Origin of the sequence: Agrococcus jenensis (genome assembly GCF_003752465.1) — a bacterium.
Taxonomy (GTDB): domain Bacteria; phylum Actinomycetota; class Actinomycetes; order Actinomycetales; family Microbacteriaceae; genus Agrococcus; species Agrococcus jenensis.
In genome coordinates this window covers 2,571,527-2,628,287 of sequence record NZ_RKHJ01000001.1, presented here as the reverse complement: position 1 = coordinate 2,628,287, position 56,761 = coordinate 2,571,527, and the positions used below count along the sequence as shown (strand labels likewise).

49 protein-coding genes, 1 tRNA gene and 1 other RNA gene (2 of these 51 cut by a window edge) are annotated in these 56,761 nt (G+C 72.9%); 25 read left to right on the top strand and 26 right to left on the bottom strand.

Translation table 11 applies throughout. From position 1 onward, the window contains the following. Both EDD26_RS12905 and EDD26_RS12900 read left to right on the top strand, forming a co-directional pair. Nucleotides 1-783: the 3' portion of an HNH endonuclease signature motif containing protein gene (locus tag EDD26_RS12905; protein WP_123698079.1), read on the top strand. The gene continues 555 nt to the left of window position 1, outside the view; the window shows 783 of its 1,338 coding nt (coding positions 556-1,338); the start codon falls outside the window, past its left edge; the stop codon is at nt 781-783. Between the two features lie 106 nt (nt 784-889). Beyond that, a complete protein-coding gene (locus EDD26_RS12900) occupies nt 890-1,417 on the top strand; it encodes a DUF3145 family protein (protein ID WP_123698078.1) in 528 nt (175 codons plus the stop codon). A 124-nt stretch (nt 1,418-1,541) separates the two neighbouring features. Here the strand turns inward: EDD26_RS12900 and EDD26_RS12895 are convergent, their stop codons facing one another. The 6 genes from EDD26_RS12895 to aceE form a co-directional block, all read right to left on the bottom strand. After that, nucleotides 1,542-2,777, bottom strand: coding sequence for a beta-ketoacyl-[acyl-carrier-protein] synthase family protein (locus tag EDD26_RS12895; RefSeq protein ID WP_123698077.1), 1,236 nt, complete (start codon nt 2,775-2,777; stop codon nt 1,542-1,544). Nucleotides 2,778-2,841: 64 nt separating this feature from the next. Continuing rightward, nucleotides 2,842-3,093 (bottom strand): acyl carrier protein, encoded by a 252-nt coding sequence (locus EDD26_RS12890; protein WP_123698076.1) that lies wholly within the window; start codon nt 3,091-3,093, stop codon nt 2,842-2,844. Between the two features lie 36 nt (nt 3,094-3,129). Next, nucleotides 3,130-4,116: a beta-ketoacyl-ACP synthase III gene (locus tag EDD26_RS12885; RefSeq protein ID WP_245989906.1), complete on the bottom strand. Its 987-nt coding sequence runs from the start codon at nt 4,114-4,116 to the stop codon at nt 3,130-3,132. A 5-nt stretch (nt 4,117-4,121) separates the two neighbouring features. After that, nucleotides 4,122-5,042 carry an ACP S-malonyltransferase gene (locus tag EDD26_RS12880; protein WP_123698074.1) on the bottom strand — a complete coding sequence of 307 codons (921 nt, stop codon included), beginning with the start codon at nt 5,040-5,042 and terminating at the stop codon, nt 4,122-4,124. Between the two features lie 5 nt (nt 5,043-5,047). Further along, complete coding sequence (locus EDD26_RS12875; protein ID WP_123698073.1) at nt 5,048-6,211, bottom strand: PucR family transcriptional regulator; 1,164 nt, start codon at nt 6,209-6,211, stop codon at nt 5,048-5,050. A gap of 86 nt (nt 6,212-6,297) precedes the next feature. Further along, the gene (aceE, locus tag EDD26_RS12870) at nt 6,298-9,015 is read right to left on the bottom strand and encodes a pyruvate dehydrogenase (acetyl-transferring), homodimeric type (RefSeq protein ID WP_425453450.1); all 2,718 of its coding nucleotides are present in this window, start codon (nt 9,013-9,015) and stop codon (nt 6,298-6,300) included. Between the two features lie 119 nt (nt 9,016-9,134). On the opposite strand from aceE, the gene EDD26_RS12865 reads away from it, so the two are divergent. Both EDD26_RS12865 and EDD26_RS12860 read left to right on the top strand, forming a co-directional pair. Next, the gene (locus EDD26_RS12865) at nt 9,135-9,602 is read left to right on the top strand and encodes a peroxiredoxin (RefSeq protein WP_123698071.1); all 468 of its coding nucleotides are present in this window, start codon (nt 9,135-9,137) and stop codon (nt 9,600-9,602) included. A gap of 233 nt (nt 9,603-9,835) precedes the next feature. Then, nucleotides 9,836-10,237, top strand: a complete 402-nt coding sequence (locus EDD26_RS12860) for a hypothetical protein (RefSeq protein WP_123698070.1) — start codon at nt 9,836-9,838, stop codon at nt 10,235-10,237. Nucleotides 10,238-10,252: 15 nt separating this feature from the next. Here the strand turns inward: EDD26_RS12860 and EDD26_RS12855 are convergent. Next, nucleotides 10,253-10,325: transfer RNA gene (locus tag EDD26_RS12855), tRNA-Val, on the bottom strand. A gap of 92 nt (nt 10,326-10,417) precedes the next feature. Between EDD26_RS12855 and EDD26_RS12850 the strand changes: the two genes are divergently transcribed. From EDD26_RS12850 to rnpB, 5 genes are all read left to right on the top strand, one after another. Beyond that, a complete protein-coding gene (locus tag EDD26_RS12850; RefSeq protein WP_123698596.1) occupies nt 10,418-11,194 on the top strand; it encodes an SDR family NAD(P)-dependent oxidoreductase in 777 nt (258 codons plus the stop codon). Between the two features lie 42 nt (nt 11,195-11,236). Then, entirely contained in the window at nt 11,237-12,073 is an 837-nt protein-coding gene (locus EDD26_RS12845; RefSeq protein WP_123698069.1) for a Nif3-like dinuclear metal center hexameric protein, read from the top strand. Further along, a complete protein-coding gene (locus EDD26_RS12840; RefSeq protein WP_123698068.1) occupies nt 12,064-12,804 on the top strand; it encodes a zinc ribbon domain-containing protein in 741 nt (246 codons plus the stop codon). The genes EDD26_RS12845 and EDD26_RS12840 overlap by 10 nt, the downstream gene beginning before the upstream one ends. 55 nt (nt 12,805-12,859) lie before the next feature. Further along, entirely contained in the window at nt 12,860-13,957 is a 1,098-nt protein-coding gene (locus tag EDD26_RS12835; protein WP_123698067.1) for a hypothetical protein, read from the top strand. A 29-nt stretch (nt 13,958-13,986) separates the two neighbouring features. After that, nucleotides 13,987-14,350, top strand: an RNA gene (rnpB, locus tag EDD26_RS12830) — RNase P RNA component class A. 72 nt (nt 14,351-14,422) lie between these two features. Here rnpB and EDD26_RS12825 read toward each other — a convergent pair. The 5 genes from EDD26_RS12825 to map all read right to left on the bottom strand — a co-directional run bounded on the left by EDD26_RS12825 (nt 14,423) and on the right by map (nt 20,100). After that, nucleotides 14,423-16,396: a PTS fructose transporter subunit IIABC gene (locus EDD26_RS12825; RefSeq protein ID WP_123698066.1), complete on the bottom strand. Its 1,974-nt coding sequence runs from the start codon at nt 16,394-16,396 to the stop codon at nt 14,423-14,425. Then, complete coding sequence (locus tag EDD26_RS12820) at nt 16,396-17,394, bottom strand: 1-phosphofructokinase family hexose kinase (RefSeq protein ID WP_123698065.1); 999 nt, start codon at nt 17,392-17,394, stop codon at nt 16,396-16,398. The genes EDD26_RS12825 and EDD26_RS12820 overlap by 1 nt, the downstream gene beginning before the upstream one ends. Continuing rightward, nucleotides 17,391-18,188 carry a DeoR/GlpR family DNA-binding transcription regulator gene (locus EDD26_RS12815; protein ID WP_342769314.1) on the bottom strand — a complete coding sequence of 266 codons (798 nt, stop codon included), beginning with the start codon at nt 18,186-18,188 and terminating at the stop codon, nt 17,391-17,393. Before EDD26_RS12815 ends, EDD26_RS12820 begins: the two co-directional genes overlap by 4 nt. Before the next feature lie 231 nt (nt 18,189-18,419). Then, nucleotides 18,420-19,184: a polyphosphate--glucose phosphotransferase gene (ppgK, locus tag EDD26_RS12810; protein WP_123698064.1), complete on the bottom strand. Its 765-nt coding sequence runs from the start codon at nt 19,182-19,184 to the stop codon at nt 18,420-18,422. Nucleotides 19,185-19,230: 46 nt separating this feature from the next. Beyond that, complete coding sequence (map, locus tag EDD26_RS12805) at nt 19,231-20,100, bottom strand: type I methionyl aminopeptidase (protein WP_123698063.1); 870 nt, start codon at nt 20,098-20,100, stop codon at nt 19,231-19,233. A gap of 101 nt (nt 20,101-20,201) precedes the next feature. Here map and EDD26_RS12800 point away from each other — a divergent pair, with 101 nt between their 5' ends. From EDD26_RS12800 to EDD26_RS12790, 3 genes are all read left to right on the top strand, one after another. Then, entirely contained in the window at nt 20,202-21,095 is an 894-nt protein-coding gene (locus EDD26_RS12800) for an SDR family oxidoreductase (protein WP_123698062.1), read from the top strand. Continuing rightward, entirely contained in the window at nt 21,092-22,957 is a 1,866-nt protein-coding gene (locus EDD26_RS12795; RefSeq protein ID WP_342769313.1) for a glycoside hydrolase family 15 protein, read from the top strand. Before EDD26_RS12800 ends, EDD26_RS12795 begins: the two co-directional genes overlap by 4 nt. Before the next feature lie 63 nt (nt 22,958-23,020). Further along, nucleotides 23,021-23,236, top strand: a complete 216-nt coding sequence (locus tag EDD26_RS12790; RefSeq protein WP_123698061.1) for an SPOR domain-containing protein — start codon at nt 23,021-23,023, stop codon at nt 23,234-23,236. Between the two features lie 92 nt (nt 23,237-23,328). Here EDD26_RS12790 and EDD26_RS12785 read toward each other — a convergent pair whose 3' ends face one another. Both EDD26_RS12785 and panB read right to left on the bottom strand, forming a co-directional pair. Continuing rightward, entirely contained in the window at nt 23,329-23,838 is a 510-nt protein-coding gene (locus tag EDD26_RS12785) for a DUF1697 domain-containing protein (protein ID WP_170165637.1), read from the bottom strand. A 7-nt stretch (nt 23,839-23,845) separates the two neighbouring features. After that, a complete protein-coding gene (gene panB / locus EDD26_RS12780; protein WP_123698059.1) occupies nt 23,846-24,766 on the bottom strand; it encodes a 3-methyl-2-oxobutanoate hydroxymethyltransferase in 921 nt (306 codons plus the stop codon). Between the two features lie 67 nt (nt 24,767-24,833). Between panB and EDD26_RS12775 the strand changes: the two genes are divergently transcribed. The 3 genes from EDD26_RS12775 (at nt 24,834) to EDD26_RS12765 (ending at nt 29,425) form a co-directional block, all read left to right on the top strand. Next, nucleotides 24,834-26,165: a glutamine synthetase family protein gene (locus EDD26_RS12775; protein WP_123698058.1), complete on the top strand. Its 1,332-nt coding sequence runs from the start codon at nt 24,834-24,836 to the stop codon at nt 26,163-26,165. A 3-nt stretch (nt 26,166-26,168) separates the two neighbouring features. Beyond that, on the top strand, nt 26,169-29,075 hold the full coding sequence (locus tag EDD26_RS12770) for a bifunctional [glutamine synthetase] adenylyltransferase/[glutamine synthetase]-adenylyl-L-tyrosine phosphorylase (RefSeq protein ID WP_123698057.1): 2,907 nt from the start codon (nt 26,169-26,171) through the stop codon (nt 29,073-29,075). A gap of 146 nt (nt 29,076-29,221) precedes the next feature. Further along, nucleotides 29,222-29,425 carry a zinc-ribbon domain-containing protein gene (locus EDD26_RS12765; protein ID WP_123698056.1) on the top strand — a complete coding sequence of 68 codons (204 nt, stop codon included), beginning with the start codon at nt 29,222-29,224 and terminating at the stop codon, nt 29,423-29,425. Between the two features lie 427 nt (nt 29,426-29,852). Here the strand turns inward: EDD26_RS12765 and EDD26_RS12760 are convergent, their stop codons facing one another. From EDD26_RS12760 to EDD26_RS12745, 4 genes are all read right to left on the bottom strand, one after another. Continuing rightward, entirely contained in the window at nt 29,853-30,068 is a 216-nt protein-coding gene (locus tag EDD26_RS12760; RefSeq protein ID WP_123698055.1) for a three-helix bundle dimerization domain-containing protein, read from the bottom strand. 192 nt (nt 30,069-30,260) lie between these two features. Continuing rightward, a complete protein-coding gene (locus EDD26_RS12755; RefSeq protein WP_123698054.1) occupies nt 30,261-31,238 on the bottom strand; it encodes a DMT family transporter in 978 nt (325 codons plus the stop codon). A 273-nt stretch (nt 31,239-31,511) separates the two neighbouring features. Beyond that, on the bottom strand, nt 31,512-32,936 hold the full coding sequence (gene glnA, locus EDD26_RS12750) for a type I glutamate--ammonia ligase (protein WP_123698053.1): 1,425 nt from the start codon (nt 32,934-32,936) through the stop codon (nt 31,512-31,514). A 98-nt stretch (nt 32,937-33,034) separates the two neighbouring features. Further along, nucleotides 33,035-33,724, bottom strand: a complete 690-nt coding sequence (locus EDD26_RS12745) for a DUF4191 domain-containing protein (RefSeq protein ID WP_123698052.1) — start codon at nt 33,722-33,724, stop codon at nt 33,035-33,037. A gap of 93 nt (nt 33,725-33,817) precedes the next feature. On the opposite strand from EDD26_RS12745, the gene EDD26_RS12740 reads away from it, so the two are divergent. Next, on the top strand, nt 33,818-35,179 hold the full coding sequence (locus EDD26_RS12740) for a protein kinase family protein (protein WP_123698051.1): 1,362 nt from the start codon (nt 33,818-33,820) through the stop codon (nt 35,177-35,179). A 3-nt stretch (nt 35,180-35,182) separates the two neighbouring features. Here the strand turns inward: EDD26_RS12740 and sucB are convergent, their stop codons facing one another. The 3 genes from sucB to EDD26_RS12725 form a co-directional block, all read right to left on the bottom strand. Further along, on the bottom strand, nt 35,183-37,123 hold the full coding sequence (gene sucB / locus EDD26_RS12735) for a 2-oxoglutarate dehydrogenase, E2 component, dihydrolipoamide succinyltransferase (protein WP_123698050.1): 1,941 nt from the start codon (nt 37,121-37,123) through the stop codon (nt 35,183-35,185). Nucleotides 37,124-37,148: 25 nt separating this feature from the next. Next, nucleotides 37,149-38,522 (bottom strand): dihydrolipoyl dehydrogenase, encoded by a 1,374-nt coding sequence (lpdA, locus tag EDD26_RS12730; protein ID WP_123698049.1) that lies wholly within the window; start codon nt 38,520-38,522, stop codon nt 37,149-37,151. Between the two features lie 154 nt (nt 38,523-38,676). After that, a complete protein-coding gene (locus tag EDD26_RS12725) occupies nt 38,677-40,125 on the bottom strand; it encodes a leucyl aminopeptidase (protein WP_123698048.1) in 1,449 nt (482 codons plus the stop codon). A 59-nt stretch (nt 40,126-40,184) separates the two neighbouring features. On the opposite strand from EDD26_RS12725, the gene EDD26_RS12720 reads away from it, so the two are divergent. The 6 genes from EDD26_RS12720 (at nt 40,185) to EDD26_RS12695 (ending at nt 46,421) form a co-directional block, all read left to right on the top strand. After that, nucleotides 40,185-41,105: a PAC2 family protein gene (locus EDD26_RS12720; RefSeq protein ID WP_123698047.1), complete on the top strand. Its 921-nt coding sequence runs from the start codon at nt 40,185-40,187 to the stop codon at nt 41,103-41,105. After that, entirely contained in the window at nt 41,102-42,430 is a 1,329-nt protein-coding gene (locus EDD26_RS12715) for an MFS transporter (protein WP_123698046.1), read from the top strand. Before EDD26_RS12720 ends, EDD26_RS12715 begins: the two co-directional genes overlap by 4 nt. Before the next feature lie 161 nt (nt 42,431-42,591). Continuing rightward, on the top strand, nt 42,592-43,971 hold the full coding sequence (locus tag EDD26_RS12710; RefSeq protein ID WP_123698045.1) for an RNA polymerase sigma factor: 1,380 nt from the start codon (nt 42,592-42,594) through the stop codon (nt 43,969-43,971). A 90-nt stretch (nt 43,972-44,061) separates the two neighbouring features. After that, entirely contained in the window at nt 44,062-44,910 is an 849-nt protein-coding gene (locus tag EDD26_RS12705) for an amino acid ABC transporter substrate-binding protein (RefSeq protein WP_123698044.1), read from the top strand. Between the two features lie 76 nt (nt 44,911-44,986). Further along, nucleotides 44,987-45,643: an amino acid ABC transporter permease gene (locus EDD26_RS12700; protein ID WP_123698043.1), complete on the top strand. Its 657-nt coding sequence runs from the start codon at nt 44,987-44,989 to the stop codon at nt 45,641-45,643. After that, a complete protein-coding gene (locus EDD26_RS12695; protein WP_123698042.1) occupies nt 45,633-46,421 on the top strand; it encodes an amino acid ABC transporter ATP-binding protein in 789 nt (262 codons plus the stop codon). Before EDD26_RS12700 ends, EDD26_RS12695 begins: the two co-directional genes overlap by 11 nt. A gap of 95 nt (nt 46,422-46,516) precedes the next feature. On the opposite strand, the gene EDD26_RS12690 is transcribed toward EDD26_RS12695, so the two are convergent. Continuing rightward, nucleotides 46,517-46,753 carry a DUF7455 domain-containing protein gene (locus tag EDD26_RS12690; protein ID WP_245989903.1) on the bottom strand — a complete coding sequence of 79 codons (237 nt, stop codon included), beginning with the start codon at nt 46,751-46,753 and terminating at the stop codon, nt 46,517-46,519. Between the two features lie 188 nt (nt 46,754-46,941). Here EDD26_RS12690 and EDD26_RS12685 point away from each other — a divergent pair, with 188 nt between their 5' ends. Next, nucleotides 46,942-49,035, top strand: coding sequence for a DNA gyrase/topoisomerase IV subunit B (locus EDD26_RS12685; protein WP_123698041.1), 2,094 nt, complete (start codon nt 46,942-46,944; stop codon nt 49,033-49,035). A gap of 52 nt (nt 49,036-49,087) precedes the next feature. Next, nucleotides 49,088-50,047: a polysaccharide deacetylase family protein gene (locus tag EDD26_RS12680; protein ID WP_123698040.1), complete on the top strand. Its 960-nt coding sequence runs from the start codon at nt 49,088-49,090 to the stop codon at nt 50,045-50,047. Nucleotides 50,048-50,170: 123 nt separating this feature from the next. Here the strand turns inward: EDD26_RS12680 and EDD26_RS12675 are convergent, their stop codons facing one another. Beyond that, on the bottom strand, nt 50,171-52,618 hold the full coding sequence (locus tag EDD26_RS12675) for a DNA gyrase/topoisomerase IV subunit A (protein WP_123698039.1): 2,448 nt from the start codon (nt 52,616-52,618) through the stop codon (nt 50,171-50,173). 11 nt (nt 52,619-52,629) lie between these two features. On the opposite strand from EDD26_RS12675, the gene EDD26_RS12670 reads away from it, so the two are divergent. Then, the gene (locus EDD26_RS12670; protein ID WP_123698038.1) at nt 52,630-53,712 is read left to right on the top strand and encodes an alkaline phosphatase family protein; all 1,083 of its coding nucleotides are present in this window, start codon (nt 52,630-52,632) and stop codon (nt 53,710-53,712) included. A gap of 401 nt (nt 53,713-54,113) precedes the next feature. Here the strand turns inward: EDD26_RS12670 and EDD26_RS12665 are convergent, their stop codons facing one another. The 3 genes from EDD26_RS12665 to EDD26_RS12655 form a co-directional block, all read right to left on the bottom strand. Continuing rightward, nucleotides 54,114-55,229: an alcohol dehydrogenase catalytic domain-containing protein gene (locus EDD26_RS12665; RefSeq protein ID WP_123698037.1), complete on the bottom strand. Its 1,116-nt coding sequence runs from the start codon at nt 55,227-55,229 to the stop codon at nt 54,114-54,116. Continuing rightward, on the bottom strand, nt 55,229-56,143 hold the full coding sequence (locus EDD26_RS12660) for an NAD(P)-dependent oxidoreductase (protein WP_123698036.1): 915 nt from the start codon (nt 56,141-56,143) through the stop codon (nt 55,229-55,231). Before EDD26_RS12660 ends, EDD26_RS12665 begins: the two co-directional genes overlap by 1 nt. A gap of 103 nt (nt 56,144-56,246) precedes the next feature. Continuing rightward, nucleotides 56,247-56,761, bottom strand: partial view of an MFS transporter gene (locus EDD26_RS12655; RefSeq protein ID WP_123698035.1) — the final stretch only. The gene runs 853 nt beyond the window's last position; only the last 515 of its 1,368 coding nucleotides appear in the window; its start codon lies off the right edge, out of view — the gene reads right to left on this strand; it ends in the stop codon at nt 56,247-56,249.

The window sequence follows — 56,761 nt, the reverse complement described above, 5'->3', positions numbered from 1 at the left end:
GACGCGTTCCAGGAGCTCCTGCTCGCCGGCGTCGTCCCCGAGGACCTCCATGGCGTCTCGCCGATCACGGCGCACGTCTCGATCCTCATCCCTGCGACGACGCTGCTCGACGACGACGAGCAGGACCCCGCGGTGCGGGCGCTCGACTTCCCGGCAGCGCTCGACGGCAAGGTGCTCGTCGACCGAGACACGGCCCGCCGCATCGCCGGCACAGCGTCGGTCTGGGAGCGGCTGTTCACCGACCCCGTCACCGGCGTCGCGGTCACGGTCGACACCTACCGCGTGCCGCGGCTGCAGAGGCTCTGGCTGCAGGCCCGCGACGGCGGCTGCCGCGGCCCCGGCTGCGCCAGGCCAGCGCTCCGCTCCGATGTCGACCACACCATCGACTGGGCGAAGGGCGGCACGACGACGCTCGGCAACCTCGGTCACCTCTGCCGCAGCTGCCACACCCTCAAGCACGACTCCCGCTGGGCGGTGCGACAGCTGCCCGGCGGCGTGTTCGAGTGGACCTCACCGATCGGGCGGGTCATCACGGACGTGCCCGAGCCGATCGGGCCCGTCTTCACCGACATGCCGCGGCGCAGCCCGCCGTCGACGGCGACGCGCGCGGAGCGCCGCCGCCGCACGCAGGAGGCGGTCGAGCGCATGGCTGCCGACCGCGACCGGATGCTCGCGGGGCTCCCACCGGATCCCGACGCGTCGCCGCCGCCCCTGCCACCCGATCCCCTCGGCGTCTGGACTGCCGCGGTCTCGCAGGTGCTCGGGCCACCAGCCCCCTTCTGAGCCAGGAATGACACGGTTGTCACTCATCAGCGGGCTGTGGCAGACTCGTCACGTCGTCAACGATCGTTCGACCGATGGGGAAGTCGCATCGAACGAGGGAGAGACGATGACTGCCGCGAACACGCTCAGACGACGTCCCGCATCCACGACGGGGGTCGTCTGGATCCACGCGTCCCCGCGCGCCATGCGCACCCACCTGGAGTGGGCCGTCGGTCATGCCGTCGGCGACGCGCTCCGCTTCGTCTGGCAGGCGCAACCCGCTGCGCCCGGACTCGAGCGCACCGAGGTGCACTGGACCGGCGCGGCCGGCACCGGCGCAGCGATCGCGAGCGCTCTCGCCGGCTGGCGCGACGTGCGCTTCGAGGTGTCGGAGGACCCGACGCCGGGCAGCGACGGCATGCGTTGGATGCACACGCCGGAGCTCGGCATCACCGCCCGGCGCATCGATGCCGCCGGCTCCATCGTCGTGCCGGAGGACCGCATCCGCAGCGCCATGGAGGCCGCGGGCACCGACCCGAAGGCGCTGCTCGCCGAGCTCGACGACGCCCTCGGCGGCGCGTGGGACCGCGAGCTCGAGACCTACCGCCACGCCTCCGACGCGTCGCCCGTCATCTGGCTGCACCGTGTCGGCTGACGATCGCGTCGGCTGACGATCGCGTCGGCTGACGACCGTGTCGGCTGACCACCGCGTCGGCTGACGCGCCCACGAACGGCTGAGGGCCCCGCTGCGTACAGCGGGGCCCTCGGCGTTGCGTCGGTCAGACCGAGCGGATCGCGATCACGGCGTTGTGGCCGCCGAAGCCGAACGAGTTCGAGATCGCCAGCTGCGGCTCGTCGCCGAGCGGCATCGGCGTGCCCGAGATGCGCAGCGGCGCCTCGGGGTCCTGCTCGGTGACGTTGATCGTCGGGGGAGCGACGCGCTCGTTGAGCGCGAGCGTGGTGAACACGGCCTCGAGCGCGCCGGTGCCGCCGAGGAGGTGCCCGTGCGCCGCCTTCGTCGCCGAGACCGGGATGTCGCGGATGCGCTCGCCGAAGATGCGGTGCATCGCGCGCACCTCGGCCACGTCGCCGACCGGGGTGGAGGTCGCGTGCGCGTTGATGTGCGTGACGTCGTCGGCGGTCGCGCCTGCAGCCGAGAGCGCGAGGCCCACCGCACGGCTGGCGCCGAGGCCCTCGGGCTCGGGCGCCGTGATGTGGTACGAGTCGGCGGTCACGCCGCCGCCCGCGAGCTCGGCGTAGATGCGGGCACCGCGCGCGAGCGCGTGCTCCTCGGTCTCGAGCACGAGCGCGGCCGCGCCCTCGCCCATGACGAAGCCGTCGCGAGTGATGTCGTAGGGGCGGGATGCCGTCGCCGGGTCGTCGTTGCGGCGCGAGAGCGCCTGCATCGAGGCGAACGCGGCGAGCGTCATCGGGTGGATCGCCGACTCGCTGCCGCCCGCGATGACCACGTCGGCTAGGCCCTCCTGCAGGTGCGCGTACGCGTGCACGAGCGCCTCGGTGCTCGACGCGCACGCGGAGGCGACGGTCTGGGCGTAGGCGCGCGCCTCGAAGTGCATCGAGATCGCGGCGGAGGGCGCGTTCGGCATGAGCATGGGCACCGTCATCGGCATGACGCGGCGCGGGCCCTTCTCGCGCAGCGTGTCCCACGCGTCGAGCAGCGTCCAGAGGCCGCCGATGCCGGTGGCGAAGTCGACGCCGAGGCGCTCAGGGTCGAGCTCGGGGGAGCCGGCGTCGGCCCACGCCTCCTTGGCCGCGACGAGCGCGAACTGGCTCGACGGGTCGAGGCGCTTCGCGATCGGGCGCTCCAGCACCGTGTCGGGGCGCACCTTCGCCTGCGCGGCGAAGGTGACGGGCAGCTCGTACTTCGCGACCCAGTCGTGCTCGAGCGTGCTCGAGCCGGACTCGCCGGCGAGCAGCGCATCCCAGCTGGCGCGCGCGGTGCCGCCCAGCGGCGACGTCGCGCCGATGCCGGTGATGACGATCTTGTGCGTCATGGGGTTCCTCCGTAGATGGCGCGTGCGGCCGGTCGCCCGGCCGCACGCGTGTCGCAGCGAAGGCTCAGGCCGCCTGCGCGCCGGTGATGTAGTCGACCGCGTCCTGCACGGTCTTGAGGTTCTTGACCTCGTCATCGGGGATCTTGACGTCGAACTTCTCCTCGGCGTTCACGACGATCGTCATCATCGAGATCGAGTCGATGTCGAGGTCGTCGGTGAACGACTTCTCCATCTGCACGTTCTCGGTCGCGATGCCGGTCTCGTCGTTCACGAGGTCGGCGAGCCCTGCCAGGACCTCGTCCTTGGTGAATGCCATCGGGTGTCTCCTTCTGTCTGGTGGACGGGTTGAAGTCTAGGGGAGGACGACGACCTGGGCGCCGTACACGAGGCCCGCGCCGAAGCCGATCTGCAGCGCGAGACCGCCCGAGAGCTCCGGCTGCTCCTCGAGCAGGCGGTGCATCGCGAGCGGGATCGAGGCCGCCGAGGTGTTGCCGGTCGTGGCGATGTCGCGCGCGATCGCGACCGAGTCGGGCAGCTGCAGCTGCTTCGCGAACTCGTCGATGATGCGCATGTTCGCCTGGTGGGGGATGAACGCGGCGAGGTCGCCGGGCTCGACGCCGGCGGCGTCGAGCGCCTCGCGCGCCTTCTTCGCCATCTCCCAGACGGCCCAGCGGAAGACCTTCTGGCCGTCCTGCCGTAGCGTCGGCCAGGCGGCGCCCTCGCGCATCGAGCCCAGCGGGTTCGTCATGCGGATGGTGTCCCACTGCGAGCCGTCGGACCCCCAGACGGAGGGGCTGATGCCCGGCTCGTGGGACGGGCCGATGACGACGGCGCCGGCGCCGTCGCCCAGCAGGAAGCTGATCGAGCGATCGGTCGGGTCGACGATCTCGGAGAGCTTCTCGACGCCCACCACGAGCACGTGCTCGGCCATGCCGCTGCGCACGAGCGCGTCGGCCTGCGCGACGCCGTAGGCGTAGCCGGCGCACGCCGCCGAGATGTCGAACGCCGGCGCGGGCGTCGCGCCGAGCCGCTCGGTGAGCAGCGCGGCCATCGACGGCGTCTGCACGGTGTTGCTGATGGTCGAGACGACGACGGCGTCGATGCGGGAGGCGTCGAGCCCTGCGCGCTCGAGCGCCTCGCGCGACGCGGTCTCGGCGAGGTCGACGGCCTCGATGCCCTCGGACGCGCGCACGCGGCTGATGATGCCCGTGCGCTGGCGGATCCACTCGTCCGACGAGTCGATGGGGCCGATGAGGTCCTCGTTCGGCACCACGAGGTCGCCGCGGGCGGCTCCCACGGCGAGGATGCGCGCGCCGGCGCGGGTGGGGAGGCTCGTCATCCTGGTCATGCTGCGGCTCCGCTCTCCAGCAGCGCCACGGCTGCGTCCAGGTCGTCAGGGGTGGTGATGCCGACGGACGGCACGCCGCGCAGCCCGCGCTTCGCGAGCCCGATGAGGGCGCCCGCGGGCGCGAGCTCGATGATGCCCGTCACGCCCGCATCCTGGAACGCCGCCATGCAGCGATCCCAGCGCACGGGGCTCGAGACCTGCCCGACGATCAGCTCGAGGAAGTCGGCACCGGATGCGACGGCGCTGCCGTCCCGGTTCGTCCAGAGCGTCGTGGTCGGGTCGCTCGTCGCGGTCGCGGCGGCCGCGGCGCGGAAGCGCTCGACGGCGGGTGCCATGTAGCCGGTGTGGAACGCCCCGGCCGTCTGCAGCGGGATGACCCGCGCACGCTCGGGCGGCGCCTCGGCGAGCGCGGCGAGCGCGTCGACGGCGCCGGCGACGACGATCTGGCCGCCGCCGTTGTAGTTCGCGGGCTCGAGCCCGAGCTCGGCGAGCCGGCCCTCGAGGGCTCCCTCGTCGGCGCCGAGCACGGCGGCCATGCCGGTCGGGGTCGTGGCGGCGGCATCCGCCATCGCGCGGGCGCGCTCGCCGACGAGCGCCATGGCGTCCTCCGCGCTGAGCACGCCGGCGGCGACCGCGGCGGTGATCTCGCCGACGGAGTGGCCGGCGACGCCGCCGGCGAGCCGGGCGCGGTCGCCGAGCGCGTCGAGGGCGAGGATGCCCGCCGCGACGATGAGCGGCTGCGCCACGAGGGTGTCGCGGATGGTGTCGGCGTCGCTCACCGTGCCGTGCTCGACGAGGTCGATGCCTGCGGCCTCGCCGAGTGCGCCGAGCCGCTCGGGCACGCCCGGCAGATCGAGCCACGGAGCGAGGAAGCCTGGCTTCTGCGAGCCCTGTCCGGGGGCGACGATCACGATCACGTCGTTCATCCTTCCACTGGGGACCTGCCCCGGCTTGCATGCCGGGTCGAGGCGGCGCCGCGCTGCGTGCGCTCGCGCGACGCGTCGTGGATCGAGCCGAGGATGATCGCGGTGTGGAGCGCGAGCGCCTCGCGCGCACCGGTCGCGTCCCAGCCGATGATCTCGCTGATGCGCTTGAGGCGGTACCGCACGGTGTTCGGGTGCACGAAGAGCTCGCGGGCGGTCGCCTCGAGCGAGCGGCCCGTGTCGAGGTAGCAGGCGAGCGTCGCGAGGAGGTCGCTCGAGTGGTCGCGGAGCGGCTGATAGACGCCGCGCACGAGCTCCTGGCGGGCGAGGGGGTCGCCCGCGAGCGCCCGCTCCGGCAGCAGGTCGTCGGCGCGCACGGGCCGCGGCGTGCGCCGCCACGCGTCGGCGACGGCGAAGCCCGCGAGTGCCGCCTTCGCGCTCCGCGCCGCCTCGACGATGCTCGGCACCACCGGGCCCAGCACGAGGTGGCCCTCGCCGAACGCCTCGGAGAGCTCGCCCGCGATCGCGAGGAACGCGATGGGCTCCTCGGCGGCGTCCTCGCTCTCGGCGGCTGCGCGGCCGATCACCACGACCAGCCGGGTGCCCTGCACGCCGACGAGCACGTCGCATCCGGCATGCCGGGCACGACGGCGGATCACGTCGACGTCGAGCACGCGCGGCGCGGTGCCGACGAGCACCGCGCACTCGCCGCGGCCGTGCCAGCCGAGCGCCGCGGAGCGGCTCGGCAGCTCGTCGTCGTGCTCGCCGGTGAGGATCGAGTCGACGACGAGCGCCTCGAGCCGCGCGTCCCACAGGCCGCGCGACTCGGCAGCGCGGGCGTAGACGTCGGCGGCCGCGAAGGCGATCTCGCGGGAGTACCGCAGGATCGGCTCGCGCATCACGGGGTCGGCGTCGCCGATCCGCTCCTCGAAGACCGACACCACCGTGCGGATGAGCTGCAGCGTCTGCTGCAGGCTCACGCTGCGCAGCAGCTCCCTGGGCGCCGCCGCGAAGACGTCGGCGGCGATCCAGGGCTGCGCCTCAGGATCCTCGTGCCACGCGATGAACGAGGTGATGCCGGACTGCGCGACGAGCCCCACCGCGCTCCGCCGCGACGGCGGCATCGTGCGGTACCAGGGCAGCCGGTCGTCGAGCGCCCGCATCACCTGCGTCGCGAGGTCGCCCGAGGTGCGCCGCAGCCACGCGAGCTGCTGCGCCTTGAGCTCCGCCTCGGCGGACAGCGCCGGCCCTAGGACTCGCCGCCGGCGTTGCCCGACTGGCCGGCGTTCACGTCGTGGAGGCTGTACTTGTCGATCGCCTGCATGACCATGCCGAGCGGCACCTTGCCCTGCTTCGCGAGCGCCTCGAGGGCACGGACGACCACCGAGTGGCTGTCGATCGTGAAGAAGCGACGGGCAGCGGCACGGGTGTCGGCGAAGCCGAAGCCGTCGGCGCCGAGCGTCGCGTAGTCACCGGGCACCCACTCGCGGATCTGGTCGGGCACGGCGCGCATGTAGTCGCTCGTCGCGATGAACGGGCCCTCCGCCTCCGACAGGCGCTGGGTGACGTACGGCACCTTCGCGTGGTCCTGCGGGTGCATCCAGTTGTGCTCGTCGGCCGCGAGGCCGTCGCGCCGCAGCTCGCTCCACGACGTGACCGACCAGATGTCGGCCGAGACGCCCCAGTCGCTGCCGAGCAGCTCCTGCGCGTGGTGGAGCCACGGCAGCGCCACGCCGGAGCCCAGCAGCTGCACCTTGATCGGGTGGTGGTCGCTCACCGAGACGCGGTGGATGCCGCGGCGGATGCCCTCGACGTCGACGTCCTCGGGCTCGACCGGCTGCACGTAGGGCTCGTTGTAGACGGTGAGGTACATGATGATGTCCTCGGGGCTGTCGCCGTACATCCGCTCGAGACCCATCTGGGTCAGGTGCGCGATCTCGTAGCCGTATGCCGGGTCGTACGCGAGCACAGCGGGGTTCGTCGACGCGATGAGCGGCGAGTGGCCGTCGGCGTGCTGCGTGCCCTCGCCCGCGAGCGTCGTGCGGCCGGCGGTGGCGCCGATGAGGAAGCCGCGCGTCATCTGGTCGGCGGCCGCCCAGATGGAGTCGCCCGTGCGCTGGAAGCCGAACATCGAGTAGAAGACGTAGATCGGCACGAGCGGCTCGCCGTGCGTCGAGTACGACGACCCGGCGGCGATGAACGCCGCCATCGCGCCGGCCTCGTTGATGCCGACGTGCACGATCTGCCCGTCGGGCGCCTCGCGGTACTTCAGCAGCAGGTCGCGGTCGACCGACGTGTAGTTCTGGCCGTGCGGGTTGTAGATCTTCGCCGTCGGGAAGAACGCGTCGATGCCGAAGGTGCGCGCCTCGTCGGGGATGATCGGCACGATCCGCTCGCCCCAGCCCTTGTCGCGGAGCAGGTCCTTGAGCAGGCGGACGAACGCCATCGTGGTGGCGACCTGCTGCTTGCCCGAGCCCTTCTTGGGCAGGTCGTAGGTCTTCGCCTCGGGCAGCGGGATGATCGTGTGCTTCGAGCGGCGCTCGGGCGTGAAGCCGCCCAGCTCGCGGCGGCGCTCGAGCATGTACTGGATCTCAGGCGAGTCGCCGCCCGGGTTGAAGTACGGCGGGTTGTACGGGTCGGCGTCGAGCTGCTTGTCCGAGATGTCGAGCTGCAGGTAGTCGCGGAACGTCTTCAGGTCGTCGATCGTCAGCTTCTTCATCTGGTGCGTCGCGTTGCGCGCCTCGAAGGACTTGCCCAGGCCGTAGCCCTTGATCGTCTTCGCGATGATGACGGTCGGCTGGCCCTTGTGCTCGGCGGCTGCCTTGTAGGCGGCATACACCTTGCGGTAGTCGTGGCCGCCGCGCTTCATGCTCCAGATCTCGTCGTCGGTCATGTGCTTGACCATCTCGAGCGTGCGCGGGTCGCGGCCGAAGAAGTGCTCGCGCACGAACAGGCCCGACTCCGCCTTGTAGGTCTGGTAGTCGCCGTCGGGCGTGACGTTCATGAGGTTGCGGAGCGCGCCCTCGTGGTCGTTCTCGAGCAGCGAGTCCCACTCGCGGCCCCAGACGACCTTGATGACGTTCCAGCCCGCGCCGCGGAAGAACGACTCGAGCTCCTGGATGATCTTGCCGTTGCCACGCACCGGGCCGTCGAGGCGCTGCAGGTTGGCGTTGATGACGAAGTTCAGGTTGTCGAGGCCGTCGTTCGCGGCGAGCTGCAGCGCACCGCGCGACTCGACCTCGTCCATCTCGCCGTCGCCGAGGAACGCCCACACCTGCGAGTCGGCGACGTCCTTGATGCCGCGGTTCGCGAGGTAGCGGTTCGCCTGCGCCTGGTAGATGGCGTCGATCGGGCCGAGGCCCATCGAGACGGTCGGGAACTGCCAGAAGTCGGGCATCATCCGCGGGTGCGGGTACGAGGGGATGCCGTTCGGGGCCTTCGACTTCTCCTGGCGGAACGCGTCCATCTGCGTCTCGCTCAGGCGGCCCTCGAGGAAGGCGCGGGCGTACATGCCGGGGGAGGCGTGGCCCTGGTAGAAGATCTGGTCGCCGCCGCCCGGGTGGTCCTGGCCGCGGAAGAAGTGGTTGAGCCCGACTTCGTAGAGGGCCGCCGACGACGCGTAGGTCGAGATGTGGCCGCCGACGCCGATGCCGGGCGCCTGCGCGCGGTGCACCATGATCGCCGCATTCCAGCGGATCCAGCGGCGGTACGTGCGCTCGATCGCCTCGTCGCCGGGGAACTCCGGCTCGTTCTCGGGCGCGATCGTGTTGATGTAGTCGGTCGTGGGCACCATCGGCACGCCCAGGTGCAGCTCCTTGGAGCGCTTGAGCAGGCTGAGCATGATCTCGCGGCCGCGCTCGTGGCCATTGGCCGCGACGAGCTGCGACAGCGACTCCTGCCACTCAGCGGTCTCGCTGGGGTCCACGTCGTCCGTGTGGCCCGAGTAGGGGTCCTGGTCGTTCAGCACCGATGCTCCTGACGTCGATATCTCGCGGCGGCCTGGGTGCGCACGCCCGAGCATCCACCCTATCGACCGCGGCGTGCATCCATCGCAGTGCCGCCGTCGGCTCTGGCACGATGGGATGCATGGCTCAGGATGCGCTCGAGATCGGGGCCGAGGCGCCCGACTTCACCCTCACCGACCACACCGGCGAGGCGGTCACGCTGTCGGCCCTGCGCGGGCACCCGGTCGTGCTCGTCTTCTACCCCGCGGCGTTCACCGGCCGCTGCACCGGAGAGCTGTGCGCGATCCGCGACGAGCTCGCGGCGTTCGAGGACGCGGACGCCGAGGTGCTGGCGATCTCGGTCGACACCGCCGCATCGCTGCGCGTCTTCGCCGAGCAGGAGGGGCTGTCGTTCCGGCTGCTGAGCGACTTCTGGCCGCACGGCGGGGTGGCGCAGGCCTACGACGCGTTCCTGCCGGAGCGCGGCACGGCGACCCGCGCGACCTACGTCATCGACCGCGAGGGCAGGATCGCGGCGCACTTCCGCGTGAGCCCGTCGGCGTCGCGCGACATGGACGCCTACCGCGAGGCGCTCGCCGGCGTCGCCTGACGGCGCGCCGAGCGCCCGAGCCCGGCGGCGCCCGGTGTCGGCGCAGAGTGTCGGGTCGTCGCGGCAGTGTCGCGACACTCGAGCAGCACGTCGACACTCGCGCGTCCGGGTCCGCTGTGGCGAGCACGGAGTGTCGGGTTGTCGCTGCAGTGTCGCGACACCTGCCCAGCAGGTCGACACTCGCGCGCTCGGGCCCCCCGTGGTGTGGACGGCCGAACGGCTACGGTGTTCGGATGGAGCAGCGGAGCGCGGTCGAGCGGCGGTTCGGCCGATCGCACCGCCCCTGGGCGGCGATCGCGATCACCGCGGCCCTCTCGGTCGGGTCGACCGTGCTGCTGTCTCCGATCTGGGCGCTGCTTGGGCTCGCGCTCGGCCGCTACGACGCGTCCGGTCGCGGTGGGCCCTTCGCCGCCTGCGCCGCCGACTCGACCGACTGCAGCGGCCCGGACCTCGTGGCCTTCGGCGTGCTCGCGCTCGTGCTGCTGGCGGTCGCTGCGCTCATCGCGCTGCTCGGCACGAGGCTGCAGCGCCCACGTCGCCGCGCCCCCGCGTTCGCCGTGCACCTGGGCGTGACGGTCGCGGCGGCGGTCACGACCGCGGCGGCGCTGTGGGCGAGCGGCAGCTGGCTGCGGTGACCGCGGGCCGCGTCGTGGGCGGTGCCGGGCTCGAACCGGCGACCCCTTCGGTGTAAGCGAAGTGCGCTACCAGCTGCGCCAACCGCCCGACGGCCATCCTGCCATCCCGTGCGAGCGGGTGCTGCTGGCGCGGGCGGTAGCGTGGCCGAGCGCCGATCGGCGCGCGACGAGGAGGTCGATGTGGAGATCCGTGGTGCTGCCGCGCTCGTGACGGGCGCCGCGTCCGGACTGGGCGCCGCGACCGCCGCCGCCCTCGCCGCTCGCGGCGCGCTCGTGGTCGGGCTCGACCTGCCCGCCGCGATCGAGCGCGCGCAGTCGACCCAGGACGGGCCGCAGGACGGCATCCGCCTCGTGCCGGGCGACGTGACGGTGGAGGCCGACGTGCAGCGCGCGGTCGACGAGGCATCGGCGCTCGGCCCGCTCCGCATCGCCGTCTCGTGCGCCGGGATCGCGACCGGCAAGCGGCTCATCGGCCGCGACGGCCCGCACGACCAGGCCGCGTTCGAGCGCACGATCGCCGTCAACCTCTTCGGCACCTTCCAGGTGCTGCGACTCGCGGCTGCGCGGATCGCCGAGACGGAGCCGCTCGACGGCCGGGACGGCCAGCGCGGCATCGTCGTGCAGACCGCATCCGTCGCCGCGTTCGACGGGCAGATCGGGCAGGCCGCGTACAGCGCCTCGAAGGGCGCGGTCGCCGCGATGACGCTCCCGGCCGCGCGCGACCTGGCCCGGCACGGCATCCGCGTGATGACCGTCGCGCCAGGGGTCGTCGACACCCCGATGATGGCCGGCATCGGCACCGAGGTGCGCGACGCGCTCGAGGCGACCGTGCCGTTCCCCGCCCGGCTCGCGCGGCCGGACGAGTTCGCGCAGCTCGTCGTCGCGGTGGTCGAGCACGACTACCTCAACGGCGAGACCATCCGCATGGACGGCGCGCTGCGGATGCCGCCCCGCTGACCGCGGCGGGCACGCCGGGCGCGCGTCCGTAGGATGGGGCCCATGACGAGCGTCGCCGAGGTCCAGCGCGCGGTCGAGTCGCTCTGGCCGGCTGCGACCGCCGAGGACTGGGACGCGGTCGGGCTCATCGCCGGCGACCCGGCCGATGCCGTGTCGCGCGTGCTGCTCGCCGTCGACGCGGTCGACGCGACCGCCGCAGAGGCCGTCGCCCGCGGCGCCGACCTGCTGCTCGTGCACCACCCGCTGCTGCTGCGCGGCGCGACGAGCGTCGCCGCGACCACCCCCGCGGGCCGGGTCATCACCCGGCTCGTGCGAGAGCGCGTCGCGCTGCTCGCCGCGCACACGAACGCCGACGCCGTCGACCGCGGCACGAGCGGCGAGCTCGCGACGATGCTCGGCCTCACCGGCCTCGCACCCATCGTCGTCAACCGCGTCGACGCGTCGCTCGGGCTCGGCCGCGTCGGCGACCTGCCGCAGCCCATCGCGCTCGGCGAGCTCGTCCGCACGCTCGCGGGCCTGCTGCCGGCCGTCGCCGGCGGCCTGCGCGCCGTGGGCGACCCCGCCCAGCACGTGCAGCGCATCGCCATCTGCGGCGGCGCCGGCGACTCGCTGCTGCGCGAGCGCGCCGTCGCGGGCGCCGACGTCTACATCACGAGCGACCTCCGGCACCACCCGGCATCGGATGCGCGCGAGCGCCACGGCGCGGGCGAGGGCCCCGCGCTCGTCGACGTGTCGCACTGGGCGAGCGAGTCGCTGTGGCTGCGGCCCGCGGCCGAGCAGCTGCGCGCGGCGCTGCCGGGCGTCGAGGTGCTCGTGAGCGACATCAGGACGGACCCATGGGACTTCGCGGTCCCGCAGGAGGAGCACGCATGGCACTGAAGGCGACGAACGGCGATCAGCGGCGGCTGTTGGCGCTGCAGGACGTGGACACCCGCATCGTGCGGCTGCAGGCGAAGGCGAAGGCGCTGCCGCAGACGAAGCGGATCGACGAGCTCGACGCGCTGCTCGCGCGACTCGACCGCGCCGTGCTCGACCGGCTGGGTGCGCACGACGACGCGACCGCGGAGGTCGCGCGCATCGAGAGCGACGTGCAGCTCGTCGAGGCGCGGCTGAAGCGCGACCAGGAGCGGCTGCAGGTCGTGAAGGATGCGAAGACCGCGACCGCGACGGAGCACGAGATCGCGACGCTCGAGCGGCGACGCTCGACGCTCGAGGACCTCGAGCTCGAAGCGATGCAGGCGCAGGAGGACGCGGCGGCCGCGCTCGCCGCTGCCCGCGCCGAGGCCGGCGAGGCGCGCGCGGAGCGCGACCGGCTCGCGGCCGAGCGCGCCGAGGTCGCTGCCGGTCTCGAGCGCGAGCTCGCCGAGGCGCGCGCCGAGCGCGCCGACCGCACGGTCGCCGTGCCCGCGGACCTGCTCGCCCTCTACGACCGCCAGCGCGAGCGCTACGGCATCGGCGCGACGCTGCTGCAGCACCGCACGTCGGCCGCCTCGGGCGTCGAGCTCAACGCGTCGGAGCTGCACCAGATCCGCCAGACGCCCGACGACGAGGTCATCCTCGACCCGAACTCGTCGGCGATCCTCGTGCGCACGGAGGAGAGCGGGCTGTAGCCCGCAGTCCCGGCCGCCGTAGCATGCCAGCGGGAGCCGCGGAGGGGGTGGCGCGATGCGGGTCGTGGAGGTCGCCGACGACGCGGCGCTCGACGCCTTCGTGCGGCTCGGCCAGGACACCCACGGCGGCATGGCGGTGCCCCTGCCCGAGCGCACCGTGCGCGCGTGGCACCGCGGGAGGCATCCGCACCCGCATCCGATCACGCTGCTGCTCGCGGTCGACGACGACCGCCCCGTCGGTCGCGCCATCGTCCACCGCGATGACCGGCTCGACGCGCGCCTCGGCACCCGTGCGCTCGTGTTCGGCGCCCTCGAGGCCGCGGGTCCGGCTGTCGTCGATGCCCTGCTCGACGACGTCGAGGGGCGCGCGGCAGCGGCCGGCGCGCACGAGCTGTTCGGACCGGCGCAGCTGCTGCCGAACCAGTCGGGCGGCGTCATCACCGCGGGCTTCGACGAGCGCGGCTTCCTCGACGCCGCCTGGAACCCGCCGTGGCTCCCGGCGGTGCTCGAGGCGCGCGGCATGCGCCGCTGGTACGAGGCCGACACCTGGATCGTCGACGTCGTGGATGAGGACGGCCCGAGCGTCGCCGAGCTCGACGCCGCCGGCATCCGCATCGACGAGGTGACGCGCTTCGGGCTCGATCGCGGCCTGCGCGCGCTGCTGCCGCTGCTCAACGACTCGTTCGCGCTGCTGCCGTACTTCACGCCGTTCTCGCGCGGCGAGCTGCGCACCCAGACGGCGGGGCTGTGGCTGCTGCACGAGCCGGGCCTCTTCCTCATCGCTCGCGACGAGGACGACCATCCGCTCGCCTTCGTCGTCGCGGTGCTCGACGCGTCGCCCGTGCTGCAGCGCTCGGGCGGTCGGATGGGGCCGAGGGAGGCGTGGTCGGTCGCGGCGCGGCGGGCCGAGCTGCGACGGGAGGCGGTGCTCGTCATCCAGGGCGCGCGCCCGGACTCGCAGGGCAAGGGCATCGTCTCGCTGCTCAGCCGACGGCTGCACGCGAACCTCGCCGAGCTCGGCTGCCGCACCCTGCGGTCGACGCCGGTCGGCCGGCAGAACCCCGGCTCCGCCCGGCAGTTCTCGCGCTTCGGCGGCCGCCCGCTGCACGCGACGACCTACTACCGCAAGCCGCTCGCGCCCGCAGCGCCGTAGCGGCGGCCGCGATAGCCTGGGGGCGCGGATCGGTCGGCTAGGCGGTCGCGTCGCGGCACCCCCGGGTGCTGTGCCGAGGAACGTCCGGGCTCCGCAGAGCAGGGCGGTGGATAACGTCCACCCGGGGCAACCCGCGAGAAAGTGCAACAGAGAACAGGTCCACCCGCCTGGGCGAGAGCCCGAGCGGGCCAGGAGTGAAACGGTGGGGCAAGAGCCCACCAGCGTCGCGTGCGAGCGCGGCGGCTAGGCAAACCTCGCCCGGAGCAAGACCAGACAGCGGATCACGGGGCTGCTCGTCCCATCCGCGGGTAGGTCGCTAGAGGGCTGCAGCAATGCATCCCGTAGAGAGATGACCGTCCACGACAGAACCCGGCGTATCGGCCGGCCGGTCCGCCCACAGCACGACCCCCGAGGCCACGAGGCCTCGGGGGTCGCTGTGCCTGACGGATGCGTCAGTCGGGTGCGTCAGGCGGCGACGAGCGCGGGCTCGGCCTCCTGCGCCACCGGCGTGCGGCGCGCCCAGCGCTTGAGCGCGATCACGGCGAGCGCCGTGATGACCGTGCCGACCGCGATCGCGATCGTGAACATCAGCAGGTTGCCGATCGCGAAGAACACGAAGAACCCGCCGTGCGGCGCCTGGCTCGTGACGCCGGCGGCCATCGAGATCGCGCCGGTCGCCGCCGAGCCGAGGATCGCCGCGGGGATGACGCGCAGCGGGTCGGTCGCGGCGAACGGGATCGCGCCCTCCGAGATGAACGACGCACCGAGCAGCCACGCCGCCTTGCCGTTCTCCTGCTCCACGGGGGTGAAGAGCCGGCGGTCGAGCGTGCTCGCGAGCGCCATGCCGAGCGGCGGCACCATGCCCGCGGCCATGACCGCCGCCATGATGAGCCACGGCGAGGGGTTCTCGGGGGAGCCGGCACCGAGGCCGGCGACCGCGAAGCCGTACGCGACCTTGTTGATGGGCCCGCCGAGGTCGAAGGCCATCATCGTGCCGAGCAGCAGGCCGAGCAGCACGGCACCCGTGCCGGTGAGCGAGCTGAGCCAGGCGGTGAGGCCCGCCATGAGGGCCGCGATGGGGCCGCCGAGCAGCATCACCATGAGGCCCGAGGCGAAGATCGACGCGAGCAGCGGGATGATCACGACCGGCATGAGGCCGCGGAGCCACGTCGGCACCCGCCAGGTGCCGATCCACCAGGCCGCGAGGCCGGCGAGCAGACCGCCGACGAGGCCGCCGATGAAGCCGGCGTCCATGGTGCCCGCGACGGCACCCGCGACGAAGCCGGGTGCGATGCCGGGTCGGTCGGCGATCGCGTAGGCGATGTAGCCCGCGAGCGCCGGCACGAGGAAGCCCATCGAGGCCGCGCCGATCGAGAAGAGCACGGCGCCGAGGTACTGCCCGAGTCCGCCGTCGGGCAGGTTCCACAGCGTGTTCTGGATGATGACGTCGCCCGCGACCTCGGTGATGCGGAAGCCGCCGAGCAGGAAGCCGAGCGCGATGAGCAGACCGCCGCCGGCGACGAACGGGATCATGTAGCTGACGCCGGTGAGGAGCGCGCGCTTCACGGTGCCGCCGAGGTTGCCGGCCGACGGCGCGGGCGTCGCCTCGGCGGAGGCGCTGCCCGCGATGCGCGGCCCGTTCGGGTCGTCGGCGTGGCCCAGGGCCTCCTGGATGAGGGCGTCGGCGGCGTCGATGCCGCGCTTCACGGGCACCTGCACGTACGGCTTGCCGGCGAAGCGGCCCCGCTCGCGCACGTCGACGTCGACGGCGAAGACGACCGCGTCCGCGGCCGCGATGACCGCGGGGTCCAGGCGCTTCGTGCCTGCGGATCCCTGCGTCTCGACGGCGATGCGCACGCCGGCGCGCTCGGCGGCGGCCTTGAGCGCATCCGCCGCCATGTAGGTGTGCGCGATGCCGGTCGGGCACGCGGTGACGGCGACGATGCTGCGGGCGCCCTCGGCGACCGGCGCGGCGTCCGCCTCGTCGCGGTCGGCGACGACGTCCTCGACGAGCGCGACGACCTCTGCCGGGCTCGAGGCGGAGCGGAGCGCATCCGTGAACCGCTCATCGATGAGCGACCCCGCGAGCCGCGACAGCACCGCGAGGTGCGTCTCGGCGGCGCCGTCGGGCGCCATGATCATGAAGACGAGGTCGGCGGGGCCGTCGGGAGCGCCGAAGTCGACGGGCGGCTGGAGCCGGGCGAAGGCGAGGCTCGGCTCGCGCACCGCCGCGGACTTGCAGTGGGGGATCGCGATGCCGGCGCCCATGCCGGTGGGCGTGAGCGCCTCGCGGTCGAGCACGGCGGCGGCGAGGCCGTCGCCGTCGACGACGCGGTCGGTGCCCGCGGCACGGGCCGCGAGCGCACGGATCACGGCCTCCTTGTCGGCGCCGAGGTCGGCGTCGAGCACCACGAGCTCGGGGGTGAGGATCTGGGGCATCAGTGCTCCTGTGTGTCAGCGGCGGGGGCCGCGGGGGTGGCGGCGGCGGATGCCGCGGTCGTGGGGGTGCTGATGCGGACGCGGGTCGCGTCGGCGTCAGCAGGCGTGGGGAAGCCGGTGCCCGGCATCGCGGCGGCGGCGGAGCCGTGCGCGACCGCCTGGCGCAGCCGGCCTGCGGCGTCAGCGCCGCGGCGCTCGGCGATGAGCCAGCCGGCGAGGCTCGCGTCGCCCGCGCCGACGGTCGATCGGACGGTCGTGGGCGGCGGGGTCGCGCGCAGCAGGTCGTGGGCGTCGGCGAGGATCGCACCGTCGCCGCCGAGGGTGAGCAGCACGGCGCCGACGCCGCGCCCGACGAGCGCGGCGGCGGCGGTCGCCGCGGCGGCCGGGCCGTCGATCGCGCCGTGCGCGAGGCCGAGCAGCTCCTCGAGCTCCTCGTCGTTGGGCTTGACGAGGTCGATGCCGCCCGCGGTCACCGCCGCGGCGAGCGGTGCGCCCGATGTGTCGACGGCGATGCGGATGCCGGGGCGCGCCTCGCGGGCGGCCAGCACGACGTCGGCGACGAGGCTCGGCGCCGCACCCGTCGGCAGCGAGCCGGCGACGACGAGCCAGTCCGCGTCGACCGCGTGCGCGCGCACGGCGGCCAGCACCGCTGCGATGGCACGTGCGTCGAGGGCGGCGCCCGGCTCGTTGACCTTCGTGGTCGTGCCGTCGGGCTCGGTGAGCGCGAGGTTCGTGCGCACGGGCGCCTCGACGGGCACGTGCACGGCGTCGACGCCGTCGGCCGCGAGCAGCGCGGCGAACGGGTCGTCCTCGCGCGACACGACGATCGCGCGGGACGGCACACCCGCGGCGGTGAGCACGCGCGTGACGTTGACACCCTTGCCGGCGGCCACCTCGGACGCCGCGGCGCTCGTGCGCTGCACGGCACCGCGCTCGAGCCGGGCGCCGAGCTCGACGGTGCGGTCGATGGAGGGGTTGAGCGTGAGCGTGAGGATCATGCGACCTGCACCTCGCAGCCCGCGTCGTCGAGCGCTGCGGCGAGCGCAGCATCCGGGGCTCCGTCGGTGAGCAGCACGTCGAGCTGCTCGAGCGCCGCGAACCGGCACAGCGAGGCCTCGCCGAGCTTCGTCGCGTCGGCGAGCACCGCCACCCGGCGGCCCGCCGAGACGATCGCGGTCTTCACGGCGGCCTCGTCCGGGTCGGGGGTCGTCGCGCCGGACGCGTCGAGCCCGTTCGTGCCGAGCACCACCACGTCGGGCCGGAGCGCCGCGATCGCGAGGACGGTCTGGGCGCCGACTGCGGCGCCGGTGACGGCGCGGATGCGGCCACCGATCGCGTGCACCTCGATCGACGGGTGGGCGGCGAGCAGCTGCGCGATCGCGGGGGAGTGGGTGGCGACGACGAGCCTGGGGCCGCCGGCGCCGGGCCACGTCTCGACGAGCTCGGCAGCGAGGGCTGCGGTGGTCGTGCCGGCGTCGAGCAGCAGGCTCGTGGCGCCGGAGGCGAGCAGCCGCTCGCACGCGAGCCTCGCGATGCGGCGCTTGCCGTCGGTGTTCGTGCTCTGCCGCTCGGCCACCGCGGTCTCCACGAGGCTCGATCGGCTGGCGCTGACGGCCCCGCCGTGCACGCGCCGTGCGACACCGGCGAGCTCGAGGGCGTCGAGGTCGCGGCGCACGGTCTCGGGCGTGATGCCGAGCTCGCGAGCGAGTCCGGCGACGAGCACGCGGCCGTCGAGCTGGATCCGCGCGGCGATCTGGTCACGGCGCTGGGTTGCGAGCATCGGTGCTTCCACGCCTTCACCGTAGCGCCGCAACGCAGAGAAAGCAACAGATCCCAACACAAACGCAGATCCAAGGCCGAACGCGGCCGGCCCGCCTCAGCGCGCGTCAGCCCATCGCAGCGCCGCAGGGCACGCCGAACTTCCCCGAACTTCGGGTTTGCGCCGCTCAACCCCGCAGTTCAGGGAAGCTCGACGGTGGAACCGCCGCTCGAGGCGGAGGGCGGCGACGAGCGCCGCCCGAGGTCAGACGCCGCGGGCGAGCGCCGCGGCGCCGATGATGCCGGCGTTGTTGCGCAGCTTCGCGGGCACGATGGGCGTGTCGAGCGTGAGGAGCGGCAGGAAGAGCTCCGACGACTTCGAGACGCCGCCGCCGACGACGAAGAGGTCGGGGGAGAAGAGGAACTCGAGGTGCGTGTAGTACCGCTGCAGCCGCTCGGCCCACGCCTCCCAGCTGAGCTCCTCGCGCTCGCGCGCACGGTTCGAGGCGCGCGACTCCGCGTCGTGGCCGTCGATCTCGAGGTGCCCGAGCTCGGCGTTGGGGATGAGGACGCCGTTGTAGATGAACGCCCCGCCGATGCCCGTGCCGAGCGTCGTCATGATGACGAGGCCGGCCGCGTCCTTCGCGGCGCCGTAGTGGTCCTCGGCGAAGCCGGCCGCATCCGCGTCGTTGACGAAGTGGATGTCGCGGCCGAGCGCCTGCTCGAAGAGCCGCTCAGCCTCGAGCCCGATCCACGCCTTCGAGACGTTCGCGGCGCTCATCGTGCGGCCATGGCGCACGATCGCGGGGAACGTCACGCCGATCGGCGTCCCCTCGGGCGCCTCGAGCCGCTCGACGAGCTCGACGACCGCATCGCGGATCGCGTCGGGCTCGCCGCCCTCGGGCGTCGGCAGCTTGACGCGGTCGCTGAGGAGCTCGCCCGTCCTCACATCGACGAGGGCGGCCTTGACGCCCGTCCCGCCGATGTCGACGCCGACGGCCTGGTGCTTCGACTTGGTCACGGCTCGCATCCTGCCACGGATCCTGCCGTGGAGCGGGCCTCCACGCGCGAGCCGGTCAGGCGGACGGCAGGGTGAGGATCTCGGCGCCGGACTCGCGCACCACGATGGTGTGCTCGAACTGCGCGGTGATGGACCGATCGCGCGTGACGACCGTCCAGTCGTCGTCCCAGCCCTCCCACTCGTGCGTGCCGAGCGTCAGCATCGGCTCGATCGTGAAGACCATGCCGGGCACGATCTCGGTGTCGTAGCGGTCGGTGTCGTAGTGAGGGATGATCAGCCCGGAGTGGAACGACGTGCCGACGCCGTGGCCCGTGAAGTCGCGCACGACCCCGTACCCGAAGCGCTTCGCGTACATCTCGATCGCGCGGCCGATGACGTTGACGCGGCGGCCGGGCATCGCGGCTCGGATGCCGCGCCGCAGCGCCTCCTCGGTGCGCTCGACGAGCTGCGCGACCTCGGGCGTGGCCTCGCCGACGATGAACGTGCGGTTCGAGTCGCCGTGCACGCCGTCGAGGTAGGCGGTGATGTCGATGTTCACGATGTCGCCCGGCTCGAGCTCGGTGTCGTCCGGGATGCCGTGGCAGATCACCTCGTTGACGCTCGAGCAGATCGACTTGCGGTAGCCGCGGTAGCCGAGCGTCGAGGGGTAGGCGCCGTGGCCGGTGACGTACTCGTGGCCGATCCGGTCGAGCTCGTCGGTCGTCACCCCCGCCTGCGCGGCGGCGCCGACAGCGGCGATCGCGTCGGCCGCGATCGTGCCGGCGCGGCGGATGCGCTCGATCGTCTCGTCGTCGTACGCGTCGCCGCCGACGTGCTTCGCCGGTGCCGGGCGCCCGACGTACTCGGGCCGTGCGATCGCCGGGTCGACCCGTCGCTCCGGGCCGATGCGGCCGGGGATGAGGTGACCACTGGCGTCCTTCGGCATGCGCTCCATCCTAGGAGGGCGACGCTCGGCGCCCTCGCGGGCGGGGTCGACCCTGGACGCGCGCTCAGGGTGCCGATGGGGGACATCCGTAGCCTCGACGCATGGCTGATCAGTACACGTTCACCGACCCGACCGCCCGCTACGCCGACATCGACACGAAGCCCGTCTCGCAGGACGGCCCGGGGCTCGACTCCGGGATGCGCGACCGCGCCGACCTCGGCGAGGAGAGCTACCGCGGCACCGGCCGCCTCGAGGGGCGCAAGGCCCTCATCACCGGCGGCGACTCCGGCATCGGCGCCGCCACCGCGATCGCCTTCGCCCGCGAGGGTGCCGACGTCGCGATCTCGTACCTGCCCGAGGAGGAGAGCGACGCGCAGCGCATCGTCGCGCTCATCGAGGAGGCAGGCAGGACCGCCGTCGCGATCCCCGGCGACCTCACCGACCGCGCCTACTGCGCGCAGCTCGTCCAGACGACCGTCGAGCGGCTCGGAGGCCTCGACATCCTGGTCTCGAACGGCGGCAAGCAGCAGTACGTCGACCGCCTGGAGGACCTCACCGACGAGGCGTTCGACGAGACGTTCAAGACCAACGTCTACGCCTTCTTCTGGCTCGCGAAGGATGCCGTCCCGCACATGCCGCCCGGCTCGACGATCATCGCGACCTCGTCGATCCAGGCGTACCAGCCCTCCGAGAACCTCGTCGACTACGCGACGACGAAGGCCGCGATGAACACGATGAGCAAGGCGCTCTCGCAGCAGCTCGCGCCGCGCGGCATCCGCGTCAACGTGGTCGCGCCCGGACCGGTGTGGACGCCGCTGCAGACGGCCGGCGGCCAGCCGACCGACGTGCTGCCGGAGTTCGGCCAGCAGACGCCGCTCGGCCGCGCCGGGCAGCCCGCAGAGCTTGCCCCCGCGTTCGTGTTCCTCGCCTCGGGCGAGTCGAGCTACGTCGTGGGCGAGACGCTCCACGTCAACGGCGGGATGCCCACGCCGTGATCGGGCCGGCCGGGATCGGCACCGCCCTGCGCTGGCAGGGCGGTGCACCGGTCCCGGGGCCGCTCGACGAGCGCGACGCCGACGGCTACGCCGACCTGCGCACGTACGCGTCGATCGGCGACGGCCGCACGATCGCGCTCGTGGCGCGGGACGGCAGCATCGACTGGCTGCCGCTGCCGGCGGTCGACGCGATGCCCGCCTTCGCCGCGCTGCTCGACGCGGAGCGGGGCGGCCGCGTCGCGCTCGCGCCGCTCGACGCCCACCGGGTCGAGCGGCGCTACCTCGAGGGCGGGAACGTGCTCGAGACCACCTTCACGACCGATGCCGGCGTCGTCCGCATCACCGACTCGCTCAACACCGGCATGGCCGGGCGGCTGCCGTGGTGCGAGCTCGCCCGCCGCATCGACGGCGTCGAGGGCGAGGTCGAGCTGCGCGGCGAGATCGCCCCCGGCACGATGCTCGGCACCGCGTCGCCGTGGGCGAGCGAGACCGTGCACGGCACCGTGCTGCGGATCGGCGGGCTGACGCTCGCCCCGCGCACCCTGCACGCCGCCGACGTCGAGGTCGACGCGCGCGGCATGGTCGCGCGCTTCCGCACCTCGCCCGGGTCGCGGCACCTGCTCGGCTTCGTCGCGACCGACTCGGAGCCGCTCCTGCTGCCGGATCCCGCCGCGATGGACGCGGGCATCGACCGCACGATCGACGCCTGGCGGCGCTGGACGGAGTCGTGCGCCTACGACGGACCGTGGCCCGAGGCGGTGCACCGCAGCGCGCTCGTGCTCAAGCAGCTCATCTACGCGCCGACCGGTGGGATCACGGCCGCCGCGACCACGTCGCTCCCGGAGTCGCTGACCGTGCGGAAGGGCTGGGACTACCGGTACTCCTGGATCCGCGACACCGCCTACTCGCTCGGCGTGCTGCTGCAGCTCGGCGTGAGCGAGGAGGTGCACGGCGCGATGACGTGGATGCTGCGGCTCCTCAAGGATCACAGCGAGACGGCCGTGCTCCACGGGCTCGACGGCCGCGTGCCGGGCGACGACGTCGACGAGCACGACGTGCACGGCTGGCGCGGCGCGCAGCCGGTCGTGACCGGCAACCGCGCGGCCGGCCAGCTGCAGCTCGGCGTCTACGGCGACATCTTCAGCATCGTCGCGATGTACGTCGACGCGGGGAACGTGCTCGACGCGCCCACCGGCCGGCTGCTGACCGAGATCGCCGACCTCGCGGCCGATCGCTGGCGGCGCGTCGACGCCGCCATGTGGGAGCTGCCCGACCACCGGCACTACACGACGTCGAAGCTCGGCTGCTGGCACGCCCTGCAGCAGGCGGCGCACCTCGCCGACATCGGCCAGATCCCCGGCGATGCGGATCGCTGGCGCTTCGAGGCCGACGCGATCCGCGCGTGGGTCGAGGAGCACTGCTGGTCCGAGGAGCGCGGGGCGTACGTCTGGCACCCGGACACCGACGAGCTCGACGCCTCGATCCTGCTGCACGCGATCAGCGGCTTCGACCGCGGCGACCGGATGCGGCGCACGCTCGACGCGCTCGACGCGGAGCTCGGGCAGGGCCCGCACCTCGCGCGCTGGTCGGGCGCCGAGCGCGAGGAGTCGTCGTTCGTCGCCTGCTCGTTCTGGATGGTCGCCGCCCGCGCGCTGTGCGGGCAGGTCGACCAGGCGCGCGAGCGCATGGAGGCGCTGCTGACCGAGGCGCCGAACGACGTGGGACTGCTCTCGGAGATGCTCGAGCCCGAGACCGGCGCCTTCCTCGGCAACCTGCCGCAGGCGCTCAGCCACCTCGCGCTCGCGCAGGCGGCGATCACGGTGCAGGCGGCCGAGCGCTCGGCGCGCGGCGACGACGACTGACGCCGAGCGTCCTCGCATCCGGCTCCCTGGAGTCGCGGAGCCGACGTGGCTACGCTCGGCCCCATGAACGCCGCTGAGTACTGGTACAACCTCGAGACGGGTGTCGTCGAGGAGGGCATGGTCTCGCCGGGCTACGACCGGGCAGGACCGTTCACGTCGCGCGAGGAGGCAGCGCGCGCACCGGAGATCATCAAGCAGCGCTCGCAGCAGTGGGCGGCGGAGGAGGCGGCCGCCGACTCGTGGGGCAGCGGCGCGAAGCCCCGCGACGACGAGGGGTAGCGCGCCGCGCGAGAGGTAGTGGCGCGCGGCTACCGCTCGCGCGGACTGCTACCCGTCGACGCGTCTGTGCTCCTGCTGCACCACACGATGGCTCAGGCGGCGGCGATGACCTTGCGGAGCGTGCGCACGTTGCGCGTCGTGACCCGGTCCTTCGCAGTGCGCTCGAGCGCCTTCGCGAACGGGCTCGTGAGCGTGGTGCCCTTCGGGTTCGCCCAGTGCACGACGCCCGCGCCCGCGGCGATCGACTCGCCCTCGCCGGGGTCGAGCGCGGCGAGCTCCTCCGCGATCCCGGGCTCGAGCTCGAACACCACGTACGGTGTGTGCTCGTCGTCCTCGCCGTGCGGATACGCGTCGACGATCCGCTGCAGCGCGTCGACCTCGATCCCGAGCACGCGGATCCGACGCCCGTAGCGGGCCTCGAGCGCCGCCTCGGCCGTCGTCGCCGCCGTGGCGGCGCTTCCGGCGGTCACGACCGCGTTGCCGCTCGCCAGCACGGTCGCGACGTCACCGAGCCCCGCGTCCGCGAGCAGCGCGCGGAGGTCGGCCGAGCGCACGGTGACACCGCCGACGTTGACGCCGCGGAGCAGCAGGGCGACGCGCACGGGGTGGCTACTCGTACTCGTGCTCGCGCGCCGGGTAGGCGCCAGAGGAGACGTCCTCGCGGAACGACACCGCGGCATCCTCGAGCGTCTGGGCGAGCTGCGCGTACTGCTTGACGAACTTCGGGATGCGGCCGCTCGTGAAGCCGGCCCAGTCGCTCCAGACGAGCAGCTGGCCGTCGCAGTGCGGGCCGGCGCCGACCGAGATGGTGGGGATCGAGAGCGCCTCGGTCACCTGTCGCGCCGACTCCGAGGGCACCATCTCGAGCACGACCGCGAAGGCGCCCGCGTCCTCGACCGCGCGCGCGTCGCGCAGCAGCTGCTCGACGCCGGCGTCGCCGCGCGCCTGGATCACGTGCCCGCCGAGCCCGTGCTCCGACTGCGGCGTGTAGCCGATGTGCGCCATGACCGGGATGCCGGCCTCGACGATGCGTCGGATCTGCTCGGCCGAGCGCTCGCCGCCCTCGAGCTTGACCGCGTGCGCGCCCGTCTCCTTCATGAAGCGGATCGCCGTGTGCACGGCTTCGCGCGGGTTCGTCTCGTACGAGCCGAACGGCAGGTCGGCGATGACGAGCGCCCGCTTCGCGGCGCGCGCGACGGCGCGGGTGAGGGGAATGAGCTCCTCGACGGTGACGGGCAGGGTCGTGTCGTAGCCGAAGACGGTGTTGCCGGCCGAGTCGCCGACGAGCAGGAAGTCGATGCCCGCGCGGTCGAAGATGCCTGCCGAGAGGTAGTCGTAGCTCGTGAGCCCGACGATCTTGACGCCGTCGCGCTTCGCCTGCGAGAAGTGGCGCGTGCGCACGCGCTTGGGCCCCGCGGAGCCGCCGCCGTACGGGGCCGCCGTCTCCTGCGCGCCCTCGGTCGGCGCCTGCGCCGCCTGGGCCTGCTCGTCCTGTCCTGAGCCACGCTGCTGTGAACCACCCTGTGCCATGCCTCCGAGCCTAACCTCACGCATCTGCGCGACCACTAGCCTGAGGGGAGGCAGAGAGAGGTACGGGATGGACAAGCAGCGAGACTTCGTGCTGCGCACGATCGAGGAGCGCGGCGTGAAGTTCGTGCGCCTGTGGTTCACGGATGTGCTGGGCACGCTGAAGTCGGTGGCGATCGCCCCGGCCGAGGTGGAGGGCGCCTTCACCGAGGGGCTCGGCATCGACGGCTCGTCGATCGAGGGGCTCTCGCGCTCGTCCGAGGCCGACGTCATCGCGAAGGCCGACCCGTCGACCTTCCAGATCCTCCCGTGGCGCGGCGAGGTCGACCCGACCGCCCGCATGTTCTGCGACATCTCCACCCCGGACGGCCAGCCCGCCGCCGCCGACCCGCGGCACGTGCTCAAGCGCACGCTCGCGAAGGCGGCCGACCGCGGCTTCAGCTTCTACACGCATCCCGAGTGCGAGTTCTACCTGCTCAAGTCGGCCGACGTCGCCAACCCCGAGCCGGTCGACCACGCGGGCTACTTCGACAACGTGCCCGGCGGCACCGCGCACGACTTCCGCCGCGCGAGCGTGCGCATGCTCGAGGACATCGGCATCTCGGTCGAGTTCAGCCACCACGAGGCGGGACCGGGCCAGAACGAGATCGACCTGCGGTACGCGGATGCGCTCTCGACGGCCGACAACATCATGACCTTCCGCACGGTGGTGAAGGAGGTCGCCCAGTCCGAGGGCGTCTACGCCACCTTCATGCCGAAGCCGTTCGAGGGCCACCCCGGCAGCGGCATGCACACGCACCTCTCGCTCTTCGAGGGCGAGCGCAACGCGTTCTACGACGCATCCGGGCAGTACCGGCTGTCGAAGATCGGCCGCCAGTTCATGGCGGGGCTGCTGCACCACGCGCCCGAGTTCACGGCCGTGACGAACCAGTACGTCAACTCCTACAAGCGCATGTGGTCCGGCGACGAGGCGCCCAGCTTCGTCAGCTGGGGCCACAACAACCGCTCCGCGCTCGTGCGCGTGCCGCTCTCGAAGCCCAACAAGGCGCAGTCGGCCCGCATCGAGTACCGGGGCCTCGACTCGGCGGCGAACCCCTACCTCGCGTTCTCGGTGCTGCTCGCCGCGGGCCTCAAGGGCATCGAGGAGGGCTACGAGCTGCCCGACGAGGCGGTCGACGACATCTGGCAGCTCTCCGACAAGGAGCGCAAGGCGCTCGGCTTCAAGCCGCTGCCCGCGAGCCTCGACCGCGCCATCGGCGCGATGGAGGAGTCGGAGCTCGTCGCCGAGACGCTCGGCGAGCAGGTGTTCTCGTACTTCGTCCGCAACAAGCGCGAGGACTGGCAGCGCTACCGCGCGCAGGTGACGCGCGTCGAGCTCGAGTCGAACCTGCTCACGCTGTAGCCCATGCGCGTCCCGTCTCCCCGGGTGCGGCTCGCCCAGCTCGGCTTCCGGGAGCCGAGCAACGCGGAGGCGTGCCTGGCGGAGCTGCCGGAGGCGCTGCACGGGCTCGTCGACGAGTGCGCGCGCTCCGCCGATCCCGACACGGCGCTGCAGATGCTCGTGCGGCTCGAGCGCGCCGGCATCGACCTGGGCGACGTGCTCGACGACGCCGAGGCGCGCGCGTCGCTCGTGCGCGTGCTCGGCGGCTCGCTCGGGATCGGGGAGCACCTCGAGCGGCATGCCGAGGACCTCGACGTCGCCGCGCGGCCCGCGGCGCCCGCCGATGCCGCGACCTACCGCGCGAGCATGCTCGAGGCCGTCGCGGCCGAGGACGGCGCCACGACGATGCCGCGCGACCGCGCCGTCTCGGCGATGCGCGGCCGCTACCGGCGCCACCTCACCGAGCTCGTCGCCTGGGACCTCCGCCTCGACGACCCCGCCGACTTCGTGCACGTGGTCTCCGCGGCGCTCGCCGACCTCGCCGCGGCCGCCCTCGAGGCCGGCCTCGCGATCGCGCGCTCGGCGGCGCGGGAGCGCTTCGGCGCGGACGCCGACAGGGTGCGGCTCGCGATCATCGGCATGGGCAAGGCGGGCGCGCGCGAGCTCAACTACATCAGCGACGTCGACGTCATCTGGGTGCACGAGGCCGACGACCTCGAGGATCCGCGCGCCACGCAGGTCGCGACGCTGCTCGCGCGCGAGACGGCCGCCGCGTGCTCGCAGTTCCAGGCTGCGCCGCCGCTGTGGGAGGTCGACAGCAACCTGCGGCCGGAGGGCAAGGACGGCGCGCTCACGCGCACGCTCGCATCCCACGTCGCCTACTACGACCGGTGGGCGAAGTCGTGGGAGTTCCAGGCGCTGCTCAAGGCGCGGTTCCTCGCCGGCGACGAGGCGCTCGGCGCGGCTTACGAGGCGTCGGTGCGGTCGAAGGTGTGGGAGTCGTCGAGCCGCGAGGGCTTCGTGGAGTCGGTGCAGCGGATGCGCGAGCGCGTCACCGAGCACATCCCGGCCGACGAGGTGGGACGGCAGCTGAAGCTCGGGCCCGGCGGCCTGCGCGACGTGGAGTTCACGGTGCAGCTGCTGCAGCTCGTGCACGGCGCCGACGACGCGTCGCTCCGCCAGCGCGGCACGCTCGAGGCGCTCGACGCCCTCGCCGCGCGAGGCACGATCGGCCGCGCGGACCGGCTCGAGTTCGGCGCCCACTACCGGTTCCTGCGCGTGCTCGAGCACCGCATCCAGTTCTGGCGCATGCGCCGCACGCACCTCATGCCGCTCGGCGAGGACGACCTGCGCCGGCTCGCGCGGGCCGCGCGGCTCGCCGACGCCGACGTGCTCGAGCGGCAGTGGCAGGCCACGCGCCGCGCGGTGCGCTCGCTGCACGAGCGGCTCTTCTACCGGCCGCTGCTCGGCGCGATGGCGTCGCTCGGCCACGAGGACGTGCGGCTGAGCCCCGAGCACGCCATGCGGCGCCTGCAGGCCTCCGGTTACGTCGACGGCAAGGGCGCGCTCGCGCACATCGGCGAGCTCACCGCGGGCGTCAGCCGTCGCGCGCAGATCCAGCGCCTCCTCCTGCCCGTCCTGCTCGGCTGGTTCGCCGAGGGCGCCGATCCCGACATGGGGCTGCTCGCCTTCCGGCGGCTGAGCGAGGCGCTGGGGGAGAGCCCCTGGTTCCTGCGGATGCTGCGCGACTCACCCGTCGCGGCGCAGCGCCTCAGCCACCTGCTCTCGTCGTCGCGCCTCATCGCCTCGCTCATGGAGCGCATCCCCGAGGCCGCCTCGTGGCTCGACAGCGACGAGCAGCTGCGCCCCCGCAGCGAGGCCGCGCTGCGCGACGAGACGGCGGCCGTGCTCGCGCGGCACCAGGACCCGGATGCTGTGCGGCAGGCGCTGCGCTCGCTGCGCCGCCGCGAGCACCTGCGCATCGCGATGGCGAGCGCGCTGCAGCGCATCGACGAGAGTGCCGTCGGCGCCGCGCTGAGCGGCATGGCGGCGGCGCTCGTCGACGCGGCGATCCGGCTCCACCGGCCTGAGGGGCTCGAGCTCGCGACGATCACGATGGGCCGCACGGGCGGTCGCGAGATCGGCTTCGGGAGCGACATCGACGTGCTGCACGTGGCGCGCGGCGAGGGCGACGCGATCGCGGCGGCGACCGCCGTCATCCGCCGCGTGCAGGAGACGCTCGCCGACCCGACGCTGCCGTTCGAGCTGGATGCTGGGCTGCGGCCCGAGGGCAGGCAGGGACCGCTCGTGCGGACCGTCGAGAGCTACCGCGCCTACTACGAGCGCTGGTCGGAGCCGTGGGAGGCGCAGGCGCTGCTGCGCGCGCGGCCGTTCGCGGGCGACGAGGGGCTCGCGGCCGAGCTCATGGCGGTCATCGACGAGCGCCGGTACCCGCGCGACTTCCCCGCGTCGTCGGTGCGCGAGGTGCGTCGCATCAAGGCGCGCGTCGAGGCCGAGCGGCTGCCGCAGAACGCGGATCGCAGGCGCCACCTGAAGCTCGGCGACGGCGCGCTCAGCGACGTCGAGTGGCTCGTGCAGCTGCTGCAGCTGCGCCACGCGGGACGCCTGCCGAGCCTCAGGACGCCGTCGACGCTCGAGGCGCTCGCCGCCGCCGCCCGCGAGGAGCTGCTCTCGGACCGCGATGTCGAGGTGCTGCGGGAGGCGTGGCAGCTCGCCACCCGCATCCGCAACGGGCTCGCGCTCGCTCGTGCGCGCACGATCGACCTCCTGCCGGTCGACCGCGGCGAGCTCGAGGCGGTCGCGCGGCTCGTCGGGATGCCGTCGGGCTCGGCTCGCGACCTGGAGGAGCACTACCTCGCCGCGACCCGGCGCGCCCGCCGCGTCTTCGAGCGCCGCTTCTACGAGGACTGACCCCCTGCTCGTCGAGTAGTTCCCACCTGCCCGTCGAGTAGCACCGAAGGCGCGTATCGAGACGCCCTGCCTGACAACCGTGGAGCAGCACCGACGGCGCGCATCGAGGCGACCTACCTCCCAGCCAGCCCACCTACGCTGGCCCGATGTTCTTCATCTTCGGCTTCGGCGCCAAGCAGCAGGACCTCGGCCCCGGCGAGACCCGCACGTGCATGCGCTGCCACAACACCACGGTCTGGGGCCGCACGCGCGAATCGAAGCAGTTAACGCTCTTCTTCATCCCGCTCGCCCGCTGGGGCCGCCGCGAGTACGAGGTCTGCGGCATCTGCGGCAACGCCGTCGCGGTCTGAGCCCTCTCGGGCGACCGGGGCCGCGAGTTCGACCGGGGCCGCGAGTTCGACCGGGCTGAGTGGGGCGCCGAGGCCCCCTCGCGACCGGCGAGGCGCTCAGACCGATCGAGCGCACATGCGTCCAGCTCCAGTGACAAGCGAGGCCGGGACGAGTCCCCCTGCGGTCTCGACCACGGATGTTCACGCACCGTTCGGTGGCTGTCCGCTCCGAGACGCTCTTCTCGCGCTACGTTCGCAGCATGAGCGTCAACGGGCGGCCCGGCACCATCCCAGGGGATCGACTCCACGAGCGGCTCCGCGAGCTGCTTGCAGAGCTCGGACGTCTTCCTGCGTCGCCCCGAACAGACCCCGGGGCCAGACCTCACGCCGCACGCTTCGCTGAGATCGAAGCGATCCTCGAGGCGCGACTCCTCAGGCGCCGCCGCGGCTAGGCTCGGCGCTCGTCGACGCGCGTCTTCAGCCGCTTCCTCGTCGCCCGCTCGGTCAGCACGAGCAGGAAGTCCTGCACGGGGCTGTCCGCGATCGCCGCCAGCTCCTCGCGCGCCACCCGCTCGATCTCCGCCGCGTCCCAATCCGGGTGCGAAGCCTCCAGCTTCCCGCTGACCTGCACGATGACCTCTTCGCGGTCGATGTTCGTCGTCACCGCCACATCGTGCCACAACGCCGTTCCAGAACGCGGCGCGCACAGGTGAACAGCACCTCAAGAGCGAACGACGTCAGCGGCACGATCGCGCCGGACCCCGATCTCGGCGTGCGACGCCTCATCGGAGAGCGGGGCTCGCTCGAGCATGCGCACGACGGCGTGCTCGCGCTCGACGAGCACGCGAGCCGGCGATCACTCGCGGGCGGCGACCGGCCGTCCCGACCGCGTGTGCCGCAGAGGCCTGCCATCCCGGCCAGCGCCCGCGACCTGCGCGCGCAGCGGGCGCTGGCGTGCGCGCACTGCCACGGCGGCGCAGGCGATCACGGTCACCCCGCCCAGGACTGTCGGCAGGCTCAGTGGCTCGCCGAGGATGACCGCGGCCCAAGCGAGCGTCAGGACGGGCTGCACGAGCTGGAGCTGGCTCACCTGCGTCATGGGCCCGATCGCGAGCCCGCGGTACCAGGCGATGAAGCCCAGGAACATGCTCACGATCGCGAGGTACGCGAGCGCGAGCCAGCTGGATGCGCCCGCGTGGGGAGGATCGATCGTCGCGGAAGCGGCGGTGAGGCAGATCGTCAACGGCGACACGACGACGAGCGCCCAGGAGATGGTCTGCCAAGCACCGAGCTCGCGCGAGAGCACGCCGCCCTCGGCATAGCCGATCGCCGCGGCTGCCACCGCTGCGAGCAGGAGCACGTCCGACGGTCGGATGGTCCCGAAGCCCCCGTTGCCGAGCGAGGCGAAGACGGCAGCCGCGACCGCGCCGACGGCGGCGGCGATCCAGAACACGACTCCCGGCCGTTCGCGAAGGCGCAGGACCGCCGCGATGGCGGTCGCGGCAGGCAGCAGCGCGATGACGATCGCGCCATGGCTCGCGGGCGCGGTGGTGAGCGCGTAGGAGGTGAGCAGCGGGAACCCGACGACCACGCCACCGGCGACGATCGCCAACCGTGCCCACTGCGCTCCGCTCGGGAGGCGCTGACGGGTGGCGACGAGCACGGCGCCAGCGATCGCCGCCGCGACGACTGCGCGAGCAGCACCGACGAAGAGCGGATCGAGCTCGTCCACCGCGATACGCGTGAAGATGACGGTGAACGAGAACGCAACGACACCGGACAGCCCCCAGAGGGTGCCGGACGCCGTCGCGATGTGTGCCGGCTGACTCGTCATGTCTCTGAGTGTCGTCCGGCGTGAGCGCTCGCGACGGGGCCAGCGGCACACAAGTGGACCGTCGTGCAGGGTGACGCCGTGCACGCCCGAGACGGTCAACGGGTTGCGCGCGCGGTTCCGCATCCACGATCTGCGGCGCTGCTACGCGTCGCGGCTCATCGCGCCGCGGGTGTGCTGGATGCGCACGCGGAGATCCTTGCGGACTCCGGGCGGACCGCGACATGAAGCTGGGCCGGGTCCCCCCAAGGAACCCGGCCCAGCAGTCTAGAAGCGTCAGACCCCGTAGTAGAGCTCGAACTCGAACGGGTGCGGACGGAGCGCCATCGGCAGGATCTCGGACTCGCGCTTCATCGCGACCCAGGTGTCGATGAGGTCCTTCGTGAACACGTTGCCCTCGAGCAGGAACTCGTGGTCCTGCTCCAGCGCGACGAGCGCCTCCTCGAGCGTGCCGGGCACCTGGGGGATGTCCTTGGCCTCCTCAGGAGGCAGCTCGTAGAGGTCCTTGTCGACGGGCTCGTGCGGCTCGATGCGGTTCTTGATGCCGTCGAGGCCGGCCATCATCTGCGCAGCGAAGGCGAGGTACGGGTTCGAGGCGCCGTCGGGAGCGCGGAACTCGATGCGCTTCGCCTTGGGGTTCGAGCCCGTGATCGGGATGCGGACGGCCGCCGAGCGGTTGCCGGCCGAGTAGACCAGGTTGACCGGCGCCTCGAAGCCCTTCACGAGGCGGCGGTACGAGTTGATCGACGGGTTCGTGAACGCGAGCACCGCGGGGGCGTGCGCGAGCAGGCCGCCGATGTACCAGCGAGCGAGGTCGGAGAGGTTGCCGTAGCCGTTCTCGTCGAAGAAGAGCGGCTTGCCGTCGAGCCACAGCGACTGGTGCGTGTGCATGCCCGAGCCGTTGTCGCCGAAGAGCGGCTTCGGCATGAACGTGGCCGTCTTGCCCCACTGCTCGGCCGTGTTCTTCACGATGTACTTGAAGGCGAGGATCTCGTCGGCCGCCTTGACCATCGTGTTGAAGCGGTAGTTGATCTCGGCCTGGCCGCCGGTGCCCACCTCGTGGTGGCTGCGCTCGACCTGCAGGCCGATGCCCTCGAGCTTCAGGACGATGTCGTCGCGGAGGTCGGCCTGCTTGTCGACCGGCGAGACGGGGAAGTAGCCGCCCTTGTAGGGCGTCTTGTTGCCCAGGTTGCCGCCCTCCTCGACGCGACCCGAGTTCCAGGCGCCCTCCTCGGAGTCGACCGAGTGGAACGACTGGTTCTGCGTGACCGAGTAGCGCACGTCGTCGAAGACGTAGAACTCCGCCTCGGGGGCGAAGAACGCGGTGTCGGCGATCCCGGTCGAGGCCAGGTACTGCTCGGCCTTGTGCGCGACCTGCCGCGGGTCGCGGTGGTAGATCTCACCGGTGCGCGGGTTGTAGATGTCGAAGATCATGACGAGCGTCTTGTGCTCGCGGAAGGGGTCGACGTAGGCCGTCGTCACATCCGGGATGAGCTGCATGTCGGACTCGTGGATGTTCGCGAAGCCGCGGATCGACGAGCCGTCGAACAGCTGGCCGACGGTGAAGAACTCCTCGTCGACCGTGGACGCGGGGATGTTGAAGTGCTGCTGCACACCCGGCAGGTCCGTGAAGCGGATGTCGAGGAAGCGCACCTCCTCTGCCTTGATGTAGGCGAGGACCTCGGACGAATCCTTGAACATGGTGCTCCTTGACTTTGGGGGTGGGGCGGATGCCTTGGCATCGACGCTACGCAGGAGCCGTTGCCCGCCCGTGACGCCGATGTTTCGGCGGTGTTACGTCAGCGGGGGCGACCGGGCCGCACACGGCGGGGATCGATGCCCCTCGGGATGGGCAGGCTCGCCTGGCCGAGGGAGGTGAGGCGGTTCGCGACGGCCATCACCTCTGCCCGGCTGAGCGTGCGCTTGAGGCGCCGCATGGCGCGCGTGAGCTTGCGCAGCTCGAGCTCGGAGTCGGGGCCGATCTCGATGACGTGGATCGGCACGTTCGGCACGATGCGCTTGACCTTGCGCTTCTCCTCGCCGAGCAGGCGCGACAGTCGCTCGCGCGGGCCCTCGGCGATGAGCACGACGCCGGGCTTGCCGACAGCGCGGTAGACGGCGTCCTGCGTGCGCGGGTTGACGCCCACGGGCATCTCGCTCGTCGTCCAGTTGCCGCGCAGGCCGTTCTTCAGCACGGCGCCGACCGCGCCGGGGCGGCCCTCGATCTGCGCGAACGCGATCTTCTCGGCACGCCACGTGAGCGTCATCATCATGAGCATCAGGCCGATGAGCACGCCGCTGATGATCCAGAGGATCAGGAAGAGCGTGTCCTGGCGGAAGACGATCGCGAGCACCGTGATGATCACGATGGGGCCGAAGAACGCCGCCAGCAGCAGCGGCAGCGCGAGCCGGTCGTTCCTGCGGGTCATCTCGAAGATGGACCACATCGTCTTGAGCCTGCCGGGCTCCTTCTCGCTGTCGCGTGCCATGACGACAGGATACCGGCGCGCGGGTGCCTCGCTCTCCACAGGCAGCGACCGGACCCCCACGCGGATGCGGCCTGCCCTGGCAGGGTCCGGGGCGTGGACCAGGTGGACGAGACGGCTGCGGCGGACGAGGCGGCCTCGGCGGACGACGCGGCCGCAGCGGACGGGGGAGCCGACAGGGAGGACGGGCCGACGATCGCCGGCCATCCGCTCGTGCGCCTGCTGCGACGCACCGGCGAGCGCGAGGTGTGGGTGGCGGCCGACGCGTCGGGCTCGGGCGTCGAGCTGCACCGCAGCATGCCGGGGGAGGAGGCGCTCCTCGCCCGCGAGGTCGAGGCGCTGCTCCTCGCCGATCATCCGCACCTCGTGCCGATCCTCGACGTCGCCACGGACGCGGGGGTGGTCGTCGTGCGGCCGCTGCTGCCGCACGACCTGGCCGACTGGCTGCGCGATAGAGGTGCACCCGACCCGGGCGAGGCGGTGACCGCGCTCGCGCCGATCGCGGCGGCCCTGGGCGCGCTGCACGCGGTCGGGGCGACGGCGGGCGCCGTCAGTGCGCAGCACGTGCGGCTCGACGCCGACGGCGCGCCGCTCCTCACCGGCGAGGGCGCGCGCGTCGAGGCGACGAGGCCGTCGATCGCCTGGCGGGAGGGCAGCGCCGGGGTCGCAGCGGATGCCGATGCGTGGCGCTCGCTCGCCGAGGCGGTGCTGGCGGCGCGCGGCGAGGCGCTGCCCGATGCCGCCCTGCGAGCGATCGACGCCCGCGACCTCGCGGCCGCAGCCAGCGCGCTGCTCGAGGCCTGGCCGGCGCTGCCCCTCGTTCTCGAGCCGGGCGTCGGCCCAGCGGTCGCCACGACGCAGGTGCGCAGACGCATCCGTGCGGAGGGGCTCGAAGCGGTGTGGGCGCGCGCGGCGGTGCTGCTCGAGCGGGTCGCGGCGCGCATGCCGCGGCCCGGTAGCGGTGCCGCCGCGCGGAGCCTCGCTGCCGTGCGCCCGCGGTTCTGGGCCGTCGCGGTCGGCGGCGTCGCGGCGGTCGCGCTCGCACTGCTGCTGCCCGCGCCGGGCGCGGCGGACGAGGGGAGCCGAGCGACAGGGCGCAGCGACGCCCAGGCCCCGCCGACGGCCTCGCCGACCGCTTCGCCGACCGGCTCGCCGCAGCCGCAGCCAGAGGCGATGACAGACGATCCGGTCGCGGGCGCGGCGCTGCTGCTCGCCGAGCGCGAGGCCTGCCTCGCCGCCGGCGACGCCGCATGCCTCGTCGGCCTCCACGAGCCCGACAGCCCGCAGCTCACGGCCGCGTCGCCCTGGCGCATGCCGGACGACGCGCGGCTCGAGCTCGTGCAGCGCCTGGGCGACGCGTGGCTGCTGCGGGTGGTCTCGGAACGAGCACCGGCCTCGGTGCTCGTGATGAGCACCGAGGCCGGTTGGACCCTGCGTGACGCCTGGCCGGCGCCCTAGCGGCTAGACCTCGAAGGCGCCCGACTCCAGGCGCGCCTTGACCTGTCCCAGGTAGCGGGCCGCGTCGGCACCGTCGATGATGCGGTGGTCGTACGACAGGGCCAGGTACACCATCGAGCGGATGGCGATCGAGTCCTGCCCGTCGACCGACACGACGACCGGGCGCTTCACGACCGTGCCGACGCCGAGGATGGCGCGCTGCGGCTGGAAGACCACGGGGGTGTCGAACAGCGCGCCGCGCGAGCCCGTGTTCGTCAGCGTGAAGGTGCCGCCGGCGAGCTCGTCCGGGCTCAGCTTGTTGTCGCGCGTGCGCTGCGCGAGGTCCGCGATCTCGGCCGTCAGCTCGCGGATGCTCTTCGAGCTCGCGTCGCGGATGACCGGGGTCAGCAGGCCGCGCTCGGTGTCGACCGCCATCGCCAGGTTCTCGGTGGCCGGGTAGGTGATCTGCTCACCGTCGTCCGTCGAGTTGATGAGCGGGTGCGACTTGAGCGCCTGCACGGCGGCCTGCGTGAAGAACGGCAGGAAGGTGAGCTTGCTGCCGGTCTCCTGCTGGAACGCCGCCTTCTTGGCCTCGCGGAGCTGCGCGACCTTCGTCACGTCGACCTCGACGACCGTCGTGAGCTGGGCGAGCGTCTGCATCGACTCGACCGCGCGCTTCGCGACCACCTTGCGGAGGCGCGACATCGGCGCGGTCGTGCCGCGGAGCGGCGAGACCTCGACCTCGGCGGGCGCCTGCGACGGCGCCGCCTCGGCGGCCGGAGCCTGGGCTGCGGACTCAGCTGCGGCGAGCACGTCCTCCTTGCGGATGCGGCCGCCCACGCCCGTCCCGGTGAGGGACGCCAGGTCGACGCCCTTCTCGTTCGCGAGCTTGCGCACGATCGGCGTGACGTACGGCGAGCCGCCCGTCGGTGCCGAGGGAGCTGCGGACGGCGCGGGTGCTGCCGGAGCGGCCTTCGGCGCGGGGGCCGCGGGAGCCTTCGGCTGCGAGGGCGCGGCAGGCGCCTGCTTCGGCGCCTCCTGCTTCGGAGCCTCCTGCTTCGGCGCCTCCTGCTTGGGGGCCTCCTCGGCGATCGCCTCCTTGGCGATCTCCTCCTGCTCGACGCCCACCTCTTCGGTGCCGGCGCCCGGGATCACGTCGTCCTCGGCGGGGACCGGCTGGGCACCGGACGCCTGCTCGGACGGCTCGTCGGCGGCCGGCGCGGGGGCCGGCTCGCTGCCGGCGTCGCCGATGCGCGCGATCACGGCGCCGACGTCCACGGTGTCGTCCTCGTTCGCCAGGATCTCGGTGATCGTGCCGGCGACCGGCGACGGCACCTCGGTGTCGACCTTGTCGGTCGAGACCTCGACGATGGGCTCGTCGACCTCGACGGTGTCGCCGACGGCCTTGAGCCAGCGCGTGATCGTGCCCTCGGTGACGCTCTCGCCGAGCGCGGGGAGCGTGATCTCGGCACCGCCGCCGGACGGCTTCGTGCCCGCCTCCTGCGTCTCGGTCGGCGAGATCTCAGCCTGGTCGGTGTCCTGGGCCTGCGCGACGGGGTCGGCCTGCTGCTGCGACGCCTGCGCTGCGTCGGCCTGCTGCGACGGCGAGTCCTGCGCCTCGGCGGCCGACTCGTCGTCGGCCTCCTGGTCGGCCTCGCTGTCGGTGCCGGCGGTGGCGGCCTCGGCGGCCGGGGCCTCCTCGGCGGGCGCGTCCTGCGCCGGAGCGTCGCCCGCGTCGCCGATGCGCGCGATGACGGCGCCGACGTCGACGGTGTCGTCCTCCTCGGCGAGGATCTCGGTGAGCGTGCCGGCGACCGGCGACGGCACCTCGGTGTCGACCTTGTCGGTCGAGACCTCGACGATGGGCTCGTCGACGGCGACCTCGTCGCCCACCGCCTTGAGCCAGCGGGTGATCGTGCCCTCGGTGACGCTCTCGCCCAGTGCGGGGAGCTGGATGTCAGTCATGCTTCGTGTCTCCTGTGGCTGTCGATCAGATGGCGTGCAGGGGCGTGCCCGCGAGCTTGAGCATGGTCTCGCCCAGGGCCTCGTGCTGCGTCGGGTGGGCGTGGATCAGCTGCGAGACGTCCTCGGGGTACGCCTCCCAGTTCACGATGAGCTGCGCCTCGCCGATGAGCTCGCCGACGCGGCGGCCGATCATGTGCACGCCGACCACGGGGCCGTCCTTCACGCGCACGGCCTTCACCGAGCCGGTCGTGCCGACGATCTCGCTCTTCGCGTTGCCGCCGAGCGAGTACTCGTACGTCTCGATCTGATCGTCGCCGTACTGCTCCTTGGCCTTCGCCTCGGTGTAGCCCACGGACGCGACCTCGGGGTCCGAGTAGGTCACCTTCGGGATGTTGACGTCGGCGACCGGGCGCGGCTCGAGGCCGGCGATCTGCTCGGCGGCGAAGATGCCCTGCTGGTAGCCGCGGTGCGCGAGCTGCAGGCCGGGGACGATGTCGCCGACCGCGTAGACGCCCGGCACGGACGTCTGGAGGCGCTCGTCGACCGTGACGTAGCCGCGGTCGAGCTGCACGCCGACCTCCTCGTAGCCGAGGTCCGCCGTCACCGGGCCGCGGCCGACGGCCACGAGCAGCAGGTCGGCGTCGATCGTCTCGCCGTTCTCGAGCGACACGTGCACGCCGCTGTCGTCCTGCGTCACGCCAGAGAAGCGGGCACCGAGCTTGAACTGGATGCCGCGCTTCTTGTAGGCGCGCTCGAACTGCTTCGAGATCGACTCCTCCTCGTTGGGCACGAGGTGGGGGAGGCCCTCGATGATCGTCACCTCGACGCCGAACGAGCGCCAGACGCTCGCGAACTCGACGCCGATGACGCCGCCGCCGAGGATCGCGACGCGCTGCGGGATCCAGTCGAGCTGCAGCGCCTGCTCGCTCGTGATGACGTTGCCGGTGATCTCGAGGCCGGGGAGCGACTTCGGGTACGAGCCCGTCGCGAGCACGATGCTCTTGCCCGTGAGCGTCTCGTCGCCGACCTGCACGGTCGTGGGCGACGCGAGGCGGCCCTCGCCGGCGAACACCTTGATGCCCTTGGCGCTGATGAGGCCCTGCAGGCCCTTGAACTTCTTGGCGACGATGCCTTCGCGGAACGCGGTCACGCGCTCGATGTCGATGCCCTGCAGCTCCGCCTGCACGCCGGCCTCGCCGGACTCGCGCACGACGTCGGCGACCTCCGCCGAGTGCAGCATCGCCTTGGTGGGGACGCAGCCCTTGTGGAGGCACGTGCCGCCCAGCTTGTCCTTCTCGACGATCGCGACGGTCTTGCCGAGCTGCACGGCGCGCAGCGCGACGGCGTAGCCCGCGCTGCCTCCACCCAGGACGACGATGTCAAAGCTCTGATCGGACACGCACTAGCTCCTTATGAGTCTTCGTTGCCGCGCCGGTGGACGTGGCGGTGCAGGGCAGGTCTTGCCCGTCTCAGCCTAGTCGGATGCATCTGCGTGGCGCGGTGCGCGCGGGGCGAGCCCCGTGCGCCCTCGGCGATCACCGGTCGGTGGGCGCCTACTCGGCTTCGCGGGCCATCGTCGCGAGCGTGCGGATGAGGCCGCGCACGGTCACGCCCGTCGCGCCCGACGGGGTGTGGCCGAAGGGCGAGCCGTTGTTCGTGGAGGGGCCAGCGATGTCGAGGTGCGCCCACGGGATGGGCGCGCCGTCGCGCTCGCCGACGAACTCCGCCAGGAAGGCGGCGGCGACGAGCATGCCGCCCGCGCGGTTGCCGACCTTGGCGTTCGCCAGGTCGGCGACCTCCGAGTCGAGCATCCCGAGCATCTCCTCCGGGATCGGCATCGGCCAGACGAGCTCGCCGGCGGCGCGCGACGCGGTGACGACCGCGTCCACGAAGGCGCCGTCGTTGCCCATGATGCCGCTGACGCGGTCGCCGAGGGCGACCTGCTGCGCGCCCGTGAGGGTCGCGACGTCGATGATCGCGTCGGGCTGCGCCTCGCTCGCGAGCACGAGGCCGTCCGCCATGACGAGCCGGCCCTCCGCGTCGGTGTTCGTCACCTCGACCGTCGTGCCGCCGCGCATCGTGATGACGTCGTCGGGGCGCATCGACGTCGACGAGACGAGGTTCTCGGCGAGGCACAGGTGCGCGGTCACGCGGATCGGCAGGTGGAGCGCGGCTGCGGCGACGGTCACCGCGTAGACCGTCGCAGCACCCGTCATGTCGTACTTCATGTGCTGCATGGAGGCGGCGGGCTTCAGCGAGAGGCCGCCCGAGTCGAACGTGATGCCCTTGCCGACGAGCACGACGTGGCGGGTGGCGCTCTCGGGGGCGTGCTCGACCGTGACGAGCCGGGGCGGGCGGCTCGAGCCCTGGCCGACGCCGAGGATGCCGCCGAAGCCCTCGCGGCGGAGGCGCTCCTCGTCGCGCACGACGACGGTGAGCCCGGCGTCGGGCGCCTCGGCGGCGACGCGGTCGGCGAACTCCACCGGGCTCAGCAGGTTGGGCGGGGTGTTCGCGAGGTCGCGCGTGGTCCAGACGGCCTGCGCGGCGATCGTCGCGTCGGTGACGACCGAGGCGGCCACGTCGGCGGCGCCAGCGACCACGGCGATCTCGCACACCTTGGGCGCCTCGGCGCGCTTGAGGCCCGAGAAGCGGTAGGCGCCGAGCGCCGCCCCCTCGAGCACCGCGAGCACGTCGTCGCTCGTGGTCACCGGCAGGGAGAGCGCGATCGACGGCACGTCGCGCAGCGCGCGCACCGCGGCACCCGCGACCTCGCGGAGCCGGATGGGCGACACGTCGTCGCCGAGGCCGGCGAACGCGACCCGGCGGCCGTCGACCACCGCGCGGACGATCTGCTCCCGCTTGCCCGTCACGCCCAGCGCGGTGAGCAGCTCGGCGTCGAAGCCGGGGACCTCCGGGGCGTCGCCGGCGAGCACGCCGTGCACGACGAGCTCGGCGGTCGCGTCGTCGGCGCTGGCGATGATGGACAGTGCGGGGATCGGCATGGGTCACGAGGATACCGGCGCCCGGCGGGTGCGGCGCCCGGCGTCGCTAGGCTGGAGGGGTGTTCGATCCGCGCGACCTGACCCTGGCCCTCGAGGACCTCGAGACGGTGCCGCACGGCCTCGACCTCGTGATCGCGATCCACGGATTCGTGGACGCCGGCGCCGCCGCGGAGGCCGCGGCCGCCGCGATCCTCGACACGCTGCCGCACCGCAGCATCGTCGAGTTCGACACCGACATCCTCATCGACCACCGGTCGCGGCGTCCGCGCATCCTCTTCAACGAGGACAAGATCGAGGAGTACCTGCCGCACTCGCTCACGCTGCTCGTGGTCGAGGACGACGCGGGCGCCCCCTTCCTGCTGCTCACGGGCCCTGAGCCCGACTGGATGTGGGAGCGGTTCACGGATGCGCTGCTCGAGCTCATGGAGCGGCTCGACGTGGCGTCGACGACGATCATCACCTCGATCGGCATGCCGGTGCCGCACACCCGACCGCTCGTCTCGACCGTCTCCGGCAACCGCGCGGAGCTCATCGAGCAGTACTCGGCCTGGCGCCCGGTCTCGCAGGTGCCCGGCTCCGTGATCCACCGCATCGAGCACCGGCTGCACGGCATCGCGCCGGTCACGACCTTCACGGTGCTCGTGCCGCACTACGTGGGGGAGTCCGGGTCGGCGGGGCCCGCGCTCGCAGCGCTCGAGGGCGTGACGAGCGCGACGTCGCTCGCGTTCCGCACCGAGGAGCTGCGGCAGGCCGACCGCGAGTTCCAGCAGCTCGTCGCGCAGCAGATGGAGACGAACGAGGAGCTGCAGCGCATCGTCCACTCGCTCGAGGCGCGCTACGACGCGTTCATGGCGCAGTCGTCGGTGCGGTCGCCGCTCACCGACGAGGACGGCTCGCTGCCGAGCGCCGACGAGATCGCCGAGGAGCTCGAGCGCTACCTGCAGCAGCGACGGCGCCCCGGGGCGGACCCGCTCGGATGAACAGCGCCCGCTCCTGGATCGTCTGGGGGGTCGGCGCGATCGCGTACATGGTCGCGATCCTGCACCGCTCCTCGCTGGGCGTCGCGGGGCCGGCCGCCGCGGAGCGGTTCGAGGTGCAGGCCACGCTGCTGTCGACGCTCGGCGCGGTGCAGGTCGGCGTGTACGCCGCGATGCAGATCCCGGTGGGCGTGCTCGTCGACCGCTACGGCCCGCGCGTCCTGATCGCGAGCGGCGCCGCCGTCATGGTCGGCGGCCAGACGATGGTCGCGCTCGCCGAGGAGCTGCCGCTCGCGATCGCCGGCCGCATCCTGCTCGGCATCGGTGACGCCGCGACCTTCATCTCGGTCATCCGATTGCAGTCGGGCTGGTTCCGCGGGCCGATCGTGGCGCAGATGTCGCAGTGGACGGCGACCACCGGCCAGCTGGGCCAGCTGCTCTCGGTCGTGCCGTTCGCCTGGCTGCTCCACCAGGTGGGCTGGACGCTCTCGTTCGGCTCGCTCGCGATCGTCGGCGCCGTCGCGCTCGTGCTCGTGCTGCTCATCGTCTTCGACGCCCCGAAGGGCGGGGCGCCCGCGACCGGCTCGATCGACGTGCCGGTGGGCTGGTGGCCGCGGCTGCGGAGCGCCATGCGGCAGCCCGGCACGCGGCTCGGCTTCTGGACCCACTTCTCGCTGCTCGGCTCGACGAACGTCTTCCTGCTGCTGTGGGGCTACCCGATGCTCGTCGAGGGGCTCGGCTACGAGCGCGGCCAGGCGGCCGGCCTCATGGCGATCGTCGTCGGCACGGGCATGGTCGTCGGCCCGATCGTCGGCATCGCGACGGCGCGCTTCCCGCTCCGGCGCTCGACGCTCGTGCTCGCGATCGTCGGCCTCGTCGTCGCGACCTGGACGACCGTGCTCGTCTGGCCCGGGCATCCGCCCACCTGGCTCGTCATCGTGCTCGTGGTCGTGCTCGGCATCGCCGGGCCCGGCTCGACGGTCGGCTTCGACTTCGCCCGCACGTTCAACCCGCTGCGCGTGCTCGGCTCGGCGAACGGCGTCGTGAACATCGGCGGCTTCATGGCGTCGTTCGCGCTCATGCCCGCCATCGGCATCATCCTCGACGCCGTGCACGCCGCCCGCGCCGCCGGTGGTGAGGCGGTCGGCGTCTACGACTGGGAGGGCTTCCGCATCGCGCTCGCCTCGCAGCTCGTCGTGCTCGCGATCGGCCTCGTGATGATCGTGCGGACGCGCCGCATCACCCGCTCGCGGATGCGCGAGGAGGGCATCGAGGTCGGCCCGGTGTGGACCGCCATCGCGCGGTGGATGCGGCGCCGCGGCCGCTGATCGCGCCGTCGCCGCGCCCGACCGGCAACCTGGGAATGCGTATGCCATACCCGGCGCTATACTGTCAAGACCGACCCAGTCGAGGTTGTGCTGCCGCACGGACTTGACATGGGTCATTCGACTGCCCCGAAGCCTGGGTGCCTGAGACCTGCGGAGGACGCATGCCAGCCAAGGAAACGACCACGACGACGCGTCGTACCTCGACGAAGGCCGCTGCCGCGACTGACGCCGAGCAGGCCGCCGCGCCCGCGGCGGACGCGACGCCCGCCAAGAAGGCGCCGGCCGCCAAGACGACCGCGGCAAAGACCACGGCGGCGAAGACCGCTGCGGCCAAGACGACTGCAGCCAAGACCACTGCGGCAAAGGCGCCTGCAGCGGCGAAGGCCACGACCGCGAAGACCACCGCCGCGAAGACCGCCGCCGCCAAGAAGGCCGCTCCGGCCGCCGCTGCTCCCGCTGCCCGCGGGGGCCGCCGCAAGGCAGCTGCGACCGAGGAGCCGGAGACCGAGGAGGTCACCGAGGAGGTCGAGGAGGCCGAGGAGGAGGAGGCGGTCCACGTCGAGAAGCTCCCGACCGGCGCCATGCGCCTCTCGGGCGACGACGACGAGCCTGCCGCCACGCAGATCACCGGCGCCACGGCCGACCCGGTCAAGGACTACCTCAAGCAGATCGGCAAGGTCGCGCTGCTGAACGCCGAGCAGGAGGTCGACCTCGCCATGCGCATCGAGGCCGGGCTCTTCGCCGAGGAGAAGCTCTCGATGGAGCCGAACCTCGACTGGCAGATGAAGCGCGACCTCACGCGCATCGCCCGCGACGGCCAGCGCGCCAAGAGCCACCTGCTGGGGGCGAACCTGCGCCTCGTAGTCTCGCTCGCGAAGCGCTACACCGGTCGCGGCATGCAGTTCCTCGACCTCATCCAGGAGGGCAACCTGGGCCTCATCCGTGCCGTCGAGAAGTTCGACTACACGAAGGGCTTCAAGTTCTCGACCTACGCGACGTGGTGGATCCGGCAGGCCATCACCCGCGCCATGGCCGACCAGGCCCGCACCATCCGCATCCCGGTGCACATGGTCGAGGTCATCAACAAGCTCGCCCGCGTGCAGCGCCAGATGCTGCAGGACCTCGGCCGCGAGCCGAGCCCGGAGGAGCTGGCGCGCGAGCTCGACATGACCCCCGAGAAGGTCATCGAGGTGCAGAAGTACGGCCGCGAGCCCATCTCGCTGCACACGCCCCTCGGCGAGGACGGCGACAGTGAGTTCGGCGACCTCATCGAGGACACCGAGGCGGTCGTCCCGGCCGACGCGGTCGGCTTCACGATGCTGCAGCGCCAGCTCGAGTCGCTGCTCGACTCCCTCTCGGAGCGCGAGGCGGGCGTCATCCGCATGCGCTTCGGCCTGGGCGACGGCATGCCGAAGACGCTCGACCAGATCGGCGACACGTTCGGCGTGACGCGCGAGCGCATCCGCCAGATCGAGTCGAAGACGATGGCGAAGCTGCGCCACCCGTCGCGGTCGCAGCAGCTCCGCGACTACCTGGAGTGATCTGTCACGGATCGTCACGAGGCCGCCCGGGAACACCCGGGCGGCCTCGCTCGTCCTAAGATGGGTCAATACCCCCAAGAAGGAGCGCTCATGCCTGGCCCCCGCACGATCCAGTCCCAGCTCGCCCCCGTCGCGGCCATCGCCGCCGCCTCCGTCGCCCTCGCGGGCTGCTCGACCGGCCAGCCCGCCGCGAGCGGCGAGCCCGCCCCGAGCGGTGAGGCGTCGACCGGCCTGACGATCGAGCAGGTGCAGGAGGCCGGCACGCTCGTCGTCGGCACCGAGGGCACCTACTCGCCCTTCTCGTTCCACGAGGGCGGCGCCGGCGAGCTCACCGGCTACGACGTCGAGATCATCACCGCGGTCGCCGAGGAGCTCGGCGTCGAGGTCGAGTTCGTCGAGACGCCGTGGGACGCCATCTTCGCCGCGCTCGACGCGGGCCGCGTCGACGTGATCGCCAACCAGGTCTCCATCACGCCCGAGCGCCTCGAGCGCTACGTCTTCAGCGAGCCCTACACGTACTCGCCAGGCGTGCTCATCGTCCCCCAGGGCAGCGACATCGCCTCGTTCGACGACCTCGCCGGCCGCACGAGCGCCCAGTCGCTCACGAGCAACTGGGCCGAGATCGCGACCGAGGCGGGCGCCGACGTCGAGGAGGTCGAGGGCTTCGCCCAGGCCGCCGAGCTGCTGCGCTCCGGCCGCGTCGACGCGACGATCAACGACCGGCTCACCTACCTCGACTACGTGCAGTCGCAGGGCGGCGAGACCGGCCTCGTCGACATCGCCGAGACCGAGGAGACGAGCGAGAACGCCCTCGCGTTCCGCGCCGGCAGCGAGTCGCTCGTGACCGCCGTCGACGAGGCGCTCGCCACGCTCGCCGAGGACGGCACGCTCGCCGAGATCTCGGAGCGCTACTTCGGCGAGGACGTCTCCCAGCCGTGACGCCCGCACACCGCTCGCGGCCCCGGCGCTCGCCGGGGCCGCGTCGGCGTCCGGCCCGACGCCGTAGGCTCGCGGCGTGAACTGGCAGCTGATCCTCGAGTCGCTCGGGCCGATCGCGATCGGCGCCGTGACCGGCACGATCCCGCTCACGCTCGCCTCGTTCGCGCTCGGCCTCGTGATCGCCGTCGCCCTGGCGCTCGCGCGCATCTCGGGCGTCCGGTGGCTCTCCGGCCTCGCGCGCGCCTACATCTCGGCCATCCGCGGCACCCCGCTGCTCGTGCAGCTGTTCGTGATCTTCTACGGCATGCCGCAGATCGGCATCACGCTCGATCCGTGGCCGAGCGCCATCATCGCGCTCTCGATGAACGTCGGCGGGTACGCGGCCGAGATCATCCGCGCCTCGATCCTGTCGATCCCGCGCGGCCAGTGGGAGGCCGCGTCGATGATCGGCATGTCCCGCGGCCAGTCGCTCTGGCGCATCGTGCTGCCGCAGGCGGCGCGCGTGTCGGTGCCGCCGCTGTCGAACACCTTCATCTCGCTCGTGAAGGACACCTCGCTGTGCTCGGTGATCCTCTTCACCGAGCTCTTCCGCGTCGCGCAGCGCATCGCGGCGCCGAGCGGCGAGTTCCTCACGATCTACATCGTCGCCGCGGCCATCTACTGGGTCATCTGCCTGGTGCTCGCGGCCGGCCAGGACCGACTCGAGAAGAAGCTGGACCGCTATGCCGTCTGACGCCTCCGCCTCGCTGCCCTCCGGCCCGCTGCTGTCGGCGCGCGGCCTCCACAAGTCCTTCGGCGACAACCACGTGCTCCGCGGCGTCGACCTCGACATCGAGGCCGGCACGGTGCACGCGCTCATCGGCCCCTCCGGCTCGGGCAAGACGACGGTGCTGCGCTCCCTCAACGGGCTCGAGGAGCCGGAGGCGGGCACGCTGCGGATCGGCGAGCTCGAGATCGACCTGTCGCGGCCTCGATCGCGGCGGGAGCGCGCCGCCCTGCACCGCACCTCGGCGATGGTCTTCCAGCAGCACCACCTGTTCCCGCACCTGACGGTGCTCGGCAACGTGACGATCGGGCCGATCCGGGTGCAGGGGCGCGATCGTGACACGGTGATGGCCGAGGCGCTGGGCCTGCTCGAGCGCGTCGGGCTGCGCGAGAAGGCCGACGCGTACCCCTCGTCGCTCTCCGGCGGCCAGCAGCAGCGCGTCGGCATCGTGCGGGCGCTCGCCCTGCAGCCGTCGATGCTGCTGTTCGACGAGCCGACGTCGTCGCTCGATCCCGAGCTCGTCGGCGAGGTGCTCGCCGTCATGACCGAGCTCGCGGGCGAGGGCTGGACGATGGCGGTCGTCACGCACGAGCTCGGCTTCGCGCGCGAGGTCGCCGATCAGGTCTCGTTCTTCGACGAGGGCGTCGTGGTCGAGCGCGGCACGCCGGAGCAGGTGTTCGGCGCGCCCGAGCACGAGCGCACCCGCCGCTTCCTGCAGCGGCTGCAGGGGCCGTTCGGCCGCTGACCCGAACTCACGCCCGGCGCACGCGGAAGCGGCCCGCCCCTCGTGGGGTCGGGCCGCTTCGCTCGTCTGGGACCGTGCGCGGATGCGCGCGCCGGTCAGCGCTCCTGGAGCTTGGCCGTCTCGTCGTGCCACACCTTGGCGAGCGGCTGCAGCGCATCGCGGTGCTTCGCCGCGTGGTGCGCGCAGAAGAGCAGCGTGCCGCTCTCCATGGTCGCGCGGACGTACGCCTGGGCCCCGCAGCTGTCGCAGCGATCGAGCCCGCTCAGCGGTGCGCTTGCCTCATCGGCCTCGAGCGTCGTGGTCTGGATGTCGTTCACGGTGCCCTCCCTCATTCGTCCGTCCTCCATCGTGGCATGGACGACCTGCGCATCGGCGTCATTTCGAGGGCGGTTCGCCAGCGGCGCAACCCGGAGCGCGCCGCGTGGCAGCGCGGCCGTCGTGGGACCGCGGACGTAGGCTGGCAGGCGCGGCAGCCATCGGCGGGCCGCGCACGGCTCGATCGTGCGGAGCGCACGCAGGAATGGGGGATCGGTTGGCAGCCGCGGCATCCGACTACTCGGCACGGCACCTGACGGTCCTCGAGGGGCTCGAGGCGGTGCGCAAGCGCCCGGGCATGTACATCGGCTCGACCGACTCGCGCGGCCTCATGCACTGCCTGTGGGAGATCATCGACAACTCGGTGGACGAGGCGCTCGGCGGCCACGGCGACGAGATCACGGTCGTGCTGCACGCCGACGGCTCCGTCGAGGTGCGTGACCGCGCGCGCGGCCTGCCGATCGACGTCGAGCCGCGCACCGGCCTCACCGGCGTCGAGGTGATCTTCACGAAGCTGCACGCGGGCGGCAAGTTCGGCGGCGGCGCCTACAAGTCGTCCGGCGGCCTCCACGGCGTCGGCGCATCCGTCGTCAACGCCCTCTCCGAGCGCCTCGACGTCGAGGTCGACCGCGACGGCGCCACCTGGGCGATGTCGTTCCACCGCGGCGAGCCCGGCGAGTTCCTCGACGAGGGCGAGCCGTCGCCCGGCGCCACGTTCCTGCCGTTCACGGATGCGTCGCGGCTGCGCAAGGTCGGCAAGGTCGCGAAGGGCGTGACCGGCACCCGCGTGCGCTACTGGGCAGACCCGCAGGTGTTCACGAAGGGCGCCGAGTTCCTCGCGGACGAGCTCGCCCGCCGCGCGCGCCAGACCGCGTTCCTCGTGCCGGGGCTCGCGATCCAGATCATCGACGACCGCGCCGACGAGCGCGTCGTGCACGACTTCAGGTACGACGGCGGGCTCAGCGAGTTCGCGGAGTACCTCGCGCCCGACCCGGCGCTCACCGCCACCTGGCGGCTCACCGGCGAGGGCGACTTCCAGGAGACGATCCCGGTGCTCGACGAGGAGACCGGCCACATGGTCACCCGCGAGGTCGACCGCACGTGCGAGGTCGACATCGCCCTGCGCTGGGGCACCGGCTACGACACGGTCGTCCAGACCTACGTCAACATCATCTCCACGCCGAAGGGCGGCTCGCACCTCGCCGGCTTCGAGCAGTCGCTGCTCAAGCTGATCCGCGACCAGGTCGCCGCGAATGCCCGCAAGCTCAAGGCGGGCAACGACAGGATCGAGAAGGACGACGCCCTCGCCGGCCTCACCGCCGTCGTGACGGTGCGCCTGCCCGAGCCGCAGTTCGAGGGGCAGACGAAGGAGGTGCTCGGCACGCCCGCCGTGCGCCAGATCGTCGCGCAGGTGGTCGCGCGCGAGCTCGGCGCGATCCTCACCTCGTCGAAGCGGGACGAGAAGGCGCAGGCGGCGGCGCTGCTCGAGAAGGTCGTCAACGAGATGAAGGCGCGCATCTCGGCGCGCTCGCTCAAGGAGACCGCGCGCCGCAAGACGGCCCTCGAGTCGTCCTCGCTGCCCGTGAAGCTGGTCGACTGCCGCTCGAACGACGTCGCGCAGACCGAGCTGTTCATCGTCGAGGGCGACAGCGCGCTCGGCACGGCGAAGCCCGCGCGCGATAGCGAGTTCCAGGCGATCCTGCCCATCCGCGGCAAGATCCTCAACGTGCAGAAGGCGTCGATCGCCGACATGCTCTCGAACGCCGAGTGCGCGGCGATCATCCAGTCGATCGGCGCCGGCTCCGGCCGCTCGTTCGACCTCTCGGCCGCGCGCTACGGCAAGATCATCATGCTGTCGGACGCCGATGTCGACGGCGCGCACATCCGCACGCTGCTGCTCACGCTCATCCACCGCTACATGCGCCCGCTCATCGAGGAGGGTCGCGTCTACGCGGCCGTGCCGCCGCTGCACCGCGTGCTCGTCAAGCACCGCGGCAAGCCCGACGAGGCCGTCTACACCTACTCCGACGCCGAGCTGCACCGCACGCTCACGCGGCTGAAGAAGGCCGGCAAGACCTGGCACGAGCCGCCGCAGCGCTACAAGGGCCTCGGCGAGATGGACGCCGACCAGCTCGCCGAGACGACGATGGACCGCAGCCGTCGCACGCTGCGCCGCGTCACGATCAACGACGCCGAGCGAGCGCTCGAGATCTTCGAGCTGCTCATGGGCAACGAGGTCGCCCCGCGCCGCGAGCTCATCGTCACCTCGCAGGTCGACCGCGAGCGCATCGACGCCTGATCGTGACCCGGCGGGGGTTCCGACGCTCGGCGGTCGAGCGCATACTGGCGGCATGCGAGCGGCGCGTCGCGTCCTGGCCGGGCTCGCGCTGATCGCGAGCCTGGCGCTCGTGGCGTGCGGTGCCCCGGGGCCGGGCGACGCGACCTCCGCGCCGCCCTCCGCCGGGCCGACGTCCTCCGCCGAGCCGCTCCCCGGCGCGACCGGGGCGCCGTCGCCCGACCCCGCATCCGCCCCGCCCACGATGGGACCGCCCGCCACGGCGGCGCCCTCGGTCGATCCGCCGCCGTCGCCTACTGCCCCGCCGACATCGCCGTCCACGCAGCAGCCGCGTCCCACGCCGGCGCCGCCCCCGCCGGGGCCGCAGCCGGGGCTCCCGTCGGCTTGGCGCGGCGTCGATCTCGAGCGGATCCCCGACGGCCGCGCCGTGGTCGCGCTCACCTTCGACGCCGGCAGCTCGGACCGCGGCGTCAGCGCGATCCTCGAGACGCTCGACGAGCAGGACGTGCCGGCGACCTTCTTCGTGACGGGGGCGTTCGCCCGCATGTACCCGGAGCGCCTCCGCGAGATCGCCGACGCCGGCCACGCGGTGGGGAACCACAGCGACCGCCACCTCGCGTACGAGAGCCTGTCGGACGACCGCATCCGCGCCGACCTCGCCGCCGCGGAGGCGTCGATCGTCGCCGCGACCGGTGCGCCGACGATGCCGCTCTTCCGCTTCCCCTTCGGCGCCCGCACCGAGCACGACATCCGCGTCGTCAACGACGCGGGCTACCTGCCGATCCGCTGGAGCATCGACTCGCTCGGGTGGAAGGGCACGAGCGGCGGGCTGAGCGTCGACGAGGTCGTCGACCGCGTCGTGCGCACCGCGGTGCCCGGCCACATCGTGCTCATGCACGTGGGGGCCAACCCTGACGACGGCTCGACGCTCGATGCGAACGCGCTGCCGCGCATCATCCAGGAGCTGCGGGCGCTCGGCTACGGCTTCGTCGGCCTCGGCGGCCTCGTCGGCTGACGGTCTCCGCCGCCTGACGCCGCGACCAGATCCGGCGAGCTTCCCCGAACCGCGGGTTTCGAACGCGGAAACCCGCGGTTGAGGGAAGTTCGCGCGCTCCAGGGCGGCGGACTCGCGGCCCGGTCAGTCGCCGAGGCGGGAGCCGATCGCGCCGATCGCGCCGTCGACCGAGACGCCCGAGCCCGCACGGGACGCACCACCCGGCGGCAGCTGGCGCTGCGACCCGTCGGTGCCGACCGCGAGCGGCGACGGGCCGGCCCACGCCACGGCGAGCCCGGCCTCGCCCTTCAGCAGCCGGTGCGCCTGCACACCGCCCGTGCCGCGGCCCTTCGGCGGGAACTCGGCGAGGTCGGAGACCTTCGCGCGGGGCTCGTCGAGGCCCGCGAGCGTCTCGGCCGGCTCGGTGACCGTCACGACCTCGGCGTCGTCGGCGACGACGCCGGCGAAGCGCACCGCGGCGCCGGCCTTGAGCCCGATGCCCTTCATGCCCGCGGCACCCGGCCCCTGCGGGTTCACCTGGCCCGCGGGGAAGCGCAGCAGCTGCGCGTCGCTCGTGATGAGCACGATCCAGTCGTCGTCGGGCGCCGGCGCGACGCCGATGACGCGATCGCCGGCCTTGAGCGCAATGACCGGCTCGCGGTCGCGGTCCCGCAGCTCGGTGGGGCGGATGCGCTTGACCGTGCCCTGGGCGGTGGCGACGAGCCACGGCGCGTCGCTCGCGAGGTCGATGAGCGCGACCGCGTCCTCGCCGCGCTCGAAGGCGCCGAGGTCGCGCACCTTGATGCCGGCGGTCAGGCCGATGGATGCGGGCGGCACCGACGGCAGGTCGGCGGGCGTGAGCCGCAGCACGGCGCCCGAGGAGGTGACGAGCCCGAACGTGCCGCGGGTGGTCGTCGGGACGCTCGAGCGGATCGCGTCGTGGCGGCTGCGGCGGGCGGGCGCGGGGATCGGCTCCTCGCCGTCGACGCGCACGACGCGGCCGGTCGCCGAGAGCAGCACGCGCGTCGGCGCATCCGCGATCTCCAGGCTCGCCGCGACCTTCGCCGCTGACGCGCGGCCCGAGGTGGGCTGCCCGTTCGCCTCGGTCAGCAGCGACCGGCGCGGCGTGCCGAAGCGCTCGGCGACCTCGTCGAGCTCGCTCGCGACGAGCTCGTGCAGCGCGGCCTCCGTGCCGAGGATGCGCTCGAGCTCGGCGATCTGCGCGAGCAGCTCGTCGCGCTCGGCCTCGAGCTCGATGCGGCTGAACTTCGTGAGCCGCCGCAGCCGCAGCTCGAGGATGTACTCGGCCTGCGGCTCCGAGAGGTCGAAGACGTCCTGCAGCCGGGCGCGCGCCTGCTCGCCGTCGTCCGAGGAGCGGATGACCTGGATGACCTCGTCGATGTCGAGGATCGCGATGAGCAGGCCCTCGACGAGGTGCAGCCGCTCGCGGCGCTTCCGCAGCCGGAACTCGCTGCGCCGGCGCACGACGCCGACCCGGTGGTCGAGGTAGACGCGCAGCAGGTCCTTGAGGCCGAGCGTCTCGGGCACGCCCTTCACGAGCGCGACGTTGTTGATCGAGAAGCCGTCCTCGAGCGGCGTCTGGCGGTAGAGCTGCTGCAGCACCGCATCCGGGTCGAAGCCGGTCTTGACGCCCACCACGAGGCGGAGGCCGTGCTTGCGGTCGGTGAGGTCCTGCACGTCGGAGAGGCCCTGCAGCTTCTTCGCCAGCACGCCGGCCTTGATCTTGTCGATCACGCGCTCGGGTCCGACGAGGTAGGGCAGCTCGGTGAAGACGATCTGCGTCTTGCGGCCGTGGCGCTCGATCGACGCCCGAGCGCGCGTGCGGAAGCTGCCCCTGCCGCTCTCGTACGCCTCGCGCACGCCGTCGAGCCCGACGATGATGCCGCCGCCGGGCAGGTCAGGCCCCGGGACGTGCCGCATGAGGTCGGCGGTGGTCGCCTGCGGGAGGGCGAGCAGGTGCTTCGCCGCCTGCACGACCTCGACGAGGTTGTGCGGCGCCATGTTCGTCGCCATGCCCACCGCGATGCCGCTCGCGCCGTTGACGAGCAGGTTCGGATAGGAGGCCGGCAGCACGTCGGGCTGCTGGTAGGAGTTGTCGTAGTTCGGGATGAAGTCGACGACGTCCTCGTCGAGCCCCTCGGTGAGCGAGAGGCCGGCGGCCGCGAGCCGCGCCTCGGTGTAGCGGGCAGCGGCGGGGCCGTCGTCGAGCGAGCCGAAGTTGCCGTGGCCGTCGACGAGCGGCAGCCGCAGGCTGAAGTCCTGCGCGAGGCGCACGAGCGCGTCGTAGATGGCCGAGTCGCCGTGCGGGTGCAGCTTGCCCATGACGTCGCCGACGACGCGCGCGCACTTGACATGGCCGCGCTCGGGGCGCAGGCCCATCTCCGACATCTGGAAGAGGATGCGCCGCTGCACCGGCTTCAGGCCGTCGCGGGCGTCCGGGAGCGCGCGGGCGTAGATGACCGAGTAGGCGTACTCGAGGAACGAGTCCTGCATCTCCGCGGCGACATCGATGTCATCGATGCGCTCGGCGACCGGGATGTCCGAGGGCGGGGGAGGAGGCGAGGCAGTCATAGGCTGACGGAATGCTACCGACGCGAGTGCCCGGATCCCGGAGCCTTGCCGACGTTCTGGCGAGCTCGTCGCTCGCGATGCGCGGCGAGCAGAACCCCCTCGGCCTGCCGAGGGTCGCCGGGGCGGTCGTGCTGCTCGTCGACGGGCTCGGCGCATCGCAGCTCGGGCAGCGCGCCGGCCACGCACGCACGCTCGCCGGCGCCCCCGGCGGCTCGCTCGATGCCGGCTTCCCCTCCACCACGGCGGTGGCGCTCGCGTCGCTCACCACCGGTGCGCTCGCGGGCGAGCACGGGATCGTCGGCTACGACGCGCTCGTGCCGGGCGCCGGCGTGCGCAACCAGCTGCGCGACTGGGGCGGGCCGATGGACCCGGCGCACTGGCAGCGACGGCCCACGCTCTTCGAGTCGACGACGTCGATCGCGATCGGGGAGCCGAGGCACGCAGCCGGCGGCTTCACGAACGCCGTGCTGCGCGGTGCGGCGTACCGCGGCGGCCGCACGATGGCCGAGCGCTTCGCGCTCGCCGAGCAGGCGGCCCGCGAGCGGGCGCTCGTCTACCTCTACGTGCCCGAGCTCGACCGGGCCGGCCACGATCGCGGCTGGCAGAGCCCGGCCTGGACCGACGCGCTCGAGGAGGTCGACGGGCTCACGGCGCAGCTCGCCGCCTCGCTGCGGCGCGACGTCGGCCTCATCGTCACGGCCGATCACGGCATGGTCGACGTCGACGCATCCGGGCAGCGGATCGCGCCGCCCGAGCTGCTCGCCGGGCTGGCGCACGTCGCGGGGGAGCCGCGCTGCCTGCAGCTGCACGTCGACGACGACACCGACGCGGATGCGGTGGCCGAGGCATGGCGTGCCTGGCTCGGCGACGGCGCGTGGGTGGCGACCCGGCAGGAGGTCGTCGACGCCGGCTGGCTCGGCGAGGTGCACCCCGAGGTGGCGCCGCGCCTCGGCGACGTCTTCGTCGCGGTGCGGGGTCGCACCGCCATCTACCTCGACGCCGACGACCCGGGCCGCGGCATGGTCGGCCAGCACGGCTCGCTCACGCCCGACGAGCTCCGCGTGCCGCTGCGCCGCTTCGGCGCCTTCGCCTGACCGCTCGGGCCCGTTGATCCGACGTCCAGGAGCGGGGTACAGGATTGCCCTGCACCTGGGTCGAACGGCCCGGGTCGGCCAGCCGGGCCCACAGCCCGGGACAGCTCTCAGGAGAGGAACCCACCATGCGCAGGTGGATCATCACGACCGTCGCCACCGCCCTCGTCGGGTTCGTCGCCCGCAAGATCGGCGAGCGCCGCGACCGGAACAGCGGACGGGGCTCGTCGCGCCGCCGCTGACCCACGCCCGTCCGGGCGACCGGCGCGGGGTGGTCGGCGCCGGGTGGTCAGGACGCGCCGTGCGGCTGCGCGCCCCGCGGCGTGTCGTGACCACCCGGCATCCCTGCTGCGGCGCGTCGTGACCACTCGGCGCGCATGGCGCGGGCCTGAGGCTGGCTCGGGCTAGAAGCGGACGACCTGGCGGATCGCCTTCCCGTCCGCGAGCGTGTCGAGCGCCTCGTTGAGCCCGTCGAGCTCGATCTCGCTCGTCACGAGCGCCTCGACGGGGAGCCTGCCCTCGCGCCAGAGCTGCTCATAGCGCGGGATGTCGCGCGCCGGCACCGCGGAGCCGAGGTACGAGCCGATCACGGTGCGCGCCTCCGCGGTGAACGTCAGCGGCGACAGCGACGACCGCGCATCGGCACGCGGGAGCCCGACGGTCACCGTCGTGCCGCCAGCGGCGGTGAGCGCGAACGCCGTCTCGAACGCCTTGGGGTGCCCGGCCGCCTCGACGACCACAGGTGCTCGCAGCCCTTGCGCGATCGCATCGTCGGGGGAGAGCGCCACGTCGGCGCCCAGCGCGAGCGCCGTCTCGAGCTTGGCCGGCACGGCGTCGATGCCGATCACGCGGCCGACGCCGAGCGAGACCGCCGCGAGCAGCGCAGCCATGCCGACGCCGCCGAGCCCGACGATGACGATGTCGTCGCCCTCGCGCGGCTTCCCCGCGTTGATGACCGCGCCGCCACCGGTCAGCATCGCGCAGCCGAGCACCGCGGCGACCGCGGGCGGCACATCCGCGCCGACGGGCACGACCGAGCGCCGGTCGAGCACCGCGTGCGTCGCGAAGGCCGAGACGCCCAGGTGGTGATGCACGTCGGAGGCCGAGGCGCCGGAGCCCTCGTGCAGGCGTCGCCCGCCGCCGAGCAGCTCGCCGGCGCCGTTCGACGCCGAGCCTCGCTCGCACGGCAGCCTGCCGTCCGTCGCGCACGCGGCGCACTCGCCGCAGCGCGGCAGGAAGGTCGTGACGACGCGATCGCCGACCGCGACGTCGTCGACGCCGGCGCCGATCGCCTCGACGATGCCCGCCGCCTCGTGGCCGAGCAGCATCGGCACCGGCCGCGGCCGGGCGCCGTCGACGACCGAGAGGTCGCTGTGGCACAGCCCCGCCGCCTCGATGCGGACGAGCAGCTCGCCGGGGCCCGGCGCGTCGAGCTCGAGGTCGACGAGCTCGAGCGGCCGGGACGCGGCGAATGGCCGCTCGGCGCCGATCGAGCGGAGCACCGCGCCGCGGATCCGCATCAGTTGCCGTCCCAGCCCTGCACGGTGCCGTCGGGGCTCGCCTCGCGCACGACGAGCGTGCAGTCCTTGCCGCCGAGCCCGTCGTCGAGCAGCCGCTGCAGCTGATCGCGGATGAGCGTCGCGGCTGGCACGTGCACGCCCGTCTGCTCCGCGCCCGCGACGGCGAGCGTGACGTCCTTGTGGCAGAGCATCGCCGAGAACGACGCGTCGAAGTTGTCGTTGGATGCGGCGCCCGGCACGATCCCAGGCACGGGGTACCAGGTGCGCAGCGCCCACGAGTCACCGGACGACACCCGGGCGACGTCGAAGAACGCCTGCGGGTCGAGCCCGAGCTGCTGCGCGAGCTGCGAGCCCTCGGACATCGCGAGGATCGAGATGCCGAGCATCATGTTGTTCACGAGCTTCGCGGCGATGCCGTGCGTCGCCTCGCCGACGGCGAAGACGTTGCCCGCCATCGGCGTGACGATCTCCTTCGCGTCGGCGACGTCGTCCTCGATGCCGCCGAGCATGAAGGTGAGGGTGCCGGCCTGCGCGCCCTGCGTGCCGCCCGAGACCGGTGCGTCGACGAAGCGGAACCCGCGGGAGCCGGCCTGGCCGTGGCACCACTGCGAGGTCTCGATGTCAACGGTCGACGTGTCGAGGATGAGCGTGCCGGGCGCGGCGTGCGCGAAGACGCCGCCGTCGCTCTCGAGCACCTGCCGCACGTGCTCGCCCTTCGGGAGGCTGAGGATGACGACCTCGGCGCCCTCCACCGCCTCGGCGATCGAGCCGACGGGCGTGATGCCATGCTCCGCAGCGCCGTCGCGCAGCGCGTCCACGACGTCGTAGCCGCGCACGTCGTGACCCGCGGTGACCAGGTGGGAGGACATCCGGCTGCCCATGTTGCCGAGTCCGATCCAGGCGATTGACGTCATCGTCGATTCCTTCCGTAGGTGTGCTGCAACGCTATCTGCTGGGATGCGGACGGGCGGCGAGGATGCCCCCGCCGCCCGCCCGATCACCGATCGAGATCGATGCTCAGAGGGTGCCCTTCTCGGCGAGCAGTCGCTCGCGGTCGATGTCGTCGACGTCGTGGAGCGAGATGCCCTTCGTCTCCTTGAGCGCGAGCACCGCCACGAGGGTGATGACGCACGCGATGACGATGTAGATCGCGACCGGGATGTAGCTGTCGAACTGGCTCAGCAGCGCGGTGGCGATGATCGGGGCGAGCGAGCCCGCGACGATCGACGTCACCTGGTAGCCGAGCGAGACGCCCGAGTAGCGCATGCGCGTCGGGAACAGCTCGGCCATGATGGCGGGCTGGCCCGCGTACATGAGCGCGTGGAAGAGCAGGCCGAGGATGATCGCCGAGAGGATGACGATGTCGCTGCCCGTCTCGAACATCGGGAAGGCGATGAAGCCCCACGTCGCGGCGAGCAGGACGCCGGCGAGGTACATCGGCTTGCGCCCGACCCGGTCGGTGAACCTGCCCACGATCGGCACGAAGATGAAGTGCGCGATGTGCGCGATCGCCATGAGCCCGAGGATGCGCG

Excerpts from the sequence above, each read along its gene's own strand:
- map (WP_123698063.1), bottom strand. The coding sequence starts at position 20,100 with ATGCCGAAGGACGCCAGTGGTCACCTCATCCCCGGCCGCATCGGCCCG.
- EDD26_RS12835 (WP_123698067.1), top strand. The coding sequence starts at position 12,860 with ATGCGGGTCGTGGAGGTCGCCGACGACGCGGCGCTCGACGCCTTCGTG.
- EDD26_RS12790 (WP_123698061.1), top strand. The coding sequence starts at position 23,021 with ATGAACGCCGCTGAGTACTGGTACAACCTCGAGACGGGTGTCGTCGAG.
- EDD26_RS12690 (WP_245989903.1), bottom strand. The coding sequence starts at position 46,753 with ATGAGGGAGGGCACCGTGAACGACATCCAGACCACGACGCTCGAGGCC.
- EDD26_RS12680 (WP_123698040.1), top strand. The coding sequence starts at position 49,088 with ATGCGAGCGGCGCGTCGCGTCCTGGCCGGGCTCGCGCTGATCGCGAGC.
- EDD26_RS12860 (WP_123698070.1), top strand. The coding sequence starts at position 9,836 with ATGGAGCAGCGGAGCGCGGTCGAGCGGCGGTTCGGCCGATCGCACCGC.
- EDD26_RS12900 (WP_123698078.1), top strand. The coding sequence starts at position 890 with ATGACTGCCGCGAACACGCTCAGACGACGTCCCGCATCCACGACGGGG.
- EDD26_RS12845 (WP_123698069.1), top strand. The coding sequence starts at position 11,237 with ATGACGAGCGTCGCCGAGGTCCAGCGCGCGGTCGAGTCGCTCTGGCCG.
- EDD26_RS12755 (WP_123698054.1), bottom strand. The coding sequence starts at position 31,238 with ATGACGAGTCAGCCGGCACACATCGCGACGGCGTCCGGCACCCTCTGG.
- EDD26_RS12670 (WP_123698038.1), top strand. The coding sequence starts at position 52,630 with ATGCTACCGACGCGAGTGCCCGGATCCCGGAGCCTTGCCGACGTTCTG.
- EDD26_RS12840 (WP_123698068.1), top strand. The coding sequence starts at position 12,064 with ATGGCACTGAAGGCGACGAACGGCGATCAGCGGCGGCTGTTGGCGCTG.
- EDD26_RS12865 (WP_123698071.1), top strand. The coding sequence starts at position 9,135 with ATGGCTCAGGATGCGCTCGAGATCGGGGCCGAGGCGCCCGACTTCACC.
- EDD26_RS12875 (WP_123698073.1), bottom strand. The coding sequence starts at position 6,211 with ATGCGGGCGCTCGACGACCGGCTGCCCTGGTACCGCACGATGCCGCCG.
- EDD26_RS12725 (WP_123698048.1), bottom strand. The coding sequence starts at position 40,125 with ATGCCGATCCCCGCACTGTCCATCATCGCCAGCGCCGACGACGCGACC.
- EDD26_RS12895 (WP_123698077.1), bottom strand. The coding sequence starts at position 2,777 with ATGACGCACAAGATCGTCATCACCGGCATCGGCGCGACGTCGCCGCTG.
- EDD26_RS12705 (WP_123698044.1), top strand. The coding sequence starts at position 44,062 with ATGCCTGGCCCCCGCACGATCCAGTCCCAGCTCGCCCCCGTCGCGGCC.
- glnA (WP_123698053.1), bottom strand. The coding sequence starts at position 32,936 with ATGTTCAAGGATTCGTCCGAGGTCCTCGCCTACATCAAGGCAGAGGAG.
- EDD26_RS12885 (WP_245989906.1), bottom strand. The coding sequence starts at position 4,116 with ATGACGAGCCTCCCCACCCGCGCCGGCGCGCGCATCCTCGCCGTGGGA.
- EDD26_RS12665 (WP_123698037.1), bottom strand. The coding sequence starts at position 55,229 with ATGCGGATCCGCGGCGCGGTGCTCCGCTCGATCGGCGCCGAGCGGCCA.
- EDD26_RS12660 (WP_123698036.1), bottom strand. The coding sequence starts at position 56,143 with ATGACGTCAATCGCCTGGATCGGACTCGGCAACATGGGCAGCCGGATG.
- EDD26_RS12675 (WP_123698039.1), bottom strand. The coding sequence starts at position 52,618 with ATGACTGCCTCGCCTCCTCCCCCGCCCTCGGACATCCCGGTCGCCGAG.
- panB (WP_123698059.1), bottom strand. The coding sequence starts at position 24,766 with ATGGCACAGGGTGGTTCACAGCAGCGTGGCTCAGGACAGGACGAGCAG.
- EDD26_RS12820 (WP_123698065.1), bottom strand. The coding sequence starts at position 17,394 with ATGATCCTCACGCTCACGCTCAACCCCTCCATCGACCGCACCGTCGAG.
- EDD26_RS12695 (WP_123698042.1), top strand. The coding sequence starts at position 45,633 with ATGCCGTCTGACGCCTCCGCCTCGCTGCCCTCCGGCCCGCTGCTGTCG.
- EDD26_RS12890 (WP_123698076.1), bottom strand. The coding sequence starts at position 3,093 with ATGGCATTCACCAAGGACGAGGTCCTGGCAGGGCTCGCCGACCTCGTG.
- EDD26_RS12745 (WP_123698052.1), bottom strand. The coding sequence starts at position 33,724 with ATGGCACGCGACAGCGAGAAGGAGCCCGGCAGGCTCAAGACGATGTGG.
- EDD26_RS12715 (WP_123698046.1), top strand. The coding sequence starts at position 41,102 with ATGAACAGCGCCCGCTCCTGGATCGTCTGGGGGGTCGGCGCGATCGCG.
- ppgK (WP_123698064.1), bottom strand. The coding sequence starts at position 19,184 with ATGCGAGCCGTGACCAAGTCGAAGCACCAGGCCGTCGGCGTCGACATC.
- EDD26_RS12710 (WP_123698045.1), top strand. The coding sequence starts at position 42,592 with ATGCCAGCCAAGGAAACGACCACGACGACGCGTCGTACCTCGACGAAG.
- EDD26_RS12800 (WP_123698062.1), top strand. The coding sequence starts at position 20,202 with ATGGCTGATCAGTACACGTTCACCGACCCGACCGCCCGCTACGCCGAC.
- sucB (WP_123698050.1), bottom strand. The coding sequence starts at position 37,123 with ATGACTGACATCCAGCTCCCCGCACTGGGCGAGAGCGTCACCGAGGGC.
- EDD26_RS12770 (WP_123698057.1), top strand. The coding sequence starts at position 26,169 with ATGCGCGTCCCGTCTCCCCGGGTGCGGCTCGCCCAGCTCGGCTTCCGG.
- EDD26_RS12685 (WP_123698041.1), top strand. The coding sequence starts at position 46,942 with ATGGGGGATCGGTTGGCAGCCGCGGCATCCGACTACTCGGCACGGCAC.
- EDD26_RS12765 (WP_123698056.1), top strand. The coding sequence starts at position 29,222 with ATGTTCTTCATCTTCGGCTTCGGCGCCAAGCAGCAGGACCTCGGCCCC.
- EDD26_RS12775 (WP_123698058.1), top strand. The coding sequence starts at position 24,834 with ATGGACAAGCAGCGAGACTTCGTGCTGCGCACGATCGAGGAGCGCGGC.
- EDD26_RS12825 (WP_123698066.1), bottom strand. The coding sequence starts at position 16,396 with ATGCCCCAGATCCTCACCCCCGAGCTCGTGGTGCTCGACGCCGACCTC.